Source organism: Phycisphaeraceae bacterium, assembly GCA_019636655.1.
GTDB lineage: Bacteria > Planctomycetota > Phycisphaerae > Phycisphaerales > UBA1924 > JAHBXB01.
Map to the genome: position 1 here is coordinate 1 of JAHBXB010000008.1, position 57,671 is coordinate 57,671.

Sequence of the window (57,671 nt, forward strand, 5' to 3'; positions counted from 1 at the left end):
ACGTCGATCGACTACGTGCACGCGTTCCACGTGGTGGACATCAACCGCGACGGGAAGCTGGACATCGTGTTCGCCGAGATGGCGCAGTCGACCCGCAAGCGGGTGGGGATCTACGCGGGCGACGGGACGGGCGGCTCGTGGACGCTGCAGGTGATCGCGACGACCGGCTCGCACAACATCCGCCTGGGCGACCTGGGCCGCGACGGCGACCTGGACATCCTGGGCGTGAACTGGCAGGGGCCCCCGGTCGAGATCTGGATCAACCGCCTGGACCCCGTGGTCTGCCACGGCGACTGGGACCAGAGCGGGAGTGTTGATACCTCTGATGTGGCGATCTATGTCGTTGCCTGGCTTGATTCCATCTCGGCCGGATCAGACGAGGCAGACATGGATGGCGATGGCGACGTGACGCCGTCAGATCTAGCCATCTTCATCGGAATCTGGCACGATGATCTGGCGGGGCAATGCGGCTCTTCGTGATGCCAGGTCGTGGTTTATGCTACTGCTGGTCGCCGGGTGCGGCCTTCGACGGTTCGTCCTTGGGCCGCTGATCGGGCGGCAGCGGGAGCGGTTCGGTCGTGCCCCATTCCTCGGTCGTCAGCCTCCACCCTCCGCCCAGCGACTTGTAGAGGTTGACGACGGCAATAAGCTGATCCAGCCGAGTACGGGCGAGATCGAGCTGCTCGGGGAACAGTTGCTGCTGAGCCTCCAGCACCTCGTAGTAGGAGGACTTTCCGGCGACGTACCGCTGCGTCGACACCTTGACGGCTTCCTGATACGCCCGGACCGATCGTTCTCGCTCTCTGCGCACATCCACGAGCTTCTCGCGGCTGATCAGGGACGTAGACACCTCCTGCAGCGCATTGAGCACCGTCAACTCGTACTCGAGCGCTGACTGCTGCCAGGCCCCGCGGGCCTGCTGCAGTTGTCCCTCGAGAAGGCCGGCGGTGAAGATCGGTCCCGTGGCGGAGGCTGCGACCGACCACGCATTGGTGGCGCCACCGGTGATGGCGCCAAGCTCGGGGCTTACCTTTCCGAGGAAAGCCGTTAGCCCGATCTGTGGGAAGTAGTTTCCGATTGCGACGCCGATCCGCGCGTTGGCCGCTCGCAGGCTCTGCTCCGCCGCTCGCACGTCTGGTCGACGCGCCAGCAGATCTGCCGGAAGGCCCGCCGGGACCTCGGGCGGGACCAGGGAATCGCTCAGCGCTATTGGGCGTTCGATAGCCCCGGGTGGACGGCCCAGGAGCACGCTCAGCTGGTTCTCGCGAAATGCAATCGTGCGTTGGAGACTAGGGATTGTTGCCGCGGCGCTCGCCAAGGCGGCTTCGGCTCGCGAGGTTTCAAGCTTCGAGGCGGTCCCGCCGCGAAGCCGGGCCTCAAATATGCGAAGGCTCTCGCCAAACGACTCAGTGGTGGCCTGGCCAATCTGGACTTCCAGGTCCAGTTCAAGCAACTCGAAATAGGTCCGGGCTACTTCACTGACCAGCGACAGGAGCACCGCACGCCGGGCCTCTTCCGTTGCGAGCAACTCCGCGAGGTCGGCTTCGTTGAGCCGCCGGATCCTGCCCCACACGTCGAGTTCCCAGGCGGCATTAAGCACGCCGGCAAACGGCGAGCTGCTGGAGCCATTGGTAACCGACGGCGAACCGAGGAACTCGTTCCGGCCGCTGCTGACCGCGGCGCCGTAACCAATCGAGGGGTAAAGCTCCGATCGCGACTGAGCCGCGATCGCCCTGGCCTGTTCGATTCGAGCGATGGCGATTCGAAGGTCGTAGTTATTGCTGATCGCGGTGCCGATGAGATCCTGGAGCGTCGGATCCTGATACACCTCCCACCACGGAAGGTCCGCGATTGACGCGGCGTCGCCCTGAGCCGAGTCGCCCCGGTAGCCAGGCGGTGTGGTGATCTCAGGCCGTTCATAGTCCGGCCCAACCAGGCAGCCCTGGAGCACAAGCACCGCGAGGATAAGGAAAGCAGCCCGAGCCATCAGTGCCCTCCTTCGGAGGCGGGCACGCCGGTGTCGCCCGCGGTGGCGGCAGGGCCGGGCTTGGCACCGCGGAGACGCTCGATGACATAGAACAGAGCCGGAATGATCAGGATGGCGAGCATCGTCGCGGCGAGCATGCCGCCGATGACAACGGTCCCCATGACCCGCCTTGAAATGCCTCCGGCCCCGGATGCGATAGCCAGCGGGACGCACCCGAGAATGAACGCGAATGAGGTCATCAGGATCGGACGCAGGCGAAGGCGGGCTCCTTCAAGTGCTGCCTCGAGCGGCGGTTTGCCCGTCTCAAGCTGCAGCTTTGCAAACTCGACGATGAGGATCGCGTTCTTTGCGGCAAGGCCGATCAGCATGACCAGGCCGATCTGGGCGTAAATGTTGTTCTCCATAACCCGAAGCCACAGCGCCAGGAAGGCGCCCGCAACCGCGATGGGGGTGGACAGCAGCACGCTGAACGGAAGCGACCACGACTCGTACAGGCCTGCAAGGATCAGGAACACGAACAGGAGCGAAAGTCCAAAGATCGCCGATGCGGGCACACCCTCCTGCGCCTGCTTTTCCTGGTACGACATCCCCATGTACCCGAGCGCCATGTTCGGTGGCATGTGCTCCGCGAAGACCTCCTGGAGGGCCTTCATGGCCTGGGCGCTGCTGGTTCCCGGAGCGGCCGTCGCGTTGAACTGGACCGAGCGGTGCAGGTTGTACCGCATGGTGAACTCCGGCCCCTCGGTCCGTTTCACATCGGTCACGGCCGAGAGCGGCACGCCCTCCCCGACCGAGTTCCGCACGTAGAACTGGCCCATCATCCGGGCATCGGTGCGGAACGCCCCCTCCGCCTGGACGTACACCTGCCACTGGCGGCCGAACCGATTGAAGAAGTTGACGAACGATCCGCCCATGAAGGCCTGCATCGTCGTGTACACATCCGCGAGTTCGACGCCTTGCTTGAGCACCTTGTCGCGGTCGACCTCCGCATAGACCTGCGGAACTTTCAGCAGCGCGGTCGTCGCTACGTTGGCCAGTTCCGGTCGCGTCGAGGCCTTTTCTATGAACTTCGCCGCGGCAGACGCAAGGAAATCGACATCGCGGCCGGCCAGGTCCTCAAGGACAAAGGACACGCCGCCCGCCGTTCCGATCCCGGGGATCGCGGGCGGCGAGAACGCGAATCCGATACACTCCTTCTGGCCTCCGATGGCACGGCTGATCTTTGCCTTGATCACCTCGTATTGAAGGTCAGGTGATTTGCGCTCGGACCACGGTTCGAGTGTGATGAAGAAAAACCCCGAGTACGTGTTGAATACATTAGAGAGCAGCGAGAAGCCAGCGATGCTGATGACGTGCTTGACGCCCGGGATTGCGGCGATGGCCTTTTCGGCGTCGCCAACAACCTCGTCTGTCCGTTGCAGGCTTGCGGCGTTGGGGAGTTGCAGCGCGGCGTAGACATAACCCTGATCCTCTTCCGGCAGGAAGCTCGAAGGCGTGCGTGCCGCGAAGAAGCTCGCCGAGTACACCGCCAGGCCCAGGAATAGGATCGTGATGATGAACTTCCGCGCGAACACGCGGCAAATGGTGACATATCCATTCGTGCTCGTCGTGAAGACGCGGTTGAACCCGCGGAAGAACGCACCAAGCGGCCCACGGCTCTCCTTCTTCGGTCGAAGCAGCATCGACGCCAGGGCCGGGCTTAGCGAGAGCGCGTTGAAGGCGGAGATGATGACCGAGATCGCGATGGTCACCGCGAACTGCTGGTACAGACTCCCGGTGATCCCCGGGATAAACACTGTCGGGAGAAACACCGCCGCGAGAATGATGGCGATCGCGATGACCGGCCCGGAGACCTCTTCCATTGCCTTTAGCGAAGCCTCACGCGGTGTGAGCCCGTGTTCGATGTGATGCTCGACAGCCTCAACGACGACAATCGCATCGTCTACGACCAGGCCGATGGCGAGCACCATCCCGAACAAAGACAATGTGTTGATCGAGAACCCGAGAATCGGGAAGACCGCAAAAGTACCGATGAGCGAGACCGGCACCGCGAGCAGGGGGATCAGGGTGGCACGCCAACCCTGTAGGAAGATGAATACCACGAGGATGACCAGCACCAGCGCCTCGATCAACGTGTGCTCGATCTCCTTCATCCCCTCGGTCACCGCAAGCGTCGTATCGAGGCTCACTTCGTAAGCGATATCGGGCGGGAAGCGATCGGCCAGCTGGGCCATCAGCTCCCTCGCCTGCTTGGCGGCTTCGACGGCATTCGAACCGGGGAGCTGATAGAGAGCAATCGCTGCCGCCGGCTTTCCATCGAATCGCGACGTCTGGTTGTACGTCTGTGTTCCCAACTCGATGCGCGCCACATCCGCCAATCGCACCAGCGAACCGTCGGCATTGGCACGAACCACAATCTGGCCGAACTCCTCCTCCGATTGAAGCCGCCCCTGGGCCCTCACGGAGTACGTGAACTCCTGCCCCGTCGGGACCGGCTCGCCGCCGATCTGGCCCGCGGGATTCACGGTGTTCTGCTGCTTGATCGCGCGGACGATTTCGGGAATTGTGATGTCGAGTTTGGCGAGCTGATCGGGAAGCACCCAGACCCGCATCGCGTACTGCGCGGCACCGAAGACCTGCACCTGGGAGATCCCCGGGACGCGGGTCATGGCATCGTTGATATTGATGTACGAGTAGTTGGCCAGGAACTGCGAGTCGTACGTTCCGTTCGGCGAATACAGACTGAAGAGCATCAGCGGCGAAGTGGTCGATTTGATGACCGTAACGCCCTGGTTGATCACGTCGGCCGGCAACTGGCTGTTGGCCTGCTGCACGCGCATCTGGGACAGGATCTGGTCGGTGTCGGCGTTCGTGCCGAGGCGAAAGTCGACGTACATCCTCAGCATGCCGCTGTTCATGTTGAGCGAGTACATGTAGGTCATGTTGTCCACGCCGCTCATCTGTTGCTCGATGGGCGTGGCGACCGACTGCTCAACCGTGAGGGCATCAGCCCCCGGGTAAGTCGTGTTGATGTAGATCTCGGGCGGAACGATGTTGGGGAACTGTGCGACAGGGAGCCTCGCCATCGAAACGAGACCGACGATCACCATGATGATCGAGATCACGATCGCAACGATCGGGCGGTTGATGAAGAACTTGGCCATGCTCGTCCAGGGTAAGGGAATGGCGGGCCGCGAGCGCCGCCGGAAAGTTCACGCCCGCGCCGCTCGGCTAGCCATTTGCCGCTGTGTTCAGTGGCTTGGAAGGTTCGTACGGCTGCGTCTTGACGATCGTCCCGTCTCGCACCCTCTGAAGACCCTCAACGACCACCGTTTCGCCGGGCTTCAGTCCGGATTCGATGACCCAGTCGGAGCCGGTGCGGTCCCCCACCTTGACAGGCCGGATGCTGACCTTGTCGCCCTCGCCGACGACCGTGACGAAGTAGGCCCCTTGGGTTTCATTGACGGCCCGCTGCGGCACGACGATCGCGTCCTTTTTCATATTGATCACCGCGCGAATCCGGCCAAACTGACCAGGGCGGAGCAGCGACGTCGGGTTCGGGAACTCAGCCGCGATCGTCAGCGACCCGGTGCGGACGTTCACCTGGCGGTCGATGTAGAGGAACTTCCCCTTTTGGGGGTAGACCTGGCCGGTCGACAGGATCAACTCGAACTCCAGGCTCGATGCCGCGGCGTCGTCGCGGGTCGATACGTCCGGGTGTCGTCCCTTCCACTCCAAGTAGGCCTGTTCGCTGACGCTGAAATACGCCTTGATCGGCTCGAGGGTCGAGACCACTGTGAGGGGGCCGGTCGAGGGGCCCACGAGGTCGCCGATCTGCGCGGTCGCCGTGCCGGCAACGCCGGAAATCAGCGAAGTGACCTTCGTAAAGCCGAGGTTGTACGCGGCCTGATCGACCGCTGCTTGACCCGCCGCGACCTGAGCCTCCGCCGCGAGCTTCGCTTGAATGGCGTCGTCGAGTTCCTGCTGGCTGATCGCATTCTCGGCCGCGAGCGGTGTGTACCGGTTGACGTCAATCGTCGCCTTGCCAAGCTCGGCCTTTGCTCGCGCGAGGTTGCCCTTGGCCTGATCAAGCGCGGCGATGAACGGTCGATCGTCGATCTCGAACAGCACCTGGTCCTTCGCAACCAGATCGCCCTCAAGGTACGTCTGCTTCACAAGATACCCGGTGACCTGGGCTCGGATCGTCGCGTTCACGATTCCATCGAGGGTCGCGATCCACTCACCGTAGATGGGCACATCCCGCGGCTCGGTCTTGATGACAGACACTTGAGGTACGGGTGGCGGCGGTGGCTCTGGTTTGCTGAAGAACCGCTCGCACGCGGCCAGACCGCAAAGGACCGTCGTCGTCGTCACGGCCCAAAGGAGTCGGGGAGTTGGCTTGTTCACCAATGGTGCTCCTGCAGCTGCTCCCGTCTGCGCGAGAGTAGTAGAGAGTCTACCACGCCCGGTGGCACGCGTCGTACCATGCGGGGAAAGCCCGGAACAGGGTGCCCTCGTTGCCGCGCACCTCGAATCGAGCCTCTTTGCACGTTGAGCCGCAGGCGTGCTCGTTCTCGTGTGGGGAGATGCCGTCGTCGAGCACCTGAACGACTCGGTCAGTGCGCTCCTAGAGAATCAGGACGTCCGTCAACTGGAGTCTTGTGTTGAACTCGCGCAGCCGTGACGCGACAGGCCGCTTCGCAGAGCCTCATCGCTATGCACGCAGAGTGTGCAAGGATCGATCGAGTAAGTTGGCTCTCGCGAACTCAAGAAGATCCTCTACCACGTACTGCATGATAAAGTTGGGCAGTCGATTGGGGTCGGGGAATCCAGCCGACATCAAAGACCAGCGCGATCCCATTATTGGAGAGGCGTGCCATCAACTCGGGCTCTCGGGCATCCGGTGCGGTGCCGAAGGCGAAGCCGTGCCTGGCGCAAGATTGTCACAGCCGCCGACCTTCTCGACTCCTCTTGCTCGGCGAGGTAGCCCAGGCTTGCCGGCGCTCTCGCCTGGAATTGCGGTGAAACGACAGATGTCCACTCGTTCCCCGATGTTCGCGCGAGATGCCTGCCGGTGGGACGTAGGCGCCCTGCGATACCCCCGTCCCGCTGGATGAGGCTAAGGCACGCTTGCCCGAGGATGGGCCGGTGTGTGTTCTATTGGTGTCGGCGGTCTCACTGACCGCCAGTATGCGACGCGATGAAGGCCATCCCAGGGCTGACGCAGGGCTTTAGTAACTGTGGTCCTCCAGGCGGGTCTTGCCGCGGAAGATCCACAGGACGATGACTGTGTACGAGAGCACAAAGGGGATCCCGATCGCCGCACAAACCGCCATGATCCCCAGGGTCTTCTGGGATGACGCCGAGTTGTAGATATTGAGGTGCAGGCTCGGATCGATGGACGAGGTCACCAGGTTCGGGAACAGGGCCGCCCCGAAAAGCAGCACCAGCGTGGCGATGGTCGCCGCCGATGACACGAACGCGTACCGCGGCCGCGCCTTGAACATCGCCCGTGGAATATTGGCGATGGCCAGGACGCCCAGCACGACAAAGACCCAGAGCCACGGGTGCGCCCGGAAGTTCGTCGTTGCGCTGGGGACGTTGGTCAGCGTCCAGATGGTCGTAACGATGTAGGTTACGAGAAAGAGCCCGAAGCACCGCCAGACCCATCGGTGGACCCGTTCCTGCAGTTCACCCTCGGTGCGCAGGTAGAGGTAGATCGAGCCGTGCATCGCGAACACGCTCAGCGTCAGCAGCCCCGTCAGGACGGGGTAGACACCGAGCAGGTCGCGAAGCGAGCCGACGAACTCCCGACTCGAGTCGATCGGGATCCCCTGCATCGCGATACCCACCGACACGCCGAATAGAAACGCGACCAGGGTGCTCGCGCCAAAGAACGAGAAGTCCCAGTACGCCCGCCAGAACCGGCTCTTCTGTTTGCTCCGGAACTCGATCGCGACTCCGCGGCCGATCAGGGCCAGCAGGAGAAGCATGAACGGGATGTACATCGCGGAGAACGAGACCGCGTAGGCGATCGGGAAGGCCGCGAAGAGAGCGCCCCCGAACGTCACCAGCCAGACCTCGTTGCCGTCCCACAGCGGCCCGATCGAGTTGAGAATGATCCGGCGCTCGTGGTCGTTCCGCCCGACCGCCAGGTGCAGCATCGCCACGCCGAGGTCGAACCCATCGAGAATCGCGTACCCCGTCAGCAGCACGCCGAGCAGTATGAACCAGAGCAGGTGAAGGTCCACGCGGGAGACTCCTTCCGTGGGCGGCGATTGTCAGCCTTTGTTCTCGTCCGATGCGGACCTCGAGAGCGGATCCTTTCGATCGGCCGCCGCCTCCACCAGCGATCTCGCTTCGTCAACGCCCGGCGCGGCGATCGGCGATGGCCCTGCCTGAATCTTGTGGTTGAGAAGGAACACGAACAGCGAGCCAAGCATGAAGTACACCAGCCCGAACGCGATGAGCGATGCGAGCACCTCGGGCGCTTTGACCGACGGCGAGTTCGCATCGGCGGTCCGCAGGAGCCCATACACCACCCACGGCTGGCGGCCCACCTCGGCGGTCACCCAGCCCGCCTGGTTCGCCACGTACGCCCCCGCGACCGCGACGACATACGTGCGCAGCAACCAACGCTGGTTGAACAGCGTTCCTCGCCACCAGAAGTAGCATGCCCCGAAGTTGAGCGCCAGGAAGAACATCCCTAGTGCCACCATCAGGTGGAACGCATAGAACGGAATCGCGACCGGCGGCCTGTCCTCCGGCTTGAACTGATCAAGGCCCGTGACCGGTGCGTCGAAACTCCCGTGCGCCAGGAAACTCAGGCCCCCGGGAATCGCTACCGAGTAGCGAACTGTCTCCGCCTCCGAGTCGATGATCCCAAACAGGTGCAGCCCGGCTGGCCCGGTCTTGAAGATCCCTTCCATAGCGGCGAGCTTCGCCGGCTGGTGCTTGACGACGACTCTGGCGCTGATGTCCCCGGTGATCAGCGCGAGCACCGATCCGATCACGGCTACGACCAGCCCGATCCTGAACGACCGTCGGGCAACCTCGGTATGCCGGTTCTTCAGCAGGTACCACGCCGAGACCGACAGCACGAACGACGAACCCATCACCAGCGCCCCCACCAGCACGTGCGCCAGCCGCTCCATGCTCGATGGGTTGAAGACCACGTCGTAGAAGCTCGCCAGTTGAGCGCGTGTCTCGCCGTTGTGGTCGACAAGAACAAACCCGGCCGGGGTCTGCTGCCACGAGTTCGCGATCACGATCCAAGTCGCGGAGAACACGCTCCCGATGCACACCAGCACCGATGCGATGAAGTGCGTGCGCGCGGAGACCCGGTTCCACCCGAACACCAGCACCCCGAGAAACCCCGATTCGAGAAAGAAGGCGAAGATCCCCTCGGCGGCCAGCGCGGATCCGAAGATATCGCCTACGAACCGCGCGTACACCGACCAGTTCGTGCCAAACTGGAACTCCATCGGGATCCCCGTTGCAACCCCCATCCCGAAGTTGAGGGCAAACAGCCCCGTCCAGAACTTCGCGGCCGAGTCGTACGCGGGGTCACGCGTCCGCAGCCTCTTCCAGAAGATCACGACCATGACCACGCTCAGCCCGATGGTGAGCGGGGGGAAGAGGTAGTGGAACATGATCGTCGTAGCGAAGAGCGCCCGGGAAAGGAGGTCAACATCCATGGCGCACTCCGAGGGGCAGAAGAGCCCGAACGCGAGTATACCCGACACCGAAGCCCCGCCGAAACCAGGTAACTGTCGCAACGTCCGACAAGCACGTTGGTCGTAACGGCTGGGCCGACCCCGACAGCAACGCCGTCAGCTCCGCCGACGTTCTTCCGCCCGAGGTCTTGCACCGCCAAGGAAGGGGGGACGGCGGTCGATAGATCCCCCGGATTGGTCATGCCCCACACATCCAAGATCAGAGGGAAGTTCCGATATGTACACGGACCAGGTCCGGCTCGCGGTCGCGACGCTGATGCGTCGCTGGCAGATCGCTCCCGACGAACTCCGGTTTTCCGGGGGCGCGGTAGTGGTCTTCGGGCGACACACAGATACCGAGGAACTCACCGTCAACGTCCGACGGCTCAGCCGTCGGATGCCCGTCGGGCACTCCGAGGCCGAACCCGGTCTCACCATCCGATTCGAGCCGGGAACACGCACCGAGGTCTGGCTGCGTGTGCAGGCCATTCTCGACACCATGGGCGTCGAACTTCCCGGTCGGGTCGGCGCGGGGATGGCGTGGCTCAATGATGGGGCCGACATCGAGCGAGCCGCCCGCCGCGCCGCCCGGGCCATGCGACTCTCCCTTGCACGCGGCCAAGGCCTGGTGTGCACATGGGAAATGGTCGCCATCCGGCGTCTCGCATGGCGCATCGGGCGCCACCGCCACCTCGGCCCCCGCCAGCGGCTCATGCTGCTCCTCCGGTCCAGTCAGCGGCTCCTCGGTCCCACGCAGATCGAGCATCTTGTCGCCCACTCCCAGCAGGTCGGTGATCTTGCCGCTCGCCTTGCTTCGGAGCTCGGTTGCCCCCCCAACGTGGCCGAGCGGGCCCGCACCGCTGGGGCGATGCACGACCTGGGAAAGGCCGTCATCCCGGAGGAACTCCTCGCCAAGCCGGGCGCACTAACACCATCGGAGCGTGCGATCATGGACCGCCACGCCGATGAGGGTGCCCGCCTCGGACGAGGCATCGGCCTCGAAGATGCGATCGTTCGGAGCATCGCGCACCACCATACCCGCTACGACGCGCGAGCTTTCCTCGCGAAAGGCGCCGTCTCGAATCTCGCCCGCCTGCTCAACGTTGCCGATGCGGTCGTGACCATGCGGTCCCGCCGGCCGTACCGGCCCGCTCTGGCAGAAGCCGAGACGATCCGCGAACTCCAGACCAACCGCGCCACGCAGTTCGATCCCATCATGGTGGACGCGACGCTCCGCGTGCTGCGAACACGCCTCGCGGCCGCCGCCTAGCCGGGCGTCTTGCTGGGCTCGCTGTCCGAAGCGCCCGCGGGCAGGCACTCGAACTCGATGTGGAAGTGGAATGGCTCGACGAAGTCCCCCGGGTTGCTTCTCAGCCACGGATCGTCCGGGTGCTTGAAGAGCGCGTACGGCACAACCGCCACCATCGTGATGGAACCATCGGCCTCGGTTGTCAGGGTGATCGACCCGGCATCCATCGGCCCCTTGGCAACGCTCGATGTCGCGTGCTCGGGTGCAAGAACCCCGGGCCGGCCATTTCGAGCCGTGATCCGACCGGACAGAGACTCGCCGGGGTCCGCTGTGTTGTAGAGGTCGAGCAGGCTGTTCTTCGCCGACAGCCCGGCGGAGTCGTTGCAGCCGAGAACCGACACCGGATCATCGAACTTCGCGTGCATAAAGCCGGACTTGAGCCGCGGCGAGGCCGGCTGATTGAACCGCACACCCCTGAGGGTGATCGTCACGCTGGTCCCCGGTGCGATCTCCGGGAACATCGGGGAACGCCCATCGACCTTGTAGAACCCGACACGCACGATCCCTCCTCGCGGATCCGCAAGGCCTGCGTCGAGCCTGGTTCCTCCCACGGCGGCGTAGCAAAGCAGATTGTCCGCAAGGATGGTCTTTCGTCCGGGATCGGCGTACTCCCGGCTCCCTTCTCGCAGGACCTCCTGGCCATCCCGGCAGACCCATGACACGGTTACCTTGGGCACGCTGGAGTCGTCAATCAGGAACAGCCCGGGCTGCCCGGCCCCTAGGGCCGCGGCAAACACGAGGAGAACTCCAAGAACGACGACCATTCGGCTCATGTCAGTGGGGGAGTTGGGGGCTGCTATCCCCAGTCTACGCCATGGGATGCCAATGGCCTTCCTTTTCGGCTCCAGTTGGTGAACTCGCATTGATCAGGTACCATCTCTCCGGAGGGGAAGTGTTCGCAGCCGTTCCCTGAAGAGGTATGTCATGACGACGTTGGTTTCTTCGGTCGGGGCTTGGATCAAGCCTCTGGGTGCAGCGGGTTGCCTTGCCGCTCTTGCCGCGACTCCGCTCCACGCCGACCCAGACTGGATGAAACTCAAGGACCGGCGGCCTCCTGTCCAGGCCGCGGGCTCGAAAGGGGACGCCAAGGGCGTTGACCCGTTCTCGAACACGATCATCGGGTTCCCGGCCCAGGGGATGGTCTTGCAGTCCTGGCTCCCGCTGAATCAGTTCTCGGGCATCCAGGTCACGGCTGCCGACTGCTGGGGGTATGTGTCCGCCTCCGGCCGCGAGTATGCCATTCTGGGCCTGCGGCGCGGCACAGCGTTCATCGAGGTCACTGACCCGGTCAACCCGGTGGTTGTCGGCTACATCGCCGGGGCGGACTCGCTCTGGCACGACAGCACCGTCATCGGCGACTACGCCTACCTCGTCAGCGACCAATCCGGCAACGGCGTTCAGGTCGTCGATCTGCGTCAGATCGATAACGGCACGGTCACGCTCGCGGCGACCCGTTCTCCGAGCGGCCTGAGCACGGTCCACACCATCGTTTCGAATCCGGCCTCCGGGTTTCTCTACCTGTGCGGCACCAACATCAACAACGGCGGTCTGACGGCGATGAGGACCACCTCGCCGGGCAGCGCCACCAACCCGACGATCGCGGGCGCATGGACGACACGGTACGTACACGAGGCCCAGGTGGTGACCTACACCACCGGCCCCTATGCGGGCCGCGAGATCGCCTTCTGCTTCACCGGCGGCCCGTACAACGGGAACAACCAGACGGGCCTCGACATCGTCGATGTCACCAACAAGTCCAACATGTTCACCGTCGGCAGCCTCGCCTATCCAGGCGTTCGCTTCTGCCACCAGGGATGGCTCAGCGACGACAAGCGATACCTCTACATCAACGACGAACTCGACGAGCAGCTCGGCTCGGTCCCGGTGATGACCACCCGAGTGATCGACGTCTCCAACCTCTCCGCACCCACCGTCGCGGCGACCTTTTCGAACGGAAAGCCCTCGGTTGACCACAACCTGTACGTCAAGGGCAACATGATCTTCGAGGGGAACTACCGGAGTGGCCTCCGCGTCTTTGACGCCACAAACCCCCTCGCTCCCGTCGAGGTTGCCTACTTCGACACGTTCCCCGAGAACGACTACGCGAACTACAACGGCGTCTGGGGCAACTACCCGTTCTTTCCGAGCGGCACCATCGCCATCTCCGATATCGAGCGCGGCTTGTTCCTTCTGCGTATGGACCCGGACACGGTCACCATGACCTACCCGAACGGCCAGCCGGATACCGTCCAGCCGACCGTCCCCGCAGAGGTCATCGTTCAGATCAACACGACCGGTGCCCAGATCGATGATTCTTCGGTTGCGCTCATGGCCAGCATCGACGGGGGCCCCTACACCCCCCGTGGCATGATCCCCATTGGCGGCGCCAGGTACCGCGGCACGCTCCCACCCGCCACGTGCGGCGCTTCGATCCGCTACTACATCCGCGCCAAGACGACGAGCGGAACCGGCTTCCTCAGCCCGCCGGCGGCCCCCCAGGACAACTTCTTCGCCCGCGCAGCGAGCACCACCACCACGCTCTTCTCTGACGACATGGAGACCGATCAGGGGTGGACCGTCGGCGATTTCACCTCGGGCGGGTCGATCGACACCGCCACCGCCGGCATCTGGAACCGCATGCGCCCGCAGGCCACCTCGGCCCAGCCAGGCGACGACCACACCCAGACGGGGGCGCACCGCGCGTGGGTCACCGACGGCAACGCCGGCCCCAACGACTCCGCTAACGACGTCTCGGGCGGCAAGACCACCCTCATGTCGCCACTCCTGAATCTCACTGGCCGCCCGAATGCTCGCGTCGGCTACTGGCGATGGTATTCGAACGCCTTCGGCTCCCTGGGCACCGGAGGCACGCAGCGATTCACCGTCTCGGTGACAAACAACAACGGCGCCTCGTGGACCAATGCCGAGGTCGTCGGCCCGTCGGGTGGCCAGACGGTCGGTGGGTGGTTCTACAGCGAGTTCCGAGTCGGCGACTTCTTCCCGCTTTCTGCCAACGTCCGGGTCCGTTTTGTCGCGGAGAACCAACTCGCCGGCGCGCTCGTCGAGGCGTGTGTCGATGACGTCGTCGTCATGGCGTTCGGCTGCGCCCCGGTCTGCCGGGCCGACCGGGATGGCAACGGACTCGTGGAGCCGGCGGACATCGCCCGGTTTGTCAGCGAGTGGTTGTCCGACGTTCAGAACAACACCTTTGTCGCTGACTTCAACGGTCTCGACGGCGTCACACCGAGCGATATTGCCGAGTTTGTCGGGGTGTGGTTCGGCGCTCTCAGCGGCGGCTGCTGAGCCGGGGCTGTGGTGGCTGCCCGCGTGCCGCCGCCCGGCGCCGGACGACTATCATCCGTCCCCGGGCTGAGCCCGGTCTGGCCGCCTTAGCTCAGTGGTAGAGCAGCGCTTTTGTAAAGCGCAGGTCGCGGGTTCAAATCCGGCAGGCGGCTTTGCGATGCCAAACAGGGGGTGTGCATCCACCTTCTATTTGTGGCGTGGTATTCTGCGCAGGGATTCGCCAGAGCAGCCCCATCCTTCCGATGGAGGAACCATGCGCACCGCACTCCGCCGGCCAGCGTTCACCCTCATCGAACTCCTGGTCGTCATCGCGATCATCGCCACGCTGGTGGCGATACTCCTCCCTGCCCTCGCCACGGCGCGCGCTTCGGCGCGCACCACCGCGTGCGCCGTCAACCTCCGGTCGATCGGCCAGGGCGCGGTCATGTACGCCGACGATCACCAGGAACGCATCATCCCCTCCTACACGATGACCGGCGTCGCCGGTGGGGCCGCCGTCCCGCTCGAGGGCTGGGGCCCGATTCTCGATCGCGATGGCTATATCCCCGGCTCGCGAGAGAACCGGGGCACTGCCTTCGTCTGCCCGGAGATGCTCGATATCGAGGGCATGCGCCTCGGCCAGACCGGCGACGACCCCAACAACGCCCGCGGCTGGATGGACTGGCCCAATCTCCGGCTCGGAGGCCAGAACGTCCCGACCACGATCGAAGACCGCGGCTTCGACCGAATCCTTCGTATCGCCTACTGGATCAACGCCGACAACCCGATCGGCGCCGCAACGGTCGTGACCCCTGACCTCTACTACACCGGTTCCGTCGGATACGGCCCCTCAACCAACGGCCTCACGATCGACTACACGCGGATGTCCGTGTTCCAGCGCCCCGCTCAGCTCATCGCGTTCGCCGACGGCGTCTACGCGGGCCGCCAGCGCGACAACCAGTTCGGACAGACCAACTGCCGGATCGGGTACCGACACAAGGCCAAAAACGCACCGGCCACTAACACGGCCTTTGCCGATGGGCACGTCGCGATGATCGCGGGCAACTCGTTCCCACGAGCTCTTGGAGGCAGCAACCTCCCGAAGCAAGTGGAACGAGAGAACACCGGTCCCGGCCCGACCGTCTATGCCAACCCCGAGCGGACGCTCGCACCCTGATGCCGGTTGACCTGCTGAGCCAGTTCACCGCTTCGATTACCACAGAACCCGCAACGAGGGAACTCCTCCGTTGACTCATCGTCTGGCACGATCCTTGTGGAGCGTTCTGCTCCCCGCCCTGGTCATTCTCGGCGTCTTTGTGTATGGCGTGGCCAGTTCGATCCCGCGGATCGGCCAGGCGCGAACGGCCGACTTCGGGCACTTCTACTGGGCCGCCCGGGCCATGCTGGACGGCTCCGACCCCTACACCTCTTGGCACAACGGCTATATCTACCCGCCCCTGCTCGCTTTTCTGTACACCCCGCTTGCTCGCTTTGACTTCGATACCGCCGCGGCGCTGTCCCTTGTCCTTAACACCCTGATTGTCTTCGCCACCCTCGTCCTGTCGACCCGCAGCGCGGTCGACCGATTCGACATTCGCCGCGCCTGGCCCGCCGTGCTCACGGTCGCGGCCATCGCCTCCGTCATCATCGCCGACAAGATCAAGGGCGAGCTTCAGATGTGGCAGACCAACGCCATCCTGCTGCTCATGTACGCCCTCGCTCTGACGTGGCTCGACCGCCGGCCGGTTCTCGCAGGCCTTGCCCTCGGCGTTGCGTTCAACATCAAGTACCTCCCAATCGTGCTCCTCGGGTGGCTCCTCGTGCGACGCCGTTGGCGCGCCGCGGCGGGCTTTGCCGGCGGGATCGTCCTCTTCGCGTTGCTCCCGGCCCTGCTCAACGGCTGGAGCGAGAACCTCCGCCACCTCCGCGTGGCCGGAGCAGGGATCCTCAACCTCGTGGGCATCCGGGTCGAGAACGCGCCGATCGCCAATGTCGAGCCTCTCGCCGTCTCATTCAGCGTTTCGATCACAAGCGCAATCGCCCGCCTCGTCGGTCACGAGCGAGAGCACGCCCTCGGCCTCGCTCTTGCTGCAGTCGCCGCCCTGGCCGTCGGCGTGGCCGTGATCGCGATGTACCGATATCGCGGCGTTCCGCTCCTGTGCTGGCCAGCTGCTCGCGAACAGCACGATCAACCCTGGAGGATGATGGTCGCGGTCGAGTGGGCGTCGCTCATCGGGCTGACCCTCGCGTTCAGTCCGCAGACCAACACCCGCCACCTCTACATGCTTCTCCTCCCCTGCGCCCTCGCGGCAGGCTTTGTGATGAAGTCCAGTCTCGCGGCCCCGGTCCGCTGGACCGCGATTGCCGGAATGGTCGGCTTGTTTGCAGCCCTGACACTCCCCCCCGGCGGACCCACCTTCGATCCCTATGTCCGCGCATGGCGAGAAATGGGGGGGCCTTCGCTGGGGATCCTCGCCATGGTGCTGACGCTGGTGTGGTCTTCGCTCGCGGTAGCAGGCCGGAGCCTGCCAGGCACGCCAGCCGCACCGGCCGATCCCCTCCGACCCTGAACCTACGGCTTCTGCTGCTTCGCTTCGAGCGTGGCCAATCGGTCTGCCTCGCCCGGTGACAGCTGGTCGGCAAACCGCGACCTGATCGCCTGAGCCACCGCGGCCGCCTGCCCCGGAGTCGTCGCTCGCTCCAGCCCGTCAAGCCAGGCTGACGCCGGCGCATCGAGGAGCCCCGCCTCGTCCAGGCGATTAAGCGCAATGAGCGTCTCACAACGAAGCGACTTCGACCCCGCATCAGCGCTCGCCAACCTCGTGTGCGCATTGAGCGCATCGAGCGCCGCGGCAGGCTGCCGCATGTCCAGCCGCGTGCGAGCCAGCAGCAGCATCGCCTCGGCCATCGCGGCCGAGTCCTGAATTCCATCGGGCGCCGCCCGAGTTGCCAGTGTTTCCAGCCGCGCCAGGATGGCCTCTCGGAGCGCCGCATCCTGCTCGCGGCGGGCGATCTCCAGGGCCGGGCCCGGTCCCATCGCCGCCGCAACCGCCGCGAGGCCATCGCGACGAACATCCGGGGAGGGCGCCGGCAGCGTCGCGATCATGTCGTATTCCCGGCGGGTTGGCCCCGCGGCCGCGACCGCCCCCGCCGCGGCCCGGAACAGCGATGCATCAGACTTCGCAGCACCGATCAGCGATTCCAGTGTCTCCGGGCGCGACGCCATCGCGTCAGCAGCGGCTTGCCTTACGGTCTGCGACGCGGACCGCAGCAGCCCCGCAACCAGCTCCCGATCGGGCGATTTCCCGAGCACCACGAGCAGCCGCAGCCCGGTAGGCGGGATCGATTCCGGGTCCATCTTCCTCAGCACCGCCAGCACCGCTTCCGTGTCCTCCTCCCCGCCGAGCAGGCCCCGGTCGTACAGGATGGACACGAGGTCGATCGCCGGTTTGCGCGCCGATCCGGGTCGGGCGAGCCACCGCAACGCCGCCGGCCGCAGCACCGCAGCCGGGAACCGCCTGGCCGCCACCAGCAGCCCCGCCGCGGGGGACTCCTCCCGCTCGATGATCAGCGCGTTGGTGATCGCTTCCTGCGCTCCCGGCGGCTGCAGCGCGTCGACCAGTTCCGCCGCCGACCTCCGCAGGTCAGGCAGCGGGTCACGAAGCAGGTCGATCGCCGTCGCACCGACGTTCGGGATCCTCGCGTTCGCCAGCTCCGTGTTCGTGAGCACCACTCCAACCCGCCGGATCCGCGCAAACTCGTCCCGCAGCAGGGCGACCAGAAACGCGGACCGCGCCTCGCCCGTCGTCGGCAACTCCGCGAATCGCGTGCGGGTCATTTCGACGAGGCGGACCAGCGCCGTCTCGCGGTCCCTCGCCACGCGGTCGGCCCCCTCCGCCAGCCCCTCCGCCAGCACCCGCTGCCACTCAAACTCCGTGAGAAACTCGATCTTCGCAAACCACTCCTGCCACCGGCGTGCATCAAGCCCGAACTCCGCACGCCCGGTCAGCCTGGCCAGAGCCACGAACGCCGCATCCCGGGTCGCGGGCGAGGCGCCGGGGCTGTTCCCCGCCGCCAGCGAGATCAGGGTTCGCAGCGAGTCCCGCGTTCTCACCGACGCCAACGCGGCGACGGCGCCAAGACGCTGCTCGGCGCTCCCGAACTCTGCGAGTCGCGACAGGAAGCCACCCGTCCACGTCGGGGCCGAGGGCAGCGAAGCGATCTCCCGCAGGAGAAACGCCTGGACCTCGGACGGCTCCGGAGTGTCAAGGATGGCCTGGACCGCTTTCTGCGAAGAAATATCCGGCGACGCCAGAAGCCGGCGTGCCACAGCCGATCGGACCCCTGGTTCGGTCGACGAGCTCTTGAGCAGCGCCAGTTCATCCGCCAGCCGCGCCTGGGCGCTGCCCGCCGGCGGCTGGGTCTGCCCATGCAGCATGCCCCCCGACCCGAGGGTGACCGAAAGGGCAGCAAAAAGAATCATCGACCGGCGCGGCATCATGGTTCGGTGCGCCATTTATCGGCTTGCGCGGGGCCGGAGATACAGCGGGGCGCCCCGGTGACAACGTCTGATTTCACGCGCTCGCACGCGCCAGGACGATGGTAGTACGAATCTCCCTTGGAAGCCGCTTCCGGGCACGACTACCGTTGGCAACCCGTGTGTGGGCGGAGCCGAAGCGTGGACGACTGGTCGAAGGCCGAACGACATATCGATCGAGCCCATGAGCTCTACGAAGCCGGCCGCTGGGACGAGGCCGAGTCCGAGCTTCGGGAAGCGCTCTCCCTCAATCCATACCGGGCCGAGTGGCACTTCAATCTTGGCCTCACGCTCGAGGCCACCGGCCGCCACGCCGCCGCTGCCGAAGCCTTCCAGGAGGCCGATCGCCTCGAGCCCGGCGACGGTCAGACTCGGCTCATGATCGGCCTCAACCTCCTCGACGCGGGAGAGCCGCGACAGGCCATCGAGTGGCTCGAAAAGTCCGCCGCGGCCGACCCGGCTGACCCGGCCCCGTTCGTTCATCGCATCTCCGCCTACGCCGCCTTGGGAGAACACGACCAGGCCGAGGTCATGTTCTACCTCGCTCAGCAGATCGATCCGAAGAACGCAGAGGCCTATGCGAACCTCTCCGAGTCGCTTCAGTCCCGTGGCATGACGGACAAGGCTATCTGGTGTCTCCGCGAGGCCGCCCACCTAAACCCGGGTCTCGCCGGCATCCACGCCCGTCTTGCCGAGGCCTACGCCTCCACGGGCCGCCTCGAACGGGCCCGTCAGCTCTACCTGCTCGAACTCCGGCAGGACCCGGGCGACATCGAGATCCTGATGGACTTCGGCGGCCTGCTCATGAACATGAACCGCTTCGGCGAAGCGGGCGAGAAGTTCCGGCGGGTGCTCGAGCTCGAACCCGAGAACGCAGAGGCCCACATGCTGCTGGGCGAACTTGCGGTCCGGACCGGAAACCACGCCGAGGCACGCGTCCAGTGGGACGTCGCGATGCGGCTCGACCCGGCCTTTCCGGGCGTGCGTCGCCGACTCGCCGGCCTGATGCTCTCCCACGGCTCCAGAACCGAGATCGCGCACGCCAGGGACCTGCTGCAGAACGAGCTCGAGGACCACTCCCACGAGCCCCTGCGTCGCACCGTTGAGGACATGGATGAGCTGGGGCGTCTCCTGCTCGACGCCGACATGCCCGTTGAAGCACGGGCTGTCTTTCGCGATCAGGCCCGCCGCCGCCCCGGGCACGTTCCAACGCTCCACCATCTGGCGGTCTCCTGTCTCAGGATGGGCGACCGCGCCACCGGAGCCCAGGTCTGCCGCGACGTCCTCAAGATCGACCCGCGGTACGTCCCCGCCATGCACAACCTGGCTGTGGCCTGCGTTCACGAGCGGCAGTGGGTCCGTGCCCGCTATTGGGTGCGGCAGGCGCTCCGCCTCGACCCCGAGGACGTCCTCCTCCGGCGATTGAGGCTCAAGCTGCGAATGCACGCCATCGCCGAGGCCGCGCTCTGGGTCGCCGATCGCGCCGTCGATCTGGCGTGCTGGCTCACCAGGCGCCGTCCGCGGGTGCGGGCTTGACGAGCGGCGGCCCGTCGGCTGCGCGCGCTGCGAAGGTCTCGCTCGCCCTCCTGCTCCTGATCAACCTCTTCAACTACATCGACCGCTATATCCTCGCCGCCGTCCTGCCGCTGATCGGGGAAGAGGTGCTCCCCAAGGGCGACCCCAACTCCGACGCCAAACTCGGCCTCCTCACGACCGCATTCCTCGTCTCCTACATGGTGACAGCACCGGTCTTCGGCTGGCTCGGGGACCGCGTGCCCCGCTGGGGGCTGGTCGGTGTCGGAGTCATCCTCTGGTCACTCGCCAGCGGCGCCTCGGGCCTGGTCGTGGAGATCGATCGATCGCTCGCCGCGGCGGGGTACGGGGTGCTCTCCGCGTACACCGCCCTCCTGATCACCCGGATGTTCATCGGAATCGGCGAGGGTGCCTACGGGCCCGTGGCGCCCGCGCTCATCAGCGACCTGTTCCCGGTCGAGCGCCGAGGCATGGTCATGGCGTGGTTCTACATGGCCATCCCCGTTGGCAGCGCCGTCGGCTTTGCCCTCGGCGGGTACATCGGGAGTCACTTCGGCTGGCGATGGGCCTTCTACGCCGTCGTTCCGCCGGGAGTCCTCCTCGGGATCTGGTGCTTCCTGCGCCCGGAGCCCCCCCGCGGCGCCGCCGACCCGGTCGGCCAGGTCAAGCGCCGCATGTCAATCGCCGATGTGCTTGTCCTCGCCCGCACCCCTTCCTATGTCCTCAACGTCGCGGGGATGACGCTGATGACCTTTGCCCTCGGCGGCGTTGCGGCGTGGATGCCCTACTACGTCGTGACCTTCCGCAAGGCCGCTTCGCTCCCCGATGCGACCATGACCTTCGGCGCGATCACCGTGGTGGCAGGACTCATCGCCACGCTCTCGGGCGGGTGGATCGCGGACCGCTTGCAGACCCGGATCCCCGGCGCATACCTGCTCGTATCCGGCTTCGCGATGCTCCTGGGGTTTCCGCTCTTTCTTGCGGTGCTGGTCACCCCGTTCCCATGGTGCTGGGGCGTGATCTTCGCAGCCCTGCTGTGCCTCTTCTTCAACACCGGCCCGAGCAACACCGCCATCGCGAACGTCGTCCACCCGGGGCTCCGCGCCACGGCGTTCGCCATCTGCATCTTCGTCATCCATGCCCTCGGTGACGCCATCAGCCCGCCCCTGATCGGCTTTGTCAGCGATCGGACCGGCAACAACATGAACGCCGGCTTTGCCCTCGTTTCGGTCGCTGTGCTCGGTTCGGCCGTGTGCTGGCTCTGGGGGTCCCGGCACCTCGCCCGGGATCGTGCCCGCCTGGACTCGCCCATCCCTCTCACCCCACCGGGCGGCGGGTTCCAAGGCCCGGCCGTTCCCTAGATTCACCACCACCCCCAACCATTTCCCCTCCTTGCCCTCTGCCAACACCCCGCTAACATTCCCTCCCCCAACTTGGCCCTGTTAGAGAAGAGCCCCAATGCCGACGATCAACCAACTGATCCGCAATCCACGCCGCCTTCCCGCGATCAAGTCGAAGGTGCGCGATCTCGCCGCCTGCCCGCAGAAGCGAGGCGTCTGCCTGACGGTCAAGACCGTCACCCCCAAGAAGCCCAACTCGGCTCTTCGAAAGGTCGCCCGCGTCCGGCTCTCCAACGGCAAGGAGATCACCGCGTACATCGGCGGTGAAGGCCACAACCTCCAGGAGCACTCCATCGTCCTGGTTCGTGGCGGCCGCGTCCGCGACCTCCCCGGTGTGCGCTACCACGTCGTCCGCGGCGCCCTCGACTGCCTCGGTGTTGAGAAGCGCAAGCAGGGCCGCTCCAAGTACGGCGCCAAGAAGGGCAAGTAATCCAGTTCACGTTTCCCGCCCGGCGTGCGCCGCGGTGGATTGGAAGGCAAGTAATCGTCCCGCCTGGCCGGCGAAGACGGTGAACAAAGCCGCCGGCAATCGCCGCGGCAGATGAGCCAAAGGAGTCCCCATGGCAGGCCGCATCACCAAGTCCGATGCTCAACTCCGCCCCGATCCTCGCTTCGGCGACATGGTCGTTGCCAAGTTTGTCAACTGCATCATGAACGACGGCAAGAAGGCAACCGCCCAGCGCGTTGTCTACGACGCCATGAGCATGATCGACGATCGCCTGAAGAAGGAAAACAACCCCGATGCGCCGAAGAACTCCCTGGAGCTCTTCATCCGCGCCATCGAGAACGTCAAGCCCTTCGTCGAGGTACGCTCCAAGCGAGTCGGCGGGGCCAACTACCAGGTGCCCATCCAGGTCACCAAGCGTCGCCAGCAGTCCCTTGCGTTCCGCTGGATCATCGATGCCGCCCGCGGCGAGAAGGGCCGCCCCATGGCCGCCAAGCTCTGCGACGAGCTGTACTCTGCAGCCCGCGGCGAAGGCAAGGCCATGAACACCCGCGACCAGACCCACCGCATGGCCGAGGCCAACCGCGCCTTCGCTCACTTCGCCCACTGATCGCGGACCGTCCACCGATCCCCTGCGCCCCGCGGCACACGCGGGGCGTTTTTCATTGTCTGCACCACAGCCCCACCGCTACATCAACCCGGTGGTTTCCTCCAGCCCGAGCATCAGGTTGGCATTCTGTACCGCCTGCCCGCTCGCGCCCTTGACCAGGTTGTCCTCGGCCGCCACCACCACCACCCGCCCGCTGGCCACACGCCCGTTGACGTGGACCATGTTGGTGCGGTGCACATCCTGCAGCGTCGGCGCTTCCTCGCGGACGACCACGAACGCCTCGTCCGCGTAGGCGCTGCGCAAGGCGGATTGAACAGCAGCGGTGTCCACGGACGTCGAAGCGGGTTCCGCACAGATCGTTTCAAGGATCCCCCGAGCGACCGGGAGCAGGTGAGGCATGAATAGGGGCTCGCGCCCAGGCACGGTCGTCCCACCCCAGACGGCCAGCGACTGGGCAATTTCCGGCTGGTGCCGGTGCGCCCCGATTCCGTACGCCGAGTAGTTCTCGGTCACCTCCGGGTAGTGCAGATTCGCACGCGGCGCACGGCCGGCCCCGGTCACGCCGCTCGCCGCGTTGATCACGATGGAATCCGGCTTGATGAGCCCCGCCTGCAGCAGCGGGATCAACGCGATCGCCGCGGCGGTCGGGTAACACCCCGGATTCGCCACCAGCATCGCCCTTCGAACCGCGCCGCGGGCGAACTCGGTCAAGCCGTACACCGCGTGCTCCAGCCCCGCCGGGTCGGTATGACGATGGCCATAGGCCCGCTCGTAGACAGTCGAATCCTTGATCCGGTACGCCGCCGACAGATCGACCACCTTCACACCCCGGGCGAGCAGGGCCGGGGCGTGCTCCATGGCGGCCTCGTGCGGCAGGCAGAGAAACGCCAGCCTGCACGCCGCCGCGATCGCATCGTGGTCGATCGCATGGCATTCCGCCACGCCCGCCGCCACACGGGAGGTCAGCCTTGGGAACTCCGCGTCGATCCGGGGCGCCGGTGTACGAGCCGAGGCAAGGTACGACACCCGAATCGCAGGGTGTCGCGAGAGGATCTCGATCAACTCAAGCCCGGTGTACCCGGTCGGGCCGAGGATCGCGACCGGAATCGGAGCGGCCGTTGGCTGGGGGGATGACGTCGCGGCGGGGTTCGGCATGGGAGGATTGTTGAGGCCGCCGGCCGACATTCAACCCGCGCGGCCGCCCGGCACCCCGGCGGGATGGGCCGCGAGCCGGTCGCGGGAATCGGTCTTGCGGCGGGCATCCTCGGGCGTCGGAACGGCCCTGGAGACCTCAACGATGATCGTGTCGTCGCTCGGCGGCCCCTCGCGGTGGCCCTCGACAACGCCGAGGATCTCGTCGATCCACTGGCCGGTGCGAACTCCACGCTTGGAAGCCGCGGCGATGATGCCCTGCAGCCCAGCAACCCCCAGCGCCCGGCCGGCTTCGTTCCGTGCTTCAATGGCCCCATCCGTGTAGGCGAGCAGGGTGTCGCCGATCACGAACCGATGCTCGACCGGCGCCGGGTCGTAGTCGTCATCGGTCGCCGCTCCCAGCACGAACGCGGTCGACGACAGCTCTTCGATCGTGCCGTCGACCGCACGCAGGAACGCCGGTGGGTGCCCGCCGCTGGCATACTCGAGCACGCCGCGCGACTGGTCGACGCGGATGCACAGGGCCGTGGCATAGACCGAATGGGTCGCCAGCGTGAGATGGACATAGCGGTTGAGGGCCCGCAGGACCTCGCCGGGCGGAGCATTCGGATCCTCCCCGAAGAGCCGCTCCAGTTCGCCGTAGAGCCGATTGACCGTCAGTGCCGCGGCGATGCCGTGGCCTGTCACATCCAGCAGGACAAGGTTGAACGCCGCTGGCTCAACCACGCCGCCCAAGACCCGGGCGGGCGAGAACCGGGCATAGAGGTAGTCACCGCCGATCTGCAGCATCGGCTCGTATTTGTAGTGCAGCCGGACGGGCCCGGTGGTGATGGGCTTTGGAAACAACGACTCGTGGATCCGCCGTGCATCGGTCAACTCTCGCCGCATCTCCCAGTACTGGCCGCGGAGCATCCGCACCATGAACCGCTCGCGGAACCAGCTGTGCCGCCACCAGCAGATCCCCGCGCCCGGGACTCCGACCAGCGGCGCGGTGCCGATGACCAGCGCCGCGATGCCGAGGCTGTGACGGAAGTAAACCCCTGCCACGATGGCGTAGGCGATCAGCAGGGGTACCAGGGGTCGGTAGCACTCGCGGGGCGTCCACGGAAGAAAAAAGCACGCGAACACATGCGAGACGAAGATCCCCTTCAGGCCGTCACGGACGAACACCCACGCGGCCCCGCGATCCCAGTGCTCGCCCGCCGTCGCCGATCGTGACGAGAGCGATCCGACCTTGAACTCCACGGTCAGAATGACGGTGATCAGGCTGAGAAAGCCGGCAAGAACGATGAGCCAGTAGGCGATCGAGAGCACCTCGCGGGCGTTGGCCCTGCCGCCGTACACCTGCAGGAACCCCGCAACATACAGCGCGCTCGTCACCAGGCTCAGCCCCATGACGATCAACTCGTGCGCCGTCGGTGCCAGCGGCCGGCCGAACCAGAGGTACAGGCTGGTCGCAAAGACCGTGATCACGCCCCACACCGCGACCACGCCCGTGTACCACAGGAACCGGCGCCGCAGCCACTTCGCCCGTTCGGCCTCGAACTGGCCGCCGAACTCGCTGGTGAACACCGACTTGGATTCGCCCCGGCTCACACGTGCGGCCCGTCCTCTCCCTCGCGCCGGCGGGTTGCCCCCGGCTGCCAGAGCACGTCGGCCGCCCCATCCCCGTTCGCGACCCGGCCAAGGACGAACAGGAGATCGCTCAGCCGGTTGAGGTACTTCACCGTCTCCGGGTTGACCAACCCGGCTTCGGCCTGGGAAAGGTGAACAGCCAGCCGCTCGGCCCGGCGGACCACGGTCCGCGCGACGTGCAACGCCGCCGCAAGCGGCGTACCCCCGGGAAGAACGAAACTCGTAAGCGGCCCAAGCCGCTCATTGTGGAGGTCGATCAGCTGCTCAAGCCGCCGGGTCTGTGTGGGGATGATCCGCAGGTGCGACCCGGGCTGTTCATCGGGCCGCACCGGGGTGCACAGATCCGCTCCCAGGTCGAACATGTCGTGCTGGATCGTGGTCAGCATCCCGGGGATGTCGGTCGCATGACCGGTCAGGCCGGTCGTGGCGCATAGGGCGATGGCGGCACCAATGGACGAGTTGGCCTCGTCCACCGTGCCGTAGGTCTCGATCCGGATGTCTGTCTTGCTCCGGCGCGACCCATCTCCCAGCCCCGTCGTGCCGTCGTCGCCGGTCCGCGTGTAGATGCGGGTGAGCTTGACCATGGGACGAGTGTACCTCCGGCCGGGCATCGCGTACGCTCGGGGCGACAGGGAGGTCGCCGGTGCGAGGGATGCTTTCCAACTGGGTGTACCGGTCAACTCCGCCGCCGGCTTCGGCTCCGCTGGTGGAACGCGTGCTCGCGGCCCGGGGGCTCGATGGCGACGTCGAGGCCTTCCTGACCCCGCGACTGACCGACCTGCACGATCCATCGCTGATGCCCGACCTTGACCGCGCAGCCCGAAGAGTGCTCGACGCACTGGGCCGAGGCGAGCGAATCGCTATCTACGGCGACTACGACGTCGACGGGATCACCGCGACGGCGATCCTGTACCACATGATCCGGGCAATCTCGCCCGAAGCCGTCATCGAGACCTACGTCCCTCACCGTCTCGAAGAGGGGTACGGGCTGAATGCCGCGGCGATCGGCGAGCTCGCCGCACGGGGCGCACGCGTGATCGTGTCGGTGGACTGCGGGGTCACCGCCGTCGAACCGGCGGCGGCGGCACGGGCCCTCGGCGTGGACCTTATCGTGACCGACCACCATACCGCGCCTCAAAGCGATGGCGAGCTTCCAGATGCCTTCGCCATCGTGCACCCGAGGCGCCCGCGGATCAGCTCCCGCGAAGATCGGGGCGGGCCGGGGGACGACGTCTATCCCTTCGGCGACCTGTGCGGGGCCGGCGTGGCGTACAAACTCGCATGGCGGCTGGCGACGATGTCGTGCGGCTCTCCCAGGGTCTCGAAGCCGCTGCAGACGCTGCTGGTCGAACTGCTCGCATTCGCGTCGCTCGGGGTTATCGCCGATGTGGTCCCGCTCGTCGGCGAGAACCGCGTCATCGCCCGGTTTGGCCTCCGCCGGATCCGGTCATCGCCCTTCATCGGATTGAGGGCACTGGTTGAAGCTTCGGGCCTGACCTCCAACGCCGTTGACTCCGTCGATGTGGGCTTCAAGCTGGGCCCGCGTCTAAACGCGGCGGGCCGGATGGGTCACGCGCGCGAGGCCGTCGAGTTATTCACCACAGCCGACGAACATCGCGCCCGGCAGATCGCCGAACAACTCACCATGCAGAACGACGCCCGTCGCGGCGTCGAGCGGGCCATCCTCGAGCAGGCCTGCGAACTGGCCGAGTCGGCCGGGATGACGTCCACCTCGCGCCGGGCCATTGTCCTCGCCGACGAACGGTGGCACGCGGGCGTCGTGGGAATCGTCTGCTCACGCCTTGTTGAGCGGTACTGCCGGCCGGCGATCCTGCTGCACCGCGACGAGACCGGCATGTGCCACGGCTCCGGTCGTTCCGTCCCCTCCTTCAACCTGCACGCCGCGTTGCAGGCATGCTCGATCCATCTCGAGCGGTTTGGCGGGCACGACATGGCGGCCGGTCTCGGCGTGGCCGGCTCAAACCTGGCCGCGTTCCAGGAGGCATTCATCGACCACGCCAACTCCCTGATCACCGAACAGGACCTCGTCCCCCGCCTTTCGGTGGACTGCGAGGCATCCCTGCCGGACCTCTCACTCGACGCGGTGACGAGGCTGAGCGACCTCGCGCCCTTCGGCCGAGGCAACCCGTCGGTCCGGGTGGTCCTGCGTGGCCTCACGCTGACCCAGGCGCCTCAGCCGATGGGAGTGGGGGGGAAGCACGTGAGCCTGCTGGTGCGTGCGTCGGGTGGCCGCGCCGGTGACCGTCAACTCCGCCTTGTCGCGTTCAACTGGGGCGATCGTCGCGACGGCCTTCGCGCCGGGTCCGGCGTCGACGTAGTGGTCGAGCCCAAGATCAACACATGGAACGGAAGGCAATCGGTCGAAGGCGAGCTGCGCGACCTGGCCCTGAGCACTTGATGCAGCATGCCTTACCGCACCCGTTGCGGCGACCATGCGACCACGTCGAGCCGCTTCGCAAAGTGCAGCACCGGGGCGGGGCTCGGCAGCCTGCCGAGGTCGATCCCGAGAGGAGCCGTCATCGTGTTCATCTCAACGTGGGCCTCTGCCAGTTGCAGCGGCCATGGCGCGTGATGAATCTCCGCCCGGTACACACGCGATCGCCGGTCAGCCGCATACAGCCGATACCGGTCGGTGAAGAACGACTCGACCGATCCCGCCGCGGCCGAGAACGGCTCCGACACCGGCCGGTACCGGGCACGGAGGCCGGCCGGGTGCTCGCGGCGATGGGTCCGGACTGTCTCGTACTCGATCCAACCGTCCGCACGGCCCGAGCCGACCGCCCGGCAGCACATCCTGGCGTTCATATACCTCAAGTGGAACCGCCAGCGGGCCATGGCAACGGCGACCGGGTTGGCCGCGTCAAGGCTGAAGAAGTACACCCCCGGGCTTGGCCGCGAGGGCCCGTCCAGGCGAACGTACGTCCGGACGTTGATCTCGGGGAACGCCCCGAGCCACGGCAGCGCCGGAGCAAACCGGGGACGCACGCCGGACATGCGAAACGGCACCACGGCAAGCCAGGCTCGGCCCTGGGCGTCCGTGTCGATCACCAATCCCTCGGGTACATGCGGCCTGAGGGCGTCAGGAGATACCGGCCAGTGCATGAAGAGCAGGTCGTGCCACGTCATGGCCATCGCCCATGGGCCGCTGGGAGGCGGGTAAGGGCGACCGGTATGTGAGCTACGGTCCACGGGCATTGCGTGCACGGCCACATCTCGCCCCGCCGCCGAACCAGACTCTGGACCAGACGGTACCAAGTTCGCCCGGCGGGCGAAGAGCTCGGTGCCGGGGGTGCAAACGCGACGCTACCATGCGTTCGGGGAGGCCGGAACGGGGCTCGGGGTGGCTGGAGAGGCTCGATGCGCACGAGGCAGATGATCCTGATGCTCACGCTCGTCTTCCTGCTGGGGGTCTTTGTGAGCGGAATGACGCAGCCTTCGGGACGAAATGGCTACACGTTCCTGGATCCGCTCATCGAGGTCTACCAGATCGTTCAGGACAACTATGTCGACAAGCCCGACAACCTGAAACTGCAGACCGCCGCGATCAACGGGATGCTCGAGGCCCTCGATGATCCCTACACGCAGTACATCCCCCCGGCCGATCGGGCCGCCTTCCAGAAGGAGATGACCCAGCAGTTCGTGGGCATCGGCGCCGAGGTCAACACGCAGGGGGGGTACCTGACAATCGTGTCGCCCCTCGAAGACTCCCCGGCTTACAACGCCGGGATCAAAGCCGGGGACCGCGTCCTCGAGATCGAGGGCGTCTCGACGTTCAATGTCCCCATCGATGAGTGCATCGCGAAACTCACGGGCAACCCCGGCGAGCCGGTGCATCTCCTCGTAGAGCGGGGTGGACCGGGCGGCCTGCAGATTCCGTTCACCATCGTCCGGGACAAGATCGTCGTCAAGGCGGTCAAGGGGTTGCACCGCACCGACGGCGGCACCAAGTGGGACTTTGTCATCGATCCCGAACGTCACATCGGCTATGTGCGGCTCACCCAGTTCACCCCGACCGCCGCACGCGAGTTCGCCAACGCCCTGACCGAACTCAACGCCGACAAGGCGGGGACCGACGGGGGCCTCAAGGGGCTGATCATCGACCTCCGCGGCGACCCGGGCGGCGTGCTCGACGCCGCGCTCGCGATCGCCGACCTGTTCATCAAGGACGGCGTCATTGCATCGGTCAAGGGACGTGGGAACAACGAGGATGTCTACCGGGCCAAGGCCGACGGCACGCTGCCGGACTTTCCTATCGCGATCCTGGTGAACGGGCAGAGCGCCTCGGCGAGCGAGATTGTCGCCGGCGCGCTCTCCGATCACGATCGCGCGGTTGTCGTCGGGACGCGAACGTTCGGCAAGGGACTGGTACAGGCGGTGCAGAGCCTGCGGAAGGCCGAAGGAGGGCAAATCAAGTACACCGCACAGCGGTACTACCTCCCTTCGGGCCGACTCATCCAGCGCACCGACCAGTCCGACACATGGGGCGTGGACCCGACACCGGGCTTCTACATTCCGATGACCGAAGATGAGCAACTCGCCCGGCTCCTCGCCCGGCGCGACCGGGACATCCTGGTCGGCCCCCAGGCGACGCCCCCCGAAGGCGAGCCCCCGGCCGAGAGCGCAGGGGCCAAACCGGCCGAGCCGGCCCAATGGACCGATCCGAACTGGATCGAGACTGAACTGAAGGACAAGCAACTCGCGGGTGCGCTCAAGGCCATGCAGGCACGCATCGATAGCGGGCAGTGGACCCCACTCAACTCCACCACCCAGCAATCCGAGAAGATCAACCTCGCCGAGAAGCACCAGCTCGAGGTCGGGCGCGAGCGGATTCTCCGCGAACTGGCCCGCGTCGAGCGCCGGCTGCAGACGCTCGATGCCGTCGAGGTCGGCGATGCAACGACGCAAACCCCGTTGACCGATCTCTGGCCCAACGAGATCGATCTGGTTGGCGGACACATGGACGTGTTCGACAAGTCGGGCAACCTCATCCGGTCCTTGGATATCACCGGTCCCAACCTGGAGCGGTGGCTCATCGACGCCGACGTCAAGCCCATCGTCCCCGAGCCCGCGCCGGCGCCGACGGGGTCCGAGCCGAAGTCGTAACAAGTAACCACCCTGAAACCGGGAGCCGCAATGCCCGCCGCTCTCGTGGAACAAACCCTGACCGATGTTGGTTGCTCTTCGCAACGCACCACCGGTTCGGATAGACTCGTAGCACTCGACCGCATTCCGCGGCGGGGTTGCGTTGAGGAGTACCGCGATGAAGACGATGATTGTGATGGCAGCTGCGGTGGCGGGGGCGCTGGTCATCAATGGATGCTCGACGGCGCCGAGCAGTCCTGAGAAGAAGCAGGAGCTCAGCAGCAACGCACAGACGGCCCTCTCCAAGGCGAAGCTCGCCGACCCGTCTCTCCAGGCGTTCCTTGACAAGGCCGAGGGCTATGCGATCTTCCCGACCGTCGGCAAGGGCGGCGCGATCGTCGGCGGTGCCTACGGCCGCGGCGAGGTGTACCACAAGGGGGCCATGATCGGCTACTGCGATCTCTCCCAGGCCACAGTCGGGCTGCAGCTCGGCGGGCAGTCCTACACCGAGCTGATTGTGTTCCAGACCCCCGCCGCACTCGAAACGTTCAAGCGCGGCGACTTCGCCTTTGCCGCCCAGGCAACGGCCGTGGCCCTCAAGAGCGGTGCGGGTGCGAACGCCAAGTACACCAACGGCGTCGCCGTGTTCACCTTCGCCGAAGCCGGGCTGATGGCCGAGGCTTCGATCGGCGGTCAGTCGTTCACGTTCCAGCCCCTGTAGCGTTCCGAGCCGGGATACAGAACAGACGCGGGGCACCACGCCCCGCGTTTTTTCTTGCGCCGTCCAAGCTACGACGCCAGGCGATCCAGCCGGACCTCGCCGCCCACGATCGTCGCCACCGCCCGCCCCCGCACGCGCCGGCCCAGGAACGGCGTATTCGCGGATTTGCCGGCCAGGTCAGCCGCGGAGATCGTCCAGTCCAGGTCAGGATTGATGAGGGTCAGATCCCCCGGCCCGCCCACCGCCACGCGGCCAAGCCCCAGCCGACCAAGGCCGCACAGCGCGGCGGGTTCAACCGTCATCATCGCGATCAGCCTCGCCCACCCGACGACCCCCGGCGTCACCAGCGCCTCGATGTATAGGGCCAGCGCCGTCTCGAGACCGATGATCCCGAACGGCGCGGACTCGAAATCCAGCTGCTTGGATTCGGCGGTGTGCGGCGCGTGGTCCGTGGCCAGCACGGTGATGGTCCCGTCCGCGATCCCCTCGAGCATCGCGGCGATATCCAGCCGTTCCCGAAGCGGCGGGTTCATCTTGGCCCCGGTCCAGTATCCCCCGCCGGTCAAAGCCCCCGCCCCGGCCTCGACCTGCTCGTGGGTGAGCAGCAGGTGGTGCGGAGACGCCTCGGCCGTGACCGGTTGACCCTCGATCCGCGCCCTTCGGATGATCTCGACCGATCCCCCCGACGACAGGTGCTGCACGTGGTAGCGGCACCCCACCGAACGGTTGAGGCGGATATCCCGCTCGATGATGATCTCCTCGGCGATCCGGGGCCACCCGACCAGTCCAAGCCGCGTCGCGATCGTGCCGGCATGCATCGAGGCGCCGCGCGTCAGCGTCGGCTCCTGGCAATGCTGCATCAACGCCAACCCGGTCGGCTTGATATAGGCCAGAGCCCTGTGCATCAGCCCCGCGGAGGCGACCACGTCGCCGTCATCGGAGAAACCAACAGCGCCGGCCCGCGCCATCAGCCCGATCTGGGCCAACTCCTCGCCCTTGCGGGCCTTGGACACCGCCCCCACCGGGAACACGCGGCAGACCCCGGTCCGTTCGGCCTGCTTGAAGATGAACTCGACGACCGCATCATCGTCGATCGCGGGGTCGGTGTTGGGCATGCAGCACACCGTGGTAAACCCCCCGGCCACGGCCGCCGCGGTGCCGGTGGCGATGGTCTCCGCTTCCTCCTTGCCGGGTTCGCGGAGGTGCACGTGCGGGTCGATCAGCCCCGGGGCGACGATGCAGCCCTTCGCACTAATTACCCGGTCGGCGGGCGACCGAGCCAGAGCGTCCCCGCCGGAAACAGCCGCAATCCGGCCGTCCCGGATCGCGACATCCGCGAGCCGGTCCGTGTTGGAGGCTGGGTCGATGAGGCGGCCGCCGGTGATCAGGATCGAGGGCATGGTGGTGCAGGATACCGGGCGCAGGCCCGTGGCGAGAAATCCCGGAGGCCAGGTGTGTCGGGCTTTACGCTGTTGCGGCGACGGCCTACGCTCACCATTCACCAGACGGGGTGTAGCGCAGCTTGGTTAGCGCGTTTGACTGGGGGTCAAAAGGTCGGCGGTTCGAATCCGCCCACCCCGATTCAGTTAGCGAGATGGCCCCGGCAAGTGCCGGGGCCATCCGTGTTTACGGTCGAGTTTAATCGCGTCCTGTCACCCGGTCTGTTTCGGGCCGCGTTTGAACTTGCCATAGAGCGTTACTTGTTGCGATCGGCACCTGGAAACCACTCCGTGTGGATTTCGCCGTCGCGGCCGAAATACTGGACGCGCTTCCCGGTGATCTGAACAAAGTAGCCGACGCACCCGGCGGCGAGCGCCTGGCGTGTGAACTCCAAATACTTGATCTCCTCCCGCTGCGATTGTCGAACCGCGGCCTCGACCTTCGCCGCCGAGAAGACAATCGCGATCGGTCCATCCTCGTGCGCCATCGAGACGACGCACGACTGGCCCTCCGGCGTGTAGTAGGTGATCTCCTTGCGGGAATAGTCCGCGTGGTATCGCTCGATACCGGCCGCAACGAGGCGCTCAACGACTTGGCCAAAGTGAATCTTCCCTGACGCGGACAACGCGGCGCATTCCTTTGCCACTCTTGTCTGTTCACTGTTCATCTCATGCTCCTTGTGATGATAATGGGTCGTCTTTACTCGATCGGAACACCCGAGAATTCGCCCTCTAGGCTGATTCGCTTGAGGATCGCGAGCAATTCCGTTCTTTCCTTTGCTTCCAAGTGGCTAAAGAACTCGCGGTCGTTCAGATCCGCAAGTCTTGCCAGGACGGGCACGAGCTTTCGCCCCGACGCCGTCAGACTCACAATCTGGTACCTCCGATCAGATCGTTCGGAGCGGCAACGAACCAGGTCCTTGGCAATGAGTCGATCGAGTAGTTTCGATACCGCGCCCCGCGTCAGTCCGATCGAATCGGCCACGTGGCTGGGATTGAGACCGTCAGAATCGAACAGCGCACGCATCACGACCCACTCGGCCACGGTCACGCCGCGCGCCTCAACCTTCAGGCGGAATGCGTGCGACACGTGGTTCGAGACCAGCCGCAGCCAGTACCCCAGATGGCTCTCCAGCTTACTGACATGTACGGTCACCGATGCTCCAGATAGTTGCCTAGGAAACTATATCTCGCCTCCCATCCGTCGTCAAGGAGACCAAGGGCTGACGTCCGGCAGAGGCGGCCGCAGGAGATCAGGGCTTGGATTTCACGGTTTCGTGGGCCAGCAAAACCCGGGTTCCAGGCTCCCAAGCCCGAACTCCTTGCATAAAGAGTTCAACTGGCGTACTGTCACCCCGATTGGGTACGGCGGTTGTCATTCTCGCCGTACTTTACGTTCGCCCTCTGGGAGCTGCGGGGTAAGGGGGCGTTGGTTCAGTTGCCTACTCGCCATCCGAGATGTCTGCTTCCACCAGCTTCGCCAGCTGCTCCAGCGACTCCTGCCACCCCAAGTAGCACATCTCCGCCGGGATGACCGCGGGCACGCCTTCTTGCACGATATTCAACTCTGTGCCGCACGCCACCCTGCGCAGCGTCACCGTCACGGTCATCTCACCAGGCAAGTTCGGATCGTCGAACCGATCCGAGTACTGGATCCGCTCGTTCGACACGATTTCGGTGTACGTCCCGCCGAACGAGTGGCTCTTCCCGGTTCCGAAGTTCGTAAACGACATGCGGTACGTGCCGCCGACACGCGCATCGTCGTGATGCATCGTCGCCGTGAACCCGTAAGGCGGCAGCCACTTGCACTTGGCGCCCGCGTCCAGAAATGCCTTGAACACCCGCTCGGCCGGCGCGCGCAGCACGCGGTGCAGTCGGATCGTGTGTGTTGTCGTCATCGCCCGCCTTTCGCCGCTTGCCGCACGACCTCGCGGCGTCTACTTGAGTCCATCGCTCTCGATCTTGACCATCCCCATCATCGCCCGCATGGCCTTCGCGGCCTTCGCCTCGTCGGCGTCCGTGATCAGGTCGATCAGCAGCTTGGGATCAATCTGCCACGACACGCCGAAGTGGTCGGTGATCCAGCCGCAGGCGACAGGTGTGCCGCCCGCAGCGACGAACTTGTCCCAGTATTCATCGACCTGCTGCTGCGTGTCGCAGAGCACGGCGATGGAGATGCCCTGGCTGAACGTGAACTGCGGCCCCCCGTTGAGGGCCGTGAACGCGCGGCCGTCGAGCGTGAACTCAACGGTCATCACGCTGCCGGTCTTGAACGGCGACTGCGGCCCGAGGTCGGGGTATCGCGTGATGCGGAGGATCTTCGAGTTGGGGAAGATCGAGGTGTAGAACCGCGCCGCGTCTTCGGCCTGATCATTGAACGTCAGAAAGGTGCTGATTTGAGGCATCCACGATCGTACCCGGAGGCGCGGTCGCCAGCCTGATCGGACGACGAGCAAAATCAGCCCGCACGCCTGCCCCGCGCCAGAAGCCCGCATGCAAGGAAGAGCACGCCCGGCAACGCAAAGATCACAAAGTACGGCCCGCCGGGCGGCCTTCCGGTCAGCCCGAAGCTCAGCGCGTAGAACGCGGCCAGAGACAGGACCGTGAGCACGCCGCCCCAGAGTTCACGCCACCAGCCCAGGATCATCCCAAGCGAAACGCCGACGGGAAACAGCGCGATCATCCCCAACTCCCGAAGCGTCGGAACCCCCGGCTCCCCGCCGCCAAATGCGAACGCGGCAAGCATCCCGATGCTGGCGAGACTGCCGATCCGAGCCAACCACCGAAGCACATGGACGATGGGGCGGCCGGACGTTCGTGGCGTTGTGTGCATGACAAGGGCCTCCTTGAAGGCTCTCACTTGTTAGCAAACGCTAGTGCACAATTTCACCGGCATCAAGGCACCACACAGCCAGCGCGCAGGCGTGGCCAGGCCCGAGAGCGCGTCAGAGCCCTCGCTCAGTCCTTCACACCCTCGACCCGTCCCGCATCCGTGTACTTCGTTAGCGCCGCCGTCAGGTCGACGCCCATGATGTTGGCCAGCGTCGCCAGCCACGCGAGCACATCCGCGAACTCTTCCTCCAGGTTCTCACGCTGCTCCCGGGTGATCGGCTTGGTCTTTCCCGCCCGATTGTCGTGCAGCGCGGTCGCTAGCTCTCCCACCTCTTCCATGAACAGCAGGAACGTCCCCGAGGCGCCCCGCGCCGAGTCGGTCGCGAAGTACCGCTCCCGGATCAGGGACTGGAACGCGGCGACAGTCAGGGATGAATCGGGGGCCGGGCGGGAGGATGAATCGTTGGGCATCGTGCACGATACGCTTCCCCGCACGCCCCGGAGTTCGTCCCACGTCCCGATGAGCCCCCACGACGCACCCAGCCATCCCGCCGTCCCCGTCGCAACCCGCACGCCGTGGCGGCTGCTTCCCGTTGTCGCGCTGTCACTGCTCCTGCTCACCGGCTGCGCGTTTCAGGAACAACGCACCTCGCTCCGGGCATTGGGGGCCAACGGCCAATGGGGGCAGGCGCTGCGGATGCTCGAGGAGCCCAAGGTCGAGAAACTCTACGAGCCCAACAACGAACTGCTGCTTTGGCTCGACCGCGGCTCGGCGGCGCTGGCGGTGGGCGACCCTCGCCTGGCCATCAACCAGTGGGAGAAGGCCGAGGCGTTCATGGAGGCGCACACCGAGCCCAATGCCGGCGACTTCATCGGGCAGTGGGTCATCAACGACACCGTCACGGAGTACATCGGGGACCCCTACGAGGCAATCTACGTCAACGTCTTCAAACTGGCCGCCCAACTGGAACTCGGCGTGATCAACGGCGGCGCAAGCGTCGAAGCCCGCCGGGCCGCGTCGAAGGCCAACCGCCTTCGCGACAGGTACCTTGTGTTCCGCAAGGCGGTCGTCTCCGAGGGCGGGGCCTCCGCCGTGAGCGAACGAGAGTCGTCGGGTGCACCCGTCGGCGAGTTTGTGGAATCGACCCTCGGCGCCTACCTGACCGCCGTCACCTTCATGGCCGACGGCGATCCCGCGAACCAGGAAGTGGCCGCCCGGCGCCTGCAGGAGTCGATCACGGTCCAGGGGCCAGTGTACGGGCCGGTAAACGCGGCAGACTTTGACGGCCTCGGCTACCGGCGCCCGACGCCGCGCGACATGCTCGTGGTGGCCTTCTCCGGACAGGGGCCCACCAAGCGGGCCGAGAGTTTCGGACCAATCCCGATTTACACATGGCCGGTCTACTTCGAAATCCCCGTCGTTGTCCCCGGGTCGAGCGAGGTGGCGTCCGCCAGGGTGGTCATCGAACCCTCCGACCAGGCTGAAGGGGAGCCCGGGCCGCAGGCCCGCTCGGCGCCGCTGGCCCTCGTCGAGGACATGGGCCTCGTCGCCGTCGAGAACGACCGGCGACAGCAGCCGATCATCTACGCCCGAGCCTTCATCCGCTCCACGGCCAAGGCCGCGGCGGCGTTCGCGGCGTCCCAGGCAGTCACCCAGAACGGCCAGAAGGGGGGCTGGACGACCGCAGCGGCGATCCTCGGCGGTCTGGCGTTCGTGACGGTGACCGAGCGGGCGGACCTGAGATGCTGGGAACTGCTCCCCGGCAAGGCCCACGTCGGCCTGCTTGCGATGCACGAAGGCGTGCAGCGGGTGCGGATCGAATACCTTGCCGCGAGCGGTGGACTGCTCTATGCCTCGCCGTGGCGGATCATCGGGCCGGGGTCGTACGCGCCCGGCGAGAACGGGGCGGGGTTGCATACCGTCATTGAGCAGTACTGGCGGTAGGACCGAAGCGGTACAGGTACAGGCCCCCAGGGGCGTCCAGGAGACGGCGATGACAAGGTGCGTGATCGTGGCAGGACTGGCCGTGACCCTCTCGCTCGCCTGGCTCGGCGGGTGCTCGAAGAACATGACGGTGACGAGGACCGACCCGGAGAACGTCGTCGACCTCGACTACCGGTTCAACGCCGACGACGCCCGCGAGGTGTACAAGGCGACCGTGGACGACGCACTCTTCCGCAAGTGGATCGACAACTGGATGGGCTCACACGGCGGCGCCAAGCCGATCGTCGTGATCGGCCCGATCAAGAACGACACGCAGGACTACATCGTCACCGCCAACTTCACCGAAGAGTGGCAGCGAGAACTGCTGAACTCCGAGCGCGTACGGTTCGTCGCCTCGAAGGAGGACCGCCCCGACATCCGCGAGGAGCGGCAACAGGGTCAGGATTGGAACACCCCCGAGACCCGCAAGCAGATGCGGGCCGAGACCGGCGCCGACCTCATCCTGCTCGGCCGCGTCACCGACGACAAGCAGAAGTCGCTGGACGGCAAGCAGATCGTCGCGCAGTACCGGGTCGGTCTGCAACTGTGGAACATCGAGTCCAACGAACTGCTGTGGAGCGGCTCGAAGGAGATCAAGAAGCTCGCCCGCATCAACTGAGCCGCCCGCCGCGGGTTTCCGTGCAGTCGCCCGAGACAAGGACCGGTTCCTGCGATGCCACTGAGTTCCGCTGAAGAGTCCCTCTGCCGGCTGATCGCGTCGCGGCACGCGGCGATGGTGGAAGATCTCCGCCTGCTGGTGGCGATTCCCACCGGCCAGAACCACGCGCCGGGCCTCGACCAGACCCGGTCGGTGCTGACGTCCAGGCTGGCCGCGCTCGGGGCCGACGCAGAGTCCATCCCGGGCGACCCGCGCCCAGAGTGGCTGTATGGCGCCGGCACGTCGTCGCCCGCCCCCCCGACGGCGGTGTGCCGCCGTCACGCCGGGATCGCCGGTCGGGAGGTGCTGCTCGCCGGACACCTGGACACGGTGCACGACCCGGCCTCATCGTTCCGCGAACTCACGATCTCGGCCGATGGGAAGACGGCGACCGGGCCCGGTGTGGTCGACATGAAGGGCGGGCTGGTCATTGCGGTCCATGCACTCGAAGCCCTCGAATCGGCCGGACTGCGGCTCCCCTGGACCTTTTTGCTGAACTCCGATGAGGAAACGGGGTCCTACCACAGTGAGCGGGCGATCCGCGCCGAGTCGGCGCGCGTCGCGAGTGGGGGGGCTGGAGGCGCGGCAGGCGTTGGACTCGCGCTGGAGCCGGCGACCGCCGACGGAGGCCTCGTCGTCGAGCGATCGGGGGCCGGCCAGTTCATGCTCGAGGTCCACGGCAAGTCCGCCCACGTCGGCCGCGACTTCGCATCCGGCATCTCCGCCGTGATGGCCCTGGCCCGCTGCATCGTGGACATCGATCACATCTCCAATCCCGCGGCCGGGCGGATCGCGAGCGTCGGCCCGCTCCGCGGCTCCTCGGCGACCAATGTCGTGCCGGACCTCGCGTGCGCGTGGGGCAACGTCCGGTTCACGGATCAGACCGCCGCCGACGATCTGTCCAGCAGCCTCACGGAGATCGCCGAGCAACACTCCGGCTCCGCGGGCGCCCTCCCACGCATCACGGTCAAGACCTCGTTCATCCGCGCCGCCAAGCCCGCCGGCGAGGCGGTCATGCGGCTGGCCGAGGCCTATCGCGCCATCAACCTGGACCTCCCGGGCGGCCCGATCGAGGTGCCCTTTGCCAGAACCGCCGGCGTCTGCGACGGGAACGTCATGCAGTCAGCCGGGCTCGCCTGCATCGATACCGTCGGCGTCCGCGGCGGCGGCCTTCACACCCCGGAGGAGTGGATCGAGATCGATTCGCTGACCACGCGCTGCCAGGCCCTCGCGTTGCTGATGCTCAGGCTCCAGCCCGAGCCGGTGGACGCCGGACGATTCGGCCGATAGACAGGAACTACCCCCTCGGGACGCGAACAATCCGCTAGGCCTCACCCAGCGCACCAGGACCACATTGCATGACACCAGCCACCACCAAGCCCGCACCCGCCGCACCGCCGCACCCCGCCGCCACGATCGGTGATCAGATCCGATCGAGCCCCGCGGTGACGAAGGCTATCGACCAGATCGCTTCCGACATCCGGTCCCGCTCCGCGGCGATCACCGACGTCCGGCCGGCCAATCCGGCGCTGGCCCAGACATACGAGGCGCTGCTCAAGGAGGTCACCGAACTCCGCGGCCGGCCCCTGTACTACCCCTACCTCGGCTCCGGCGCCGGCAACGGCGCGCTCGTGGAACTGATGGACGGATCGGTCAAGTGGGACATGATCTCGGGCATCGGAGTCCACTTCTTCGGCCACGGCGACGACGGCCTCACTCGCGCAGCGCTCGAGGGCGCCCTGAGCGACACTGTGCAGAACGGCAACCTGCAGAGCGACTGGTCGCAGTACCGGTTCATGCAGTCCCTCGTGAGGCTGGCCAAACGCAGCAGCCGCCTCCGCTACGGGTTCGCCACGACCTCCGGCTGCATGGCCAACGAGAACGCCATCAAGGTCTGCTACCAGAAGAACCAGCCGGCCAGCCGCGTGATCGCCTTCCGCGACTGCTTCATGGGCCGGTCGGTCACGATGACGCAGATCGGTGATACCGCGGCGTACCGGGTCGGTATCCCACTCTCGACACAGGTGGACTACATGCCCTTCTGGGACGCCGCCGCCGCGCGCCGGATGGGCGAGGCCGAGTTCACGAAGATGTGCGTCTCGCACCTCGAGCAGTACATCGAGCGCTATCCCCGGCAGCACGCCGCGTTCATCTTCGAACTGGTGCAGGGCGAGGGCGGATTCAACGCCGCCCCGCGCGAGTTCTTCGTCGCGCTGATGGAAGTCTGCCGCAAGCACGGCATCGCCGTCTGGGACGACGAGATCCAGACCTTCGGCCGGACCGAGTCGATGTTCGCGTACGACCGGCTCGGCCTGGGCGAGCTGGTGGACGTCCTGACCGTCGGCAAGATGACGCAGGCCTGCGCGACGCTCTGGACGCAGGAGTACAACCCCGGTCCCGGGCTGATCTCCGGAACGTTCACCAGCTCGGCCGTCGCGTTCAGCGTCGGCGCCCACGTCCTCGAGCGGCTCGAAGGGGGCGGGTACTACGGCGCCGAAGGATCCAACGCGAAGCACTTCGCGGCGTTTGCTTCCCAGGTCCGCTCGCTGGCCTCAAGACGGCCGGAGTGGTTCCCGCCCGCTGTGGCGCCGTACCAGATCACTGACATCGTCGGCGGTAACGGCGGCATGATGCGGTTCACGCCCTTCGGCGGCGCTAAGGAGCGCGTCATCAAGGCGTGCACGCACCTGTACAACGAGGGCGTGATCGCGTTCTACTGCGGTCACGGCCCATACCACATCCGGCTGCTCCCTCCGCTGGGTGTGATGAAGGAGGCCGACTGGCCCCGCGTCTTTGCCCGGATCGAGAAGGGCCTCGCCGTCGCCGCGTCCCACGTCTGATCGCGACCAAGCCTGCCCTCAGTCCCCTTCCTCGTCCTCGTCGGGGCCCGCCTGGCGGACCCGGCCCGCGCCTTGTTCATTCCGCGCGCGAGCCGCCTCCCGGCATGCCTCGGCCAGGGTCTGGTGCAGCTTCTCGTGATCCGGCAGCGCCCCGAGGCGGTCGTACAGCGCCTGGACGCGCGATTCCGCGGGAGCCGTCCGTCCCACCTCGGCGATCGCGAAGTCCCCGAGCGACTCGTTCGCGGCAAGGAACCAGGTTCGATCAGGGAGGGTGTCTCGCCCTGCGGCGGCCGTCTTGCCGCGTGAAGCCTTCGAGACCTTCGCCGCCGGTGACTGCGGCGGGCGGACCCGCGTTCGCACCGTCACCGGGCCAACCGTGACGATCGGCCAGAGCCCGTCGCGCGTCGTCGGCTCCCGAACGGTGATGATCACCGGCACCTGCCTCCGGTCGGCCTCTTCGCGGAGCATCCGCCCGTCAACCCCGACCCGCGGTGGGCTGACCAGATAGCACCCGGGCTTGAGCTGCTGCGACGAAGGGAGCGCCCCGTCAACGACATAGACCTCCGCGGCGTCAAACGCCAGATCACGCTTCTGGCGCCGGGCCTCCTGCAAGGGAAGCAGGATCCGCGCCATCCGCTCGTAATCCGCCGCCGCTAGCGCCTTCGCCAGCGCCTCGGCGCACTCCTGCTCCGCATCAAAGTAGCGGCCGGCGACCAGATGACGGCTCGCCCGATCCATGAGTTGATCGAGCTTCGTCGACTCCTTGTCTCGACCTGATGGCGGCACGAGTCCCCTTCTCTCCGCGAAGACCGCGGCTGACGATCCGACGCGCCGAGGCTAGCCCGGCCGTATCACCCGGGCCATCCCGGTCAGCACCTCGCCCCACACGCCCGCCTGACCGTCCAGCTCGTACTCCAGCACATCCGCGAGCCCGCTCCAGTCCTTCGCCTCGATCGACCGCTTCACCTCCGCCAGTTGCACCGCAAGCCCCGCTGCCGCATCGGATACCGACGACCCGTCCGCCGTCGGTCCGGCCTTGAGCGTGGCAAGGTCCAGCCCGAGCAGAGCCGCCCCCTGGTCCACCACCGTCCGAACCTGGTCCCACACCGCCAGCGCGCTGGCCAGATGCCTCAGCCCCGCCTCAACCTCGCCCGCCTGCACCGCCCGCGCCGCCGCCTGCTGTTCCGCCCTCGCGCTGGCCAGCACCTCGGCCGCATCGGCCAGGGTGACCGCCACAAGGCTCCGCGGCTCGGCCGTCACAAACCGCACCTCGGCGTCCGGCCGCTCGTCCTCCGTCGGATGGTCCAGCAGGTCGGTGGCCATCGCCTCGCCATCGAGCATCGCCTCGACCACGACACGGCTGCGAGACTGCGCCGCCAGGCAGGCCGCGCCGACAGCCGCCGCGAGAGTCGGCCGCTCGATTGCAATCTCTTGGTTATCGACGTACACCCGCATGGCAGCCTCCGAAAGCCCCGTCACTGTATCGGATCTCGGCGCCCCCGGAGTTCCAGTCCCGTGAAGCCGGCCAGAGCGGCGACGGCGACGTCGGATCACTGGCTCCGTAGACTCAGCCCTCGCCCACACGGCCGGATTCGACCCCGGCGGGCCCACCGGATGAGCCACCCGAACCGCCAAACCCTTGCCGCGGTCATCACCACAGGCGATGAACTCGCGCTCGGCCAGGCCCTGAACACCAACTCCATGTGGATTGCCGACCGCCTCTGGGCCGCTGGTGTCGAGGTCATCGAGCACATCACGCTCGGCGACGATCGCGTGGGCTTGGCCGCCACCATCCTGCGGCTGGCCGAACATGTCGGAACGGTGGTCGTCACCGGCGGCCTCGGGCCGACCCCGGATGACGTGACCCGCGACGCGCTCGCCGATGCTCTCCGGGAAGACCTGGTCACCGATTTACGGGCCCTCGAGCAACTGGAAGCCCGCTTCCGCGCCCGCCGCCGGGAGCTGCCCGAGATCCAGAGGCGTCAGGCCACCCGGCCCCGGTCCGCCCAGTGCCTCGACAACGAGCACGGGACCGCCCCCGCGCTCTACGCCAGGCTCCCCGGGCTCGCCCCGGATTCCGGGGCCGACATCTTCTGCGTTCCCGGACCGCCCGGCGAAATGAAGCCGATCGTCGAGCGCGACGTCATCCCGAGAATCCGCCTCCCCGCGGGCTGGAACGTCCGGGCGAGATTCCTCCACGCAGTCGGCATCGGCGAGGGCGACGCCGCGGCCCGGCTCGGCGACCTCCTCGCACGCGGAACGAACCCGCTCGTGGGGATAACCGTCTCTGGCTCGGTTCTCACGATCCGCTGCCGATACGCCGGCACGGACGAGCCCGCGGCGGCACAGGCGGCGCTCGACACGATCGAGTCCCGCATCAGGGCCACGCTCGCGCCGCACGTCTTTGGATCGGGCGAGTCCACCCTGGAGTCGGCGGTAGTCCACGCCCTCGCCGCCCGAAGAGAGTGCCTCGTCGTCGCCGAGTCGTGCACGGGGGGCATGCTCGGCAGCCTGATCACGCGAGTCCCGGGATCATCCTCGGTCTTCGTCGGAGGCTGGATCACGTACTCGAACGAGTTGAAGATCGCTCATCTCGGAGTCCCCGCCGAACTCGTAGCTACCCATGGCGCCGTCAGCAGCCAGGTGGCCCGGGCAATGGCCCAGGGTGGTCTCCGCAGCCTTCACGCGGCAGGCCTCCCCACAGGCGCCCGAGTCGGCCACTGCCTCGCGATCACCGGTGTGGCCGGCCCCAATGGGGGAACGGACGCGAAGCCGGTTGGCACCGTGTTCATCGCTCACGCGTGCGGCGCCGCGGGCGAATCCGCAGAAACCAACGTTCGAAAGTTCCGCTTCAGCGGTGCTCGCGAAGACATCCGGCTCCGATCCGCCCAGACCGCTTTGGCCATGCTCCTCACGCACCAACCCGGGAACCCTGCCGCCTCCCCGCGGCTGCTCTGGGAGGTGACCGACCGCCCCAATCGGGCCTGAGGCACGGCTCGGTTCTCGACAGGAACCCCGCCGCTCGGCATGGCCCCGTCACCTCGCCCCGCCCTTGCTCCCCGCCTCCGTCCCAACGTATACTGACCCTCAAACCGCGGGCGTAGTTCAGCGGTAGAACGTCAGCTTCCCAAGCTGAATGTCGGGAGTTCGATCCTCCTCGCCCGCTTTGCGGAAAACTCTGCAGAATCACGTAAAAAGCCCGGCAATTGTCGGGTTTTTTCGTTTCCGGGCCGATCACGTTCGATCGTCGCTTCGCCGTGCGGCGCCGCACGATTCCGCCCTGTTCCGTGCTCCAACTGCTGGCAGAATAGCTGGGGATCGACCGGGGCAGCGTCCGTGTCCCCGTCGCCACGCCGGATCGTCCATCGGGGGCGATGCCGGGAAGGGGGCCTATCGCCGCCGCCGTGTATCGTTGAGCCGGGCCGTCGATCTGATGGAATACTCCTTGAACCAATCAGGTACATTGCAGCTTCTGCCCGTTGGTTGGCCGCCCTACGGCCTGACCAGTAGATCAACAAGATTCGCGAGGTGCCAGGCGAGGCGGCTGGGCTGGAGAAGTCGCTCCGGACGCTCATCGAACAAGAACATCGACACGATGCTTGCCGTGCTGCCCGGTGATGAACGCCACGCGGCCGCCCCATACACCAACCCTCAGAACAACCGCCCCTGCCCCCGTTCCGCTCGCGGAAGCGGCCGCCGGAACCCGTCGCTCCTGAGCGACCACGTGGGCTTGTCCAGGCCGAACCGCTTCTTGAACACACGGAATGCCTGCCCGATCTGGTCGGCCCGCGCGCCGACGCCTTTCTGCCGCTCGAAGAACCTCGCCGAATACAGCTCGCCGCCCCGTGCCTGCCGCATGAGGCTCTCGACCTTGGCCGCCCGATCCGGAAACTCCCGGGCGAGCCAGTCCAAGAACAATGCCTTGATCTGGTACGGGAGTTTCAGCAGCACGTACCCGGCTCCCGACGCCCCCTCGCCCGCCGCGGCCTCAAGTATCGCTGGGACTTCATGGTCGTTCAGTCCCGGGATGATCGGCGCGGTCATCACCGCCACCGGCACGCCTGCTCCTGTCAACTCTCGGATTGCCGCGAGCCGCTCCCTCGGGCTGCTCGCCCGCGGTTCCATTTTCGACGCGAGCCGGTTATCCAATGTCGTGATCGACACCGCGACCGAAACCGCCCGCGCCGCGGCCATCGGCGCAAGAAGGTCCAGGTCCCGCGTCACAAGCCGGTTCTTCGTCACGATCGAGAACGGCTGCATGCACTCGCGCATCACCTCCACGCACCCCCGAGTAATCCGCAGCCTCGCCTCGACCGGCTGGTACGGATCCGTCACTCCGGACATCGAGATCGGTTCTCCGTTCCACGCTGGCCTCGCCAGTTCATCGCGCAGGATCTCCGCAGCCTCCATCTTCGCGAAGATTTTGGTCTCGAAGTCAAGCCCGCTCGAGAGCCCGAGGTACTCATGTCCCGGTCTCGCATAACAGTAGATACATCCGTGCTCGCAGCCGCGGTACGGGTTGATCGTCCACCGCATCGGCAGATCCGGGCTGTCAACAGAGTTGATCAGCGACTTTGTCCGGTCGCGAAAAACCCGTGTGCGCACCTGCACCCCACCGGGCTGCTCCATCGCGATCTCGTCGAGGTGCTCCCCGAGCACGTGAAGCCGGATCGTCTCGAACCGATTCCCCGGATTCAGCCCGGCCCCGCGGCCACTCACCCGCCCAGCCAGCAGCCCATCCCTGAACTCCGAACCACTCGTCTCCATACCCAAACATATAACGAACTATGGGCTATGTCAAGTGGCTTCCGCGGTTCTGGATCACGTCGTTCCAGCCCACACTTGTGACACACTCGTGACCGCTGTACACCAAGGCACTCGGTACGTTCCATCAGGGGATTGAGGGCAAGGAGCGACCCGATGAGCCGATGGGTGATGGTTCTTCTGTGGTGTGCGGTGAGCGTGGCGTTTGCGGATGGGGGCCGCAGGAGCCTTGACGTCGTCGTCGATCGTTTGGTGTCCGGCGACACAGCAGTTGCTACTGCGGCCGCCACCGACCTCCGCGATGCCGGGGATGAGGGACTTCAGGCAATCCTCAGGCAGTACGACCATGCAGCGGACAACCGCCTTGTTCCATGGATCGATTTTGTCGCCGGCCAGCACGATGCCGTGTGGTCACGTCTCTATTGGTACACCGACCTCAACAGCGCCAAGTCCGCGGCGAGGGCGCAACGCAAGCCGATTCTCTATCTGCGACTTCTGGGCCGGTTGACCGATGAGTACTCCTGCGCCAACAGCCGTTTCTTCCGCACCGTCCTGTATGCAAACAGGAACGTGTCGGCACTGTTGCGCGATCGGTTTATTCTAATCTGGGAGAGCGAGCGCCCGGCACCGATGCTGACTGTCGACTTTGGAGACGGCAGGGTTCTGAAGCGAACCGTCACGGGCAACAGCGCTCACTTCATCCTTGACTCCGATGGCAACGTGATCGATGCACTTCCGGGATTGTTCGATCCAGCCGCGTTTGCGCGGATCCTGAAGGACGCCGCCGACGCGGCTACATCAGGCCCGCTGCCGTCTCGCACCTACGCCCAGAAGCAGCGGGATCATCTCTCGCACGCGTGGCAGGTAAAGACCGGGACAACCATGCCGCCCGCCGCGCCAGCGGGCCTCCGTCTTCCCGATGCCGTCGCGGCCGGCCGCGTGGCGATGACCAAGATGGAAGTGGAGGCCCCACTGCTGGGGGCGCTGTCACCCGGCTTCAGGGCCTTGTTGACGCAGCCGGACCTCCCAGCCAACATAGCGATGCTCGACCATGTGGCAAGCCTGCACATGTCCGATGCGGCGCTCGACGACCGGAGCATCGGGCTGATCAAGCGACAGAATCCCGCCGCGTCGGACGACGAGATGCGAGTGATGGTCAAAAACCTGGAGTGGCTCATCGCCGCGGACAGCGTTCGGAACAACTACATGCTGCGTTACCAAGTTCTCGAGTGGATCGCCGCTTCACCGAGACCCATTCAGGTCCAGGATCTCAGCCGCAGGGTATACGACGAACTCTTCTTGACTCCTCGGTCGGATCCATGGCTCGGCCTGAGCCCCGAGGGTGCATACTCGGCCCTCGCTCACGACGGCCGAAAGCAGATGCAGCGGCGCTGACTCCAGGACTCAGCACCTCACCCCGCGAGCCGGTCCCCCGACTCGATCCCCAGCAGCTTCATCTTCTTGTACAACGTCGTCCGGTTGATCTCTAGCTGCTCCGCCGTCTTCTGGCGGTTCCAACTGTTGGCGGCCAGCGCCCTGAGGAGGATCCGTCGCTCCGGCTCCCGAAGCGCCTGTTCGAGCGGCATCGGCGTCCACTCGCCATCGCCCGCCTCGGTCTCGCCGGCCGATCCGGCGTGGGCAGCGGGGGGTGTCCACGCAGAAACGCCCGGAGTCACGAGGTGCTCCGGCAGATCCTCGACACCGATCGTCTGCGATCGCGTTAGCACCGCGCCGCGTTCGACGATGTTCTGCAGCTCCCGCACGTTCCCGGGGAACGTGTACCGCCGGAGGGCCTCGACGGCCTCCGGTGTAAACCCGGTGATCTGCTTCCCCAGTTCCGCGGCCTGCATCCTAAGAAAATGCGCGGCGAGCAGCGGGATGTCCGCGAGGCGATCCCTGAGCGGCGGGAGTTCGATCTTGACGACGTTGATGCGGTAGTACAGGTCCTGCCGGAACAGCCCCTGCTCCACGAGCCGCTCCAGGGGCTGGTTGCTCGCCAGCACGACGCGGACGTCCACCTCGATCGTTCGGTTCGAACCGACCGGCTCGAACCGCCGCTCCTGAAGAACGCGGAGCAGCTTGAGCTGCATCCCCGGCGACGCCGAATTGATCTCATCGAGAAAAATCGTCCCGCCGTCCGCCGCGAGGAACTTCCCGACCTTGTCGGCAAACGCCCCCGTGAACGCCCCCTTCATGTGGCCGAACAGCTCGCTCTCCAGCAGCGTCTCCGGGATCGAGCCGCACGAGATCTCGACGTACGCCTTGTCCTTGCGAGGGCTCCGGTGGTGGATCGCGTGCGCGATCAGACTCTTGCCCGTGCCCGACTCCCCCGTCATCAGCACCGTCGTCTTGCTCGGCGCCACGGCTTCGACGAGGTCGAACGTCTTCACCATCCGGTGGTCGGCGCCCAGGATGTTGTCCAGACCGTACCGGTGTTCGAGCTGCCCGCGGAGCGACCGGTTCTCGGCCAGCAGCGCCTGCTGCCGCAACGCCCGCTCCAGCGCGATCCGAAGCTCCGCATCGATCACCGGCTTGGTCAGGTAGTCCACCGCGCCCCGCCGGACCGCCTCCACCGCGGACTCGATCGTCCCGTACCCTGTCAGCATCAGCACCGCCGTCGACGGGTGCAGCTTCCCGATCCGCGCCAGGAGCTCCAGCCCATCGATTCCCGGCATCGCCACGTCGCTCACGACGACGCCGAACGGTCGCGCCCTCTCCCCCCGGCCCGGCGCATCCTCGGGCGACCAGCCCTGCTCTGCCTGCGCGAGCAGCGACAACGCCTCCTCGCCGTTGAGCGCCGTCGCGGTCTCGTACCCCTCCGCCTGCAGAAACTCGGCGAGCGACTCCCCGGCCACCGGGTCGTCGTCCACCACGAGAATCTTGGCCCGATCTGGTTCCGCTCGCCGCGTCATTGCCGCTTCATGTCCCGCGTCACCGGCAGCCTGATCGAAACCATCGCCCCCGGCTCGCCGTCGCGCCCGCGCAGCGAGATCATCCCGTCGTTCTGCTCCAGGATCTCCTTGGCCATCGCGAGTCCGACGCCCAGGCCGCCGGGCTTGGTCGAGAACCCGAACTCAAACGCGAGGTGCTCGCTCCCCTTGGGCAAGGGTGGGGGACCGATCCCGTCGTCGATCACGTCGATCTCGATCCACTGGTTCCGTCCGCTCTGAACATCCCGCAGGCGTCCCTCGACACGAACCATCCCCCCGCGCCGGCCCGCCTGGTGGATCGACTCAATCGCGTTCCGGATCGTCGCCGAGAGCGCCGCATAGGTCGTCCCCGCGCTCAGACCCGCGAGTCTCGGTTCAACCGACGCCTCGATCGTCACCCCGTGCTCGGCTCCCACGGGCCGCAGCACCTCCACCGCGTGCTCGATCGCCTCCGCGAGCGACCACGCTTCGACCATTCCCCGGCGCGATCCGACCACGCGGCTGCCGTCCAGGCCGGTCATCGATGTCTTCACCAGGTCCGCCATCTGCTCCATTGCCTTGTACACCACGTCGAGACGCTTGAGCGCCTCGCTGCTCGGCGCCGCCAGCGGTACCGGGGAGGGCACCTCGTTCGAGGACTGCCCCTCCTCAGTCAGCGACCGGCGGGCCAGCCACAGGCAACGCATGGAGCCGTCGAGGAGGTTGGCCAGTTCATGGGTCAGCGTCGTCATGCGCGTCGCCGCGAACACGGCGTCCGCCGCGTCCGGCCGACCACCGCTGGGCTCGGTTTGCCGCACCAGCACCGGCTTCCCGGAGATCGCTGGCCGCTTCTTCCTAGGCCGGTTTGGCTTTTCGTCGTCGTGGCTCACCCCCGTGGGATCGACCGTGTTGCCCCGCGACTACAGCCCGGTGTTGAGAAAACGCCACGCGCGGCCACCTTCCGGGCCGGCCTCAACGGCTGTGGCGGCTGCACTACACCGAAATCCGGGGTGGAGTGGGGGCCCGCCCGCTCAGCCCATTCCCACCGCCTCCGCGTCTCGATCGCTGAGCGGGGCTTCCGGGAGGCCATTGCGACCCGGCCGGACCCGGACCGTGCCGTCGCGCCGCCACGACCGCTCGCACCGGGGCTCCGCCCGCAGGTCCAGCACCTTGATCTCGGTCGCCGAGCCATCCGTGCCCACGCGGCTGACCCCGAGCAGGTCCGCCAGATCCGCGCGGTCGAACCGCGCGATCACGCCCTTGGGATCGGGCAGCGTGACACCGACGTCCAGGGGGTTTTCCACCCCCAACTGGCCCTTGGCTCGTTCCACAGCGCCCTGCGCAGCCCCCCGCGCCGCCATGACCTCGCTCCACCCGGCGTCAACCGTCACCGGCAGCGTGTCCCCGAATGGAACGAGGTGGACGCACCGCTCCGTGTCGGATTCCGGGGTCTTCCACAAGGCTCGCCACGCCTCGTCCGCCGTGTGGGCCAGCACGGGCGCCAGCAGGCGGCACAGCCCATCGGTGAGCGCCCACAGCGCGGCCTGCGTTCGGCGGCGACGCGCCGAATCCGGCTTGTCGCAGTACAGCCGGTCCTTCACCGCCGCCAGGTAGGTCGCCGAGAGCGTGCTGTTGCAGAAGTCGTACAACGCCCCGTGGACTGCCTTGAAGTCGTACCGCCCGTACGCCTCGGCAACGATCTTCGTCAGCGAGTTGAGCTCGCCCAGCACCCACGCGTCAAGGCTGGTCGGAGGGAACTCCTCGGCGGCGATCGCGACCCCCTCCGCCGCCGGGGTAAAGTCGTACAGGTTGCTCAGCATGAAGCGCAGCGTGTTCCGCACCTTGCGGTACGACTCGCCCGCGATCGAGAAGAACGACGCATCGACCTTGATGTCGTTCTCGAACGACAGCGAGGCGACCCACCACCGGCACACATCCGCCCCGCTCTGCTTCAGCACATCCTCGACCTCGAGGGTGTTGCCGATGCTCTTGGACATCTTCTTGCCGTCCTTGTCGACCATGAAGCCGTGGGTGAGCAGCGTCTTGAACGGGGCATGCCCCGTCACGCCCAGCGCCGGCAGCAGCGACAACTGGAACCAGCCGCGGTGCTGGTCCGACCCCTCCAGGTACAGGTCGATCGGATACCCGAGGTTCCGCTCACGCATCACCGCGTTCCACGACGACCCCGACTCGAACCAGACATCCAGGATGTCCTTCCCCTTCTTCCACGACGCGAACGATGGCGAGACGCCCAGGTGGTGCGCCTCTGGATCGCTCTTGGGGTCATACCCCGCCAGCAACTGCTCGGGCGTCAGCGTGAACCACGCATCCGACCCCTGCTCTCTCACAACCTTCGCCACCGCCCTTACCGACGCGGCGGTCATGAACGTGCCCCCCTCAGGCGTCTCGAACGCGGGGATCGGCAGCCCCCACGCCCGCTGGCGGGAGATGCACCAGTCCGGTCGGGACTCCAGCATGCCCCGCATCCGGTTGCGGCCCCAGTCCGGCACGAACCGGACCTCTCCATTCTCGCTCGTGGCGTTGAGCGCCATCGTTCGGAGGTTCCGCCCCTCGCCGTGGCGCTGCCGCTCCTGCGACCCCGCGTGCCGGCCGTCGACGGAAACGAACCACTGCTCCGTGCACCGGAAGATCGTTGGCGTCTTTCCTCGCCAGTCGTGCGGGTACGAGTGGACGAACGTGTGGCCGTAGAACAGGTGCCCCGAATCGCGCAGCCAGTCCGCCACCTTCCGGTTCGCGTCCCACACGCTCACCCCGCGGAGCCACTCTGGCGCCGATTGGTCATAGGTGCCGTCCCCTTTCACCGGGCAGTAGATCGGCAGGTGCTCGCGCAGCCCGGTGTGGAAGTCGTCCTCGCCGTGGCCCGGCGCGGTGTGCACCAGCCCGGTGCCGTCCTCCAGGGTGACGTATTCTGCGCCGACGATCGACCAGAGCTTCTTCTCGTCGCACACCCGTCCGAGCCCGCACGCGGGCGGGTTCTCCACGAACGGGTGGCGGTACCGCAGCCCCACGAGCCGCTCTCCCAGGGCCGTCGCGAGCACCACGACATCCTCCGCCTTGGCGAGCCCCGTCACCTTCTCGACCAGGTCCTGCGCCAGGACAGTGATGTTGCCGTCGACAAACACCAGCGCGTACGTGTTCTTCGGGTTCACCGCCACGCCGACGTTCGCCGGCAGCGTCCACGGCGTCGTGGTCCAGATCATGAACGACGGCCGCTGGTGCGGGTGCCGACCCCTGAGCCTGGCCCCCGCCCCGCCGGCGCCGCCCTCCGCCGGTTCCTCCGCATCGGGCTCTTCATCGTCCTCATCGTCGGAGTGCTTCGGCAGCCCGAACGCGTCATACACCGCCGCAGCGTCCAGCGCCTCGAAGTCCACGTATACCGAGAGATCCTCCCGGTCGTAGTACTCCAGTTCCGCATCGGCCAGCGCCGTCTCGTTCGCGATCGACCAGTGCACCGGCTTGAGGGCGCGGTAGACCAGCCCCTGGTCCAGCAGCCCCGCCAGCACCTCCAGCGTGGCCCCCTCGTACGCCGGGCTCATGGTCAGGTAAGGGTGCTCGTAGTCCGCCACGGTCAGCAGCCGCTGCATCTGACCCGTCTGCAGCTTCACGTACTTCTCGGCGTACTTCCGGCACTCGCGCCGGATGATCATCCGCCGCTGCCACTCCTCCATGTCCCGCAGTTTGTCCAGCCCGCCCCCCTTCTTCCCCATCATCTCCTGCATCACCTTGTGCTCGATCGGCAGGCCGTGGCAGTCCCACCCCGGCACGTACGCGCAGTCCTGCCCGCCGTTCATCATCGTCCGTGAGCGGACCACCAGGTCCTTGAGGCACTTGTTCATCAGGTGCCCCATGTGGATCGACCCGTTCGCGTACGGCGGACCGTCGTGGAACGAGAACTTGGTCGCTGCGGTCCGTGCCTTTCGCAACGCGGCGTACAGCCCCGCCCCTCCCGCCAGCCCGGCCCACCGCTTCAGCGAGGCGGGCTCATTCTGAACCAGGTTCGCCTTCATGGGAAACGAGGTCTGCGGAAGGTTCAGCGTCCCCCGGAAGCCGGAGTCGGACGGTTTGCCGCCGCCCTCGGCCTGAGTCGAGGCGGCCGGGGCGTTTCCTGAGGGTGCAGACGAGGGCATGATGGTCTCCGGCGACCGACGCACCGGGCGTCGGGGTTGACAGGGTCACAATCGTAGAAGGATCACAAACGGCGCGCACGGCTTCGGGTCGCCCCGCCGATGGGCCGGTCGTATCGAGATTCTGGGGGAACCAGAGACGAGACGCCGTCCGCCCTTAGCGGGGCCCGCGAATTCGAATCGCGATGGTCGGCTTCATCGTCATGGATCGAGTATAGAAGCGGACCCGTCCGGCCGGAGCCGCGAATCACCGGTGCTCAAAGATCGTCTGGGTCCGCAGCACAAACCCCCCCTGGGGCACCAGGTGGTAGCACTGCGCGTGCACTTCCTTGCTGTACCGCTGCACATCCACCATCGACAGCCCCCGCCCACCGTCCGCGTCGGTCCACCGGTGGACCAGCGCATCGTTCTCCTCGGCCGTTTCTAGGAGTTCCCCGAACGTCGCGGAGTACAGGTTGTCCGCCAGGGTTTCCGTCTGGACGCTCGTCAGGTACCGCACACCCTCCGCATCGAAGCGGTGCTCAAAGTCGCGCTCACCCGCACAGGGGAACGACGTCACCGCCCCGTCCGTCGGCAGGTTGTTCTCCTGGAACGTCACCAGTTCCGACGCGCAGAAGCCCTTGTGTGTCAGCCGCAGCAGGTGCGACCCCGGCATCAGCCAGATCTCCAGGTCGTACAACCCGTGCCGCACCGACCGCCGGGCCTTTAACGCAAACAACTCCGGATGCAGCGCCCTGCGGTACAGCAGCGTCTGGTACGTCTGGAGGCTGATCTGCCGAGTTGGTGCGTCCATCGGCTCTCCTTTACGTCGCAAGCGGTCGCTCCGGGTTCCCTTTTCGCCGAAACTCGGATCTTTGCAGGGAATCCGTGGCGTCTTCCGATCCACTCCCACGTCCCGGCCCGGCCGGATCGGACGCCATTCTTAGCGATCGCTTACTCCTACGCAAGGGGCTTCTACCAATTTGGCCCCCAAGATGATGATTATTCTGAACCATGAACCCCTAGGAATAGGGGGTAACGCCAGGAGCGGCCTAGCGTGCTGTTCCGAAAGCCGACCCGCCGGGGCATCCTGAACGGCCTGACCCGCCCGGAACTGGCCGCCACGCTGGCCGCCACTCTCGAGGTTGCCTCGCCCGCCGAGGCTCCGGCCATGCTCGACCGGTTGGCATCTCTCCTGGTCCAGGACGCCCCCTCCCCAGACGTCGCCCTCACCATCGGCCGCCACTGGCGCTCGCTCACCCCGGCCCAGGTTCACCGACTCGCCGCCGACCAGTCCACCGACTGGCATGCCATCGCCTCCCGCTTGATCCATGAGGCCCGGCCGGCCTCCCGCGCGAGCGTCGCCGCGATCGCACTCGCTCTCCCCCGATCCCGCACGGTCAAACTCCTCCCCGCACTGCTCCGCGATGCGGACACCAGCGTCGCCCACTCCGCGGCGGTCGCCCTGGAATCCATCGCCAGGTCGGCTGTGAGCCACCGCGAGCATCTCGATGCGGTCGCAGCCGCCGCCGCACAAGCCGCTGGGGCATACCCCGACCACCGCCATCAGGAAGCCCTCATCGCCTGGGCGGCCCTGTTGGCGATCCCCGGTCTCGACTCGGCAGATGGCCCCTTGGCCGCGCTCCTGACCGACGATGCCAACCCCGCGACCTCCGTCCTCCGCTCGCTCATCCGGCATCCGCGCAGCCCATTGAGCGCCGAGTGGTGCTGGCGGGCCGCCAAGCACCCATCGCTCGCCCCCGCCTGCCTGTCCGCCCTCACGGCCACCCATGCCCCCGGCAGCGAAGTGCTCGCGTCGATCCACCTGATGCTCAATCCGAGCCGAGCCCGCTTCCTCGCCCGATCCATCCGGCGCCGCGGGGCGGGCCGGCCCGCTCCCGTTCTCCTGGGAGACGGCCTCAGCGAGTCGGCCCGCATCGGCGCCGTTCAGTGGGCCGCCATGCCTGCGGGAGACGCCCCCGCCTCGCCCACGCTCTCCAGTCTTCTCGGCGATCCCTCTCCGCGTGTCCGGCACGCGCTCGCCCGTGCAGCGGTCGGCTCCAGGAGCCTCGCCTCCATACGCCTCGACCTCTGCTTCGACCCCGATGAACGCGTGGCACGAACAGCGCTGATCGCGTCCCTTGGCGATATCCGCCCCGGCGGCGCTGCGTGGGGGCTCGGTCCGCAATGGTCGGCCAATGCCGTCGATTCGCTCCGGCGTTCGCCGCACGCCTCCATCCGCGCGGTGGCCGAGTCCGAGTCGCACCGGCGAGATTCGAGCATTGCCGATGAGCCGGTCTCCAGGCTCGCCGGGCGCCGGATTGCCCGTCACGACCGCGCCGCAATCGCGGATTCGCTCCGATCAAGGATCGACGCCTCGGACCCGCCGCTCGCCATCGGCGCGATCTCGGCCGCCCGCGCCCTCGGCCTGGTCCCCGATCTTGAGCCGCACCTTCAGCGCCTCCTCGCCGATGCCGCTGTTGAAGCCGAGCGCATGGCGATCGCCGCCTCCGCCGCCTCGGCGCTCGCCGATGGCGTGCAGCCGCGTTCGATCGAGGCGCTGACCGTCGCCCTGGGAAGCACGGACAACCGCGTGCGCGCCAACGCGGTCGAGTCCCTCGCGGCCCGTGCCCGCCGCGACCCAGCCCAGGCGTCGACCACCCCCGCCGCCATCCTGGAACTCAAGGCCGACGCCTCCCACCGCGTCCGCGCCAACGCGATCCGGGCCATGCTCGCCGCCGCCCGAGGCCCCCTCGGCGCTGTCTCGCCGAGCCGCTCCGACGATCGCGCGGAGTACGACGCGGTGGGCGAGCTCGCGGCGATGCTCCTCGACGACCAACCGATGCACCGCGTCGCCGCGCTCTGGCTTGCTGGACGGTTGTCCGCGCCGCGATGGTGGTCCGGCCGAGGCGAACTGCACGCCCGTGTGCGGTCGCTCGTCGACGACCCCGACCCGCGCGTCCGCGCCCGCGCCGTCCGCTGTGCCCATGTTGCGAACAACGTCCTCAGGTCCGCGTGGGCCTTGTCGGCGACGCCCGCGATCGCCCAGGAGGTGTAGACGTGCCGAACCGGCCGCAGGATCTCGTGATGCCACCCGCCCCGCTCGGCCCGGTCCGCGCCACGGAACTGCTCACCTCACCGCGGCCGCCCGAAGCACCCGTCCCCGGTTCGCACACCACCGCCATCGTCACGCTCGTCGCTATCGCGGCCGTGGTCAGCGTGGCGCTGACATTCGGATGGAACCGCGCACGACGACGGCCGCCGCTGGACACCGCGTTCCGCAAGATGTGCCGGCACCTTCGACTCGGCCGTCGGGAACAGGACCACCTGTTCCGCCTCGCGGCCCTACCCGTCGAGGGCTGGCACGGGCCCGTTCCGCCCGCGGCCCTGCTCGTGAGCATCCACGCGTTCGATCGCGCCGCGCAGACCGCGGCCGACAGCGGCGAGGGACGAGTCGGCTCGTTCCCCGATCCCGTCGTGGTGGCGGGGATCCGCGAACGCATCGCGCAGGCCGGCTGAGCCCGCTACACAACCGGTGCCAGCAGGGGCTGCTCGTCCCGCAGCCGGCGTGCCAGGTCGATCGTGATGGCCAGGTCCTGCGAGATCGTCAGGTGGCTGCCGAAGACCCTCGCCGGAAGCACAATCCGCGAGTATCCCGGCGGCGCTGTGTTGCCGGCTCCGACCCAGGCATCCCGCAGCCTCGTGTAGCAGACCATCTCGTACTCGGCACACTCAAGAGCCTCGTCCAGACGCCGCAGCAGCGGCGAATCGGCCCGCATCTGCCGAACCGCTGCATCGACCGGCAGCACCCCGGCGATGTTCGCTCCGCGGTGCGGCGAGGCGAGCGTGAACAGCCTGCGGATCCTCAGACGACGTCCCTCCCGCCGCAGCATTGCCGGCGCCGCCGCGAACCGGGCGACAAGGCCTCCCATCGAGACGCCCACGACGTCGACCTCCCGCGGCCCGCTCCCATCTTCGCCCGGGAAGCGGGAGACAACCCGATTCACCACCGACCGCGCAATCGCCTCGATATCCGTGCGGAACGGATACCCGATCGCCAGCGATTCGCCCGGGTCCGCCCCCACCAGGGTCACCAGCCGCTGCGCAAGTCGCCTGACCGCAATGCTTGGAGCCCGCCACCCCGCCAGAACTACCAGCGGCCTGCGCAGCCCGACCGGGCTGCCGATCATCCGGCTCCATTCCATTCGGATCACATCACGGCTCAGCGAGTCCGTAGCGCCCGCTCCGGCTTGTTCCACGTGCCCCATGCTGCCGACGATTCCCGCGTTCATGGCCGGATTCCCATGACTTGTTGGGAACCGCCCATCATTACTTTTGTCCCCGGATGCCCGTGCAACCCGTGGCACGCCCGTACATACGATGCAGTGCAGCGAGAACACGGCCCCCACATGGAGTCGAGCATATGACCGCTTCCCGATGGCTTGTCACCCTGGGTGCTGTGCTCGGCGCATGGACCCTGGCGATTGCGGAACCGCCCGCGAAGCCCGCCGCCGTCAGGCCGGCCGCGTCCGCGGCTCGGGATGAACCTCGGTACATCAGGGTGGTCGAGTCCGACAAGGGCAAGACCCTCCGACTTCAGATGGCCGTGCACGAGTACAAGCCCACCGACGCCGACGGCCCGCGGCTGACGGTTGCCGGCGCCGTCCACATCGCCGATCTCCCGTTCTACCA

48 protein-coding genes and 3 tRNA genes (1 of these 51 running past the window's edge) are annotated in these 57,671 nt (G+C 66.6%); 24 read left to right on the forward strand and 27 right to left on the reverse strand.

The genetic code is table 11. The annotated features are described in order from the left end of the window. On the forward strand, positions 1-480 hold a 480-nt coding region (locus tag KF745_15160), incomplete at its 5' end, for a VCBS repeat-containing protein (protein ID MBX3359755.1). A gap of 19 nt (positions 481-499) precedes the next feature. On the opposite strand, the gene KF745_15165 is transcribed toward KF745_15160, so the two are convergent. The 6 genes from KF745_15165 to KF745_15190 all read right to left on the reverse strand — a co-directional run bounded on the left by KF745_15165 (position 500) and on the right by KF745_15190 (position 9,684). Then, positions 500-1,987 (reverse strand): efflux transporter outer membrane subunit, encoded by a 1,488-nt coding sequence (locus KF745_15165; GenBank protein ID MBX3359756.1) that lies wholly within the window; start codon positions 1,985-1,987, stop codon positions 500-502. Next, positions 1,987-5,151, reverse strand: a complete 3,165-nt coding sequence (locus tag KF745_15170; protein MBX3359757.1) for a multidrug efflux RND transporter permease subunit — start codon at positions 5,149-5,151, stop codon at positions 1,987-1,989. Before KF745_15170 ends, KF745_15165 begins: the two co-directional genes overlap by 1 nt. Positions 5,152-5,218: 67 nt before the next feature. Beyond that, on the reverse strand, positions 5,219-6,394 hold the full coding sequence (locus tag KF745_15175) for an efflux RND transporter periplasmic adaptor subunit (GenBank protein MBX3359758.1): 1,176 nt from the start codon (positions 6,392-6,394) through the stop codon (positions 5,219-5,221). A 49-nt stretch (positions 6,395-6,443) separates the two neighbouring features. After that, positions 6,444-6,590, reverse strand: a complete 147-nt coding sequence (locus KF745_15180) for a hypothetical protein (protein ID MBX3359759.1) — start codon at positions 6,588-6,590, stop codon at positions 6,444-6,446. Positions 6,591-7,218: 628 nt separating this feature from the next. Then, on the reverse strand, positions 7,219-8,238 hold the full coding sequence (cydB, locus tag KF745_15185) for a cytochrome d ubiquinol oxidase subunit II (GenBank protein MBX3359760.1): 1,020 nt from the start codon (positions 8,236-8,238) through the stop codon (positions 7,219-7,221). Positions 8,239-8,268: 30 nt separating this feature from the next. Next, the gene (locus KF745_15190) at positions 8,269-9,684 is read right to left on the reverse strand and encodes a cytochrome ubiquinol oxidase subunit I (GenBank protein MBX3359761.1); all 1,416 of its coding nucleotides are present in this window, start codon (positions 9,682-9,684) and stop codon (positions 8,269-8,271) included. A 256-nt stretch (positions 9,685-9,940) separates the two neighbouring features. On the opposite strand from KF745_15190, the gene KF745_15195 reads away from it, so the two are divergent. Further along, positions 9,941-10,972 carry an HD domain-containing protein gene (locus tag KF745_15195; GenBank protein ID MBX3359762.1) on the forward strand — a complete coding sequence of 344 codons (1,032 nt, stop codon included), beginning with the start codon at positions 9,941-9,943 and terminating at the stop codon, positions 10,970-10,972. Here the strand turns inward: KF745_15195 and KF745_15200 are convergent. Then, positions 10,969-11,784: a hypothetical protein gene (locus KF745_15200; protein ID MBX3359763.1), complete on the reverse strand. Its 816-nt coding sequence runs from the start codon at positions 11,782-11,784 to the stop codon at positions 10,969-10,971. The genes KF745_15195 and KF745_15200 overlap by 4 nt on opposite strands. A 151-nt stretch (positions 11,785-11,935) precedes the next feature. On the opposite strand from KF745_15200, the gene KF745_15205 reads away from it, so the two are divergent. The 4 genes from KF745_15205 (at position 11,936) to KF745_15220 (ending at position 16,863) form a co-directional block, all read left to right on the forward strand. Next, complete coding sequence (locus KF745_15205; GenBank protein ID MBX3359764.1) at positions 11,936-14,314, forward strand: choice-of-anchor B family protein; 2,379 nt, start codon at positions 11,936-11,938, stop codon at positions 14,312-14,314. An 80-nt stretch (positions 14,315-14,394) separates the two neighbouring features. Then, positions 14,395-14,466 (forward strand) — tRNA-Thr (locus KF745_15210). Positions 14,467-14,567: 101 nt separating this feature from the next. Next, on the forward strand, positions 14,568-15,470 hold the full coding sequence (locus tag KF745_15215; protein MBX3359765.1) for a type II secretion system protein: 903 nt from the start codon (positions 14,568-14,570) through the stop codon (positions 15,468-15,470). A 70-nt stretch (positions 15,471-15,540) separates the two neighbouring features. Beyond that, positions 15,541-16,863, forward strand: coding sequence for a DUF2029 domain-containing protein (locus KF745_15220; protein ID MBX3359766.1), 1,323 nt, complete (start codon positions 15,541-15,543; stop codon positions 16,861-16,863). Between the two features lie 2 nt (positions 16,864-16,865). Here the strand turns inward: KF745_15220 and KF745_15225 are convergent, their stop codons facing one another. After that, entirely contained in the window at positions 16,866-18,776 is a 1,911-nt protein-coding gene (locus KF745_15225) for a hypothetical protein (protein MBX3359767.1), read from the reverse strand. 195 nt (positions 18,777-18,971) lie between these two features. On the opposite strand from KF745_15225, the gene KF745_15230 reads away from it, so the two are divergent. From KF745_15230 to rpsG, 4 genes are all read left to right on the forward strand, one after another. Next, entirely contained in the window at positions 18,972-20,366 is a 1,395-nt protein-coding gene (locus KF745_15230; GenBank protein MBX3359768.1) for a tetratricopeptide repeat protein, read from the forward strand. Beyond that, a complete protein-coding gene (locus tag KF745_15235) occupies positions 20,363-21,724 on the forward strand; it encodes an MFS transporter (GenBank protein MBX3359769.1) in 1,362 nt (453 codons plus the stop codon). Before KF745_15230 ends, KF745_15235 begins: the two co-directional genes overlap by 4 nt. A gap of 97 nt (positions 21,725-21,821) precedes the next feature. Beyond that, complete coding sequence (gene rpsL / locus KF745_15240) at positions 21,822-22,193, forward strand: 30S ribosomal protein S12 (protein ID MBX3359770.1); 372 nt, start codon at positions 21,822-21,824, stop codon at positions 22,191-22,193. Between the two features lie 130 nt (positions 22,194-22,323). Beyond that, positions 22,324-22,818 (forward strand): 30S ribosomal protein S7, encoded by a 495-nt coding sequence (gene rpsG, locus KF745_15245; GenBank protein MBX3359771.1) that lies wholly within the window; start codon positions 22,324-22,326, stop codon positions 22,816-22,818. A gap of 78 nt (positions 22,819-22,896) precedes the next feature. Here rpsG and argC read toward each other — a convergent pair whose 3' ends face one another. Genes argC through KF745_15260 form a run of 3 tightly spaced genes read right to left on the reverse strand, consistent with a single transcriptional unit; the run spans position 22,897 to position 26,189 of the window. Beyond that, a complete protein-coding gene (gene argC, locus KF745_15250; GenBank protein MBX3359772.1) occupies positions 22,897-23,973 on the reverse strand; it encodes an N-acetyl-gamma-glutamyl-phosphate reductase in 1,077 nt (358 codons plus the stop codon). A 30-nt stretch (positions 23,974-24,003) separates the two neighbouring features. Further along, the gene (locus KF745_15255; protein MBX3359773.1) at positions 24,004-25,566 is read right to left on the reverse strand and encodes a serine/threonine-protein phosphatase; all 1,563 of its coding nucleotides are present in this window, start codon (positions 25,564-25,566) and stop codon (positions 24,004-24,006) included. Further along, complete coding sequence (locus tag KF745_15260) at positions 25,563-26,189, reverse strand: cob(I)yrinic acid a,c-diamide adenosyltransferase (protein MBX3359774.1); 627 nt, start codon at positions 26,187-26,189, stop codon at positions 25,563-25,565. The genes KF745_15255 and KF745_15260 overlap by 4 nt, the downstream gene beginning before the upstream one ends. A 59-nt stretch (positions 26,190-26,248) precedes the next feature. On the opposite strand from KF745_15260, the gene recJ reads away from it, so the two are divergent. Further along, positions 26,249-28,024, forward strand: coding sequence for a single-stranded-DNA-specific exonuclease RecJ (gene recJ / locus KF745_15265; protein MBX3359775.1), 1,776 nt, complete (start codon positions 26,249-26,251; stop codon positions 28,022-28,024). A gap of 11 nt (positions 28,025-28,035) precedes the next feature. Here the strand turns inward: recJ and KF745_15270 are convergent, their stop codons facing one another. Then, entirely contained in the window at positions 28,036-28,758 is a 723-nt protein-coding gene (locus KF745_15270; GenBank protein ID MBX3359776.1) for a DUF2071 domain-containing protein, read from the reverse strand. A gap of 225 nt (positions 28,759-28,983) precedes the next feature. On the opposite strand from KF745_15270, the gene KF745_15275 reads away from it, so the two are divergent. Further along, the gene (locus KF745_15275) at positions 28,984-30,729 is read left to right on the forward strand and encodes a S41 family peptidase (GenBank protein ID MBX3359777.1); all 1,746 of its coding nucleotides are present in this window, start codon (positions 28,984-28,986) and stop codon (positions 30,727-30,729) included. A gap of 157 nt (positions 30,730-30,886) precedes the next feature. Then, positions 30,887-31,429, forward strand: coding sequence for a lipid-binding SYLF domain-containing protein (locus KF745_15280; protein ID MBX3359778.1), 543 nt, complete (start codon positions 30,887-30,889; stop codon positions 31,427-31,429). 68 nt (positions 31,430-31,497) lie between these two features. Here KF745_15280 and KF745_15285 read toward each other — a convergent pair whose 3' ends face one another. Next, entirely contained in the window at positions 31,498-32,829 is a 1,332-nt protein-coding gene (locus tag KF745_15285; GenBank protein ID MBX3359779.1) for a dihydroorotase, read from the reverse strand. 106 nt (positions 32,830-32,935) lie between these two features. Here KF745_15285 and KF745_15290 point away from each other — a divergent pair. Further along, positions 32,936-33,010: transfer RNA gene (locus KF745_15290), tRNA-Pro, on the forward strand. Positions 33,011-33,125: 115 nt separating this feature from the next. On the opposite strand, the gene KF745_15295 is transcribed toward KF745_15290, so the two are convergent. The 6 genes from KF745_15295 to KF745_15320 all read right to left on the reverse strand — a co-directional run bounded on the left by KF745_15295 (position 33,126) and on the right by KF745_15320 (position 36,171). Further along, the gene (locus tag KF745_15295; protein ID MBX3359780.1) at positions 33,126-33,536 is read right to left on the reverse strand and encodes a DUF1398 family protein; all 411 of its coding nucleotides are present in this window, start codon (positions 33,534-33,536) and stop codon (positions 33,126-33,128) included. Between the two features lie 32 nt (positions 33,537-33,568). Then, positions 33,569-34,024 carry a MarR family transcriptional regulator gene (locus KF745_15300; GenBank protein MBX3359781.1) on the reverse strand — a complete coding sequence of 152 codons (456 nt, stop codon included), beginning with the start codon at positions 34,022-34,024 and terminating at the stop codon, positions 33,569-33,571. Positions 34,025-34,310: 286 nt separating this feature from the next. Beyond that, complete coding sequence (locus KF745_15305; GenBank protein MBX3359782.1) at positions 34,311-34,766, reverse strand: SRPBCC family protein; 456 nt, start codon at positions 34,764-34,766, stop codon at positions 34,311-34,313. Between the two features lie 39 nt (positions 34,767-34,805). After that, positions 34,806-35,273, reverse strand: coding sequence for a VOC family protein (locus tag KF745_15310; protein ID MBX3359783.1), 468 nt, complete (start codon positions 35,271-35,273; stop codon positions 34,806-34,808). A gap of 53 nt (positions 35,274-35,326) precedes the next feature. Next, positions 35,327-35,701, reverse strand: a complete 375-nt coding sequence (locus KF745_15315) for a hypothetical protein (protein ID MBX3359784.1) — start codon at positions 35,699-35,701, stop codon at positions 35,327-35,329. A gap of 125 nt (positions 35,702-35,826) precedes the next feature. Beyond that, positions 35,827-36,171 (reverse strand): hypothetical protein, encoded by a 345-nt coding sequence (locus KF745_15320; protein ID MBX3359785.1) that lies wholly within the window; start codon positions 36,169-36,171, stop codon positions 35,827-35,829. 49 nt (positions 36,172-36,220) lie between these two features. Between KF745_15320 and KF745_15325 the strand changes: the two genes are divergently transcribed. The 4 genes from KF745_15325 (at position 36,221) to KF745_15340 (ending at position 41,182) form a co-directional block, all read left to right on the forward strand. Continuing rightward, a complete protein-coding gene (locus KF745_15325; GenBank protein MBX3359786.1) occupies positions 36,221-37,645 on the forward strand; it encodes a hypothetical protein in 1,425 nt (474 codons plus the stop codon). Between the two features lie 49 nt (positions 37,646-37,694). Continuing rightward, positions 37,695-38,303, forward strand: a complete 609-nt coding sequence (locus tag KF745_15330) for a hypothetical protein (protein ID MBX3359787.1) — start codon at positions 37,695-37,697, stop codon at positions 38,301-38,303. 54 nt (positions 38,304-38,357) lie between these two features. After that, the gene (locus tag KF745_15335; protein ID MBX3359788.1) at positions 38,358-39,632 is read left to right on the forward strand and encodes a M20/M25/M40 family metallo-hydrolase; all 1,275 of its coding nucleotides are present in this window, start codon (positions 38,358-38,360) and stop codon (positions 39,630-39,632) included. A gap of 68 nt (positions 39,633-39,700) precedes the next feature. Beyond that, complete coding sequence (locus tag KF745_15340) at positions 39,701-41,182, forward strand: aminotransferase class III-fold pyridoxal phosphate-dependent enzyme (GenBank protein ID MBX3359789.1); 1,482 nt, start codon at positions 39,701-39,703, stop codon at positions 41,180-41,182. 18 nt (positions 41,183-41,200) lie between these two features. On the opposite strand, the gene KF745_15345 is transcribed toward KF745_15340, so the two are convergent. Beyond that, on the reverse strand, positions 41,201-41,968 hold the full coding sequence (locus tag KF745_15345; protein ID MBX3359790.1) for a hypothetical protein: 768 nt from the start codon (positions 41,966-41,968) through the stop codon (positions 41,201-41,203). Positions 41,969-42,019: 51 nt separating this feature from the next. Then, positions 42,020-42,637 carry a hypothetical protein gene (locus KF745_15350; protein ID MBX3359791.1) on the reverse strand — a complete coding sequence of 206 codons (618 nt, stop codon included), beginning with the start codon at positions 42,635-42,637 and terminating at the stop codon, positions 42,020-42,022. Positions 42,638-42,796: 159 nt separating this feature from the next. On the opposite strand from KF745_15350, the gene KF745_15355 reads away from it, so the two are divergent. After that, a complete protein-coding gene (locus KF745_15355) occupies positions 42,797-44,170 on the forward strand; it encodes a CinA family nicotinamide mononucleotide deamidase-related protein (protein ID MBX3359792.1) in 1,374 nt (457 codons plus the stop codon). A gap of 106 nt (positions 44,171-44,276) precedes the next feature. Further along, positions 44,277-44,348: transfer RNA gene (locus KF745_15360), tRNA-Gly, on the forward strand. Between the two features lie 485 nt (positions 44,349-44,833). On the opposite strand, the gene KF745_15365 is transcribed toward KF745_15360, so the two are convergent. Then, entirely contained in the window at positions 44,834-45,949 is a 1,116-nt protein-coding gene (locus KF745_15365; GenBank protein MBX3359793.1) for a PA0069 family radical SAM protein, read from the reverse strand. 153 nt (positions 45,950-46,102) lie between these two features. On the opposite strand from KF745_15365, the gene KF745_15370 reads away from it, so the two are divergent. Beyond that, positions 46,103-47,341: a thioredoxin family protein gene (locus KF745_15370; protein ID MBX3359794.1), complete on the forward strand. Its 1,239-nt coding sequence runs from the start codon at positions 46,103-46,105 to the stop codon at positions 47,339-47,341. A gap of 17 nt (positions 47,342-47,358) precedes the next feature. Here KF745_15370 and KF745_15375 read toward each other — a convergent pair whose 3' ends face one another. From KF745_15375 to KF745_15390, 4 genes are all read right to left on the reverse strand, one after another. After that, positions 47,359-48,858, reverse strand: a complete 1,500-nt coding sequence (locus KF745_15375; protein MBX3359795.1) for a sigma-54-dependent Fis family transcriptional regulator — start codon at positions 48,856-48,858, stop codon at positions 47,359-47,361. Further along, positions 48,855-49,745, reverse strand: a complete 891-nt coding sequence (locus KF745_15380; GenBank protein ID MBX3359796.1) for a hypothetical protein — start codon at positions 49,743-49,745, stop codon at positions 48,855-48,857. Before KF745_15380 ends, KF745_15375 begins: the two co-directional genes overlap by 4 nt. 141 nt (positions 49,746-49,886) lie before the next feature. Further along, complete coding sequence (gene ileS, locus KF745_15385) at positions 49,887-53,003, reverse strand: isoleucine--tRNA ligase (GenBank protein MBX3359797.1); 3,117 nt, start codon at positions 53,001-53,003, stop codon at positions 49,887-49,889. A gap of 244 nt (positions 53,004-53,247) precedes the next feature. Next, complete coding sequence (locus KF745_15390; protein ID MBX3359798.1) at positions 53,248-53,793, reverse strand: DUF2617 family protein; 546 nt, start codon at positions 53,791-53,793, stop codon at positions 53,248-53,250. 243 nt (positions 53,794-54,036) lie between these two features. On the opposite strand from KF745_15390, the gene KF745_15395 reads away from it, so the two are divergent. Both KF745_15395 and KF745_15400 read left to right on the forward strand, forming a co-directional pair. Continuing rightward, positions 54,037-56,037 carry a hypothetical protein gene (locus tag KF745_15395; GenBank protein MBX3359799.1) on the forward strand — a complete coding sequence of 667 codons (2,001 nt, stop codon included), beginning with the start codon at positions 54,037-54,039 and terminating at the stop codon, positions 56,035-56,037. A 29-nt stretch (positions 56,038-56,066) separates the two neighbouring features. Next, the gene (locus tag KF745_15400) at positions 56,067-56,498 is read left to right on the forward strand and encodes a hypothetical protein (protein ID MBX3359800.1); all 432 of its coding nucleotides are present in this window, start codon (positions 56,067-56,069) and stop codon (positions 56,496-56,498) included. Positions 56,499-56,503: 5 nt separating this feature from the next. Here KF745_15400 and KF745_15405 read toward each other — a convergent pair whose 3' ends face one another. Beyond that, a complete protein-coding gene (locus KF745_15405; protein ID MBX3359801.1) occupies positions 56,504-57,271 on the reverse strand; it encodes a hypothetical protein in 768 nt (255 codons plus the stop codon). A 131-nt stretch (positions 57,272-57,402) separates the two neighbouring features. Between KF745_15405 and KF745_15410 the strand changes: the two genes are divergently transcribed. Continuing rightward, on the forward strand, positions 57,403-57,671 hold the beginning of the coding sequence (locus KF745_15410) for a type II secretion system protein GspG (protein MBX3359802.1). Its footprint extends 1,108 nt past the window's final position; the window shows 269 of its 1,377 coding nt (coding positions 1-269); the start codon lies at positions 57,403-57,405; its stop codon lies off the right edge, out of view.

Coding starts and splice junctions, on each gene's coding strand:
- KF745_15355 (MBX3359792.1), top strand. CDS start 42,797: ATGAGCCACCCGAACCGCCAAACCCTTGCCGCGGTCATCACCACAGGC.
- rpsL (MBX3359770.1), top strand. CDS start 21,822: ATGCCGACGATCAACCAACTGATCCGCAATCCACGCCGCCTTCCCGCG.
- KF745_15310 (MBX3359783.1), bottom strand. CDS start 35,273: ATGCCTCAAATCAGCACCTTTCTGACGTTCAATGATCAGGCCGAAGAC.
- KF745_15325 (MBX3359786.1), top strand. CDS start 36,221: ATGAGCCCCCACGACGCACCCAGCCATCCCGCCGTCCCCGTCGCAACC.
- KF745_15330 (MBX3359787.1), top strand. CDS start 37,695: ATGACAAGGTGCGTGATCGTGGCAGGACTGGCCGTGACCCTCTCGCTC.
- KF745_15195 (MBX3359762.1), top strand. CDS start 9,941: ATGTACACGGACCAGGTCCGGCTCGCGGTCGCGACGCTGATGCGTCGC.
- KF745_15165 (MBX3359756.1), bottom strand. CDS start 1,987: ATGGCTCGGGCTGCTTTCCTTATCCTCGCGGTGCTTGTGCTCCAGGGC.
- KF745_15370 (MBX3359794.1), top strand. CDS start 46,103: ATGAGCCGATGGGTGATGGTTCTTCTGTGGTGTGCGGTGAGCGTGGCG.
- KF745_15405 (MBX3359801.1), bottom strand. CDS start 57,271: ATGAACGCGGGAATCGTCGGCAGCATGGGGCACGTGGAACAAGCCGGA.
- KF745_15260 (MBX3359774.1), bottom strand. CDS start 26,189: ATGGTCAAGCTCACCCGCATCTACACGCGGACCGGCGACGACGGCACG.
- KF745_15275 (MBX3359777.1), top strand. CDS start 28,984: ATGCGCACGAGGCAGATGATCCTGATGCTCACGCTCGTCTTCCTGCTG.
- KF745_15305 (MBX3359782.1), bottom strand. CDS start 34,766: ATGACGACAACACACACGATCCGACTGCACCGCGTGCTGCGCGCGCCG.
- KF745_15335 (MBX3359788.1), top strand. CDS start 38,358: ATGCCACTGAGTTCCGCTGAAGAGTCCCTCTGCCGGCTGATCGCGTCG.
- rpsG (MBX3359771.1), top strand. CDS start 22,324: ATGGCAGGCCGCATCACCAAGTCCGATGCTCAACTCCGCCCCGATCCT.
- KF745_15295 (MBX3359780.1), bottom strand. CDS start 33,536: ATGAACAGTGAACAGACAAGAGTGGCAAAGGAATGCGCCGCGTTGTCC.
- ileS (MBX3359797.1), bottom strand. CDS start 53,003: ATGCCCTCGTCTGCACCCTCAGGAAACGCCCCGGCCGCCTCGACTCAG.
- KF745_15205 (MBX3359764.1), top strand. CDS start 11,936: ATGACGACGTTGGTTTCTTCGGTCGGGGCTTGGATCAAGCCTCTGGGT.
- KF745_15280 (MBX3359778.1), top strand. CDS start 30,887: ATGAAGACGATGATTGTGATGGCAGCTGCGGTGGCGGGGGCGCTGGTC.
- KF745_15315 (MBX3359784.1), bottom strand. CDS start 35,701: ATGCACACAACGCCACGAACGTCCGGCCGCCCCATCGTCCATGTGCTT.
- KF745_15285 (MBX3359779.1), bottom strand. CDS start 32,829: ATGCCCTCGATCCTGATCACCGGCGGCCGCCTCATCGACCCAGCCTCC.
- KF745_15340 (MBX3359789.1), top strand. CDS start 39,701: ATGACACCAGCCACCACCAAGCCCGCACCCGCCGCACCGCCGCACCCC.
- KF745_15190 (MBX3359761.1), bottom strand. CDS start 9,684: ATGGATGTTGACCTCCTTTCCCGGGCGCTCTTCGCTACGACGATCATG.
- KF745_15320 (MBX3359785.1), bottom strand. CDS start 36,171: ATGCCCAACGATTCATCCTCCCGCCCGGCCCCCGATTCATCCCTGACT.
- KF745_15270 (MBX3359776.1), bottom strand. CDS start 28,758: ATGGCCATGACGTGGCACGACCTGCTCTTCATGCACTGGCCGGTATCT.
- KF745_15375 (MBX3359795.1), bottom strand. CDS start 48,858: ATGACGCGGCGAGCGGAACCAGATCGGGCCAAGATTCTCGTGGTGGAC.
- KF745_15170 (MBX3359757.1), bottom strand. CDS start 5,151: ATGGCCAAGTTCTTCATCAACCGCCCGATCGTTGCGATCGTGATCTCG.
- KF745_15200 (MBX3359763.1), bottom strand. CDS start 11,784: ATGAGCCGAATGGTCGTCGTTCTTGGAGTTCTCCTCGTGTTTGCCGCG.
- KF745_15215 (MBX3359765.1), top strand. CDS start 14,568: ATGCGCACCGCACTCCGCCGGCCAGCGTTCACCCTCATCGAACTCCTG.
- KF745_15365 (MBX3359793.1), bottom strand. CDS start 45,949: ATGGAGACGAGTGGTTCGGAGTTCAGGGATGGGCTGCTGGCTGGGCGG.
- argC (MBX3359772.1), bottom strand. CDS start 23,973: ATGCCGAACCCCGCCGCGACGTCATCCCCCCAGCCAACGGCCGCTCCG.
- KF745_15350 (MBX3359791.1), bottom strand. CDS start 42,637: ATGCGGGTGTACGTCGATAACCAAGAGATTGCAATCGAGCGGCCGACT.
- KF745_15225 (MBX3359767.1), bottom strand. CDS start 18,776: ATGATTCTTTTTGCTGCCCTTTCGGTCACCCTCGGGTCGGGGGGCATG.
- KF745_15390 (MBX3359798.1), bottom strand. CDS start 53,793: ATGGACGCACCAACTCGGCAGATCAGCCTCCAGACGTACCAGACGCTG.
- KF745_15400 (MBX3359800.1), top strand. CDS start 56,067: ATGCCACCCGCCCCGCTCGGCCCGGTCCGCGCCACGGAACTGCTCACC.